This is a genomic window from Myroides sp. LJL119 (assembly GCF_054871605.1).
In genome coordinates, this window is record NZ_JBTXLO010000006.1 from 1 (window position 1) to 56891 (window position 56891).

Annotated in this window: 47 protein-coding genes; 34 read left to right on the plus strand and 13 right to left on the minus strand. The window is 32.5% G+C overall.

Translation table 11 applies throughout. The annotated features are described in order from the left end of the window. Positions 1-198 precede the first annotated feature (198 nt). On the minus strand, positions 199-447 hold the full coding sequence (locus ACYSNV_RS08235; protein ID WP_461762090.1) for a hypothetical protein: 249 nt from the start codon (positions 445-447) through the stop codon (positions 199-201). A gap of 32 nt (positions 448-479) precedes the next feature. Here ACYSNV_RS08235 and ACYSNV_RS08240 point away from each other — a divergent pair, with 32 nt between their 5' ends. From ACYSNV_RS08240 to ACYSNV_RS08255, 4 genes are all read left to right on the plus strand, one after another. Further along, a complete protein-coding gene (locus tag ACYSNV_RS08240; protein ID WP_461762091.1) occupies positions 480-623 on the plus strand; it encodes a hypothetical protein in 144 nt (47 codons plus the stop codon). Positions 624-734: 111 nt separating this feature from the next. Then, positions 735-3782 (plus strand): SIR2 family protein, encoded by a 3048-nt coding sequence (locus tag ACYSNV_RS08245; protein ID WP_461762092.1) that lies wholly within the window; start codon positions 735-737, stop codon positions 3780-3782. Positions 3783-3829: 47 nt separating this feature from the next. Next, a complete protein-coding gene (locus ACYSNV_RS08250) occupies positions 3830-4870 on the plus strand; it encodes a hypothetical protein (RefSeq protein WP_461762093.1) in 1041 nt (346 codons plus the stop codon). A gap of 83 nt (positions 4871-4953) precedes the next feature. Continuing rightward, a complete protein-coding gene (locus tag ACYSNV_RS08255) occupies positions 4954-5784 on the plus strand; it encodes a DUF4238 domain-containing protein (RefSeq protein ID WP_461762094.1) in 831 nt (276 codons plus the stop codon). Positions 5785-6170: 386 nt separating this feature from the next. Here the strand turns inward: ACYSNV_RS08255 and ACYSNV_RS08260 are convergent, their stop codons facing one another. Then, positions 6171-6944 (minus strand): lysophospholipid acyltransferase family protein, encoded by a 774-nt coding sequence (locus tag ACYSNV_RS08260; protein WP_461762095.1) that lies wholly within the window; start codon positions 6942-6944, stop codon positions 6171-6173. A gap of 574 nt (positions 6945-7518) precedes the next feature. On the opposite strand from ACYSNV_RS08260, the gene ACYSNV_RS08265 reads away from it, so the two are divergent. The 4 genes from ACYSNV_RS08265 to ACYSNV_RS08280 all read left to right on the plus strand — a co-directional run bounded on the left by ACYSNV_RS08265 (position 7519) and on the right by ACYSNV_RS08280 (position 12492). Beyond that, positions 7519-8361, plus strand: a complete 843-nt coding sequence (locus ACYSNV_RS08265) for a helix-turn-helix domain-containing protein (RefSeq protein WP_461762096.1) — start codon at positions 7519-7521, stop codon at positions 8359-8361. A gap of 96 nt (positions 8362-8457) precedes the next feature. Beyond that, on the plus strand, positions 8458-9780 hold the full coding sequence (locus ACYSNV_RS08270) for a TolC family protein (RefSeq protein ID WP_461762097.1): 1323 nt from the start codon (positions 8458-8460) through the stop codon (positions 9778-9780). 36 nt (positions 9781-9816) lie between these two features. After that, complete coding sequence (locus tag ACYSNV_RS08275) at positions 9817-10938, plus strand: HlyD family secretion protein (protein WP_461762098.1); 1122 nt, start codon at positions 9817-9819, stop codon at positions 10936-10938. Positions 10939-10944: 6 nt separating this feature from the next. Further along, a complete protein-coding gene (locus ACYSNV_RS08280) occupies positions 10945-12492 on the plus strand; it encodes a hypothetical protein (protein WP_461762099.1) in 1548 nt (515 codons plus the stop codon). Between the two features lie 234 nt (positions 12493-12726). Here ACYSNV_RS08280 and ACYSNV_RS08285 read toward each other — a convergent pair whose 3' ends face one another. After that, the gene (locus ACYSNV_RS08285; protein ID WP_461762100.1) at positions 12727-13365 is read right to left on the minus strand and encodes a VTT domain-containing protein; all 639 of its coding nucleotides are present in this window, start codon (positions 13363-13365) and stop codon (positions 12727-12729) included. 1062 nt (positions 13366-14427) lie between these two features. Here ACYSNV_RS08285 and ACYSNV_RS08290 point away from each other — a divergent pair. Both ACYSNV_RS08290 and ACYSNV_RS08295 read left to right on the plus strand, forming a co-directional pair. Next, a complete protein-coding gene (locus tag ACYSNV_RS08290; RefSeq protein ID WP_461762101.1) occupies positions 14428-14829 on the plus strand; it encodes a cold-shock protein in 402 nt (133 codons plus the stop codon). A gap of 24 nt (positions 14830-14853) precedes the next feature. Then, complete coding sequence (locus tag ACYSNV_RS08295; protein ID WP_461762102.1) at positions 14854-15042, plus strand: cold-shock protein; 189 nt, start codon at positions 14854-14856, stop codon at positions 15040-15042. 233 nt (positions 15043-15275) lie between these two features. Here the strand turns inward: ACYSNV_RS08295 and ACYSNV_RS08300 are convergent, their stop codons facing one another. Continuing rightward, complete coding sequence (locus ACYSNV_RS08300) at positions 15276-16892, minus strand: ABC-F family ATP-binding cassette domain-containing protein (protein WP_461762103.1); 1617 nt, start codon at positions 16890-16892, stop codon at positions 15276-15278. Between the two features lie 185 nt (positions 16893-17077). On the opposite strand from ACYSNV_RS08300, the gene ACYSNV_RS08305 reads away from it, so the two are divergent. After that, positions 17078-18487 (plus strand): TlpA family protein disulfide reductase, encoded by a 1410-nt coding sequence (locus tag ACYSNV_RS08305; RefSeq protein WP_461762104.1) that lies wholly within the window; start codon positions 17078-17080, stop codon positions 18485-18487. 195 nt (positions 18488-18682) lie between these two features. Here the strand turns inward: ACYSNV_RS08305 and ACYSNV_RS08310 are convergent, their stop codons facing one another. Further along, complete coding sequence (locus ACYSNV_RS08310) at positions 18683-19072, minus strand: group III truncated hemoglobin (protein WP_461762105.1); 390 nt, start codon at positions 19070-19072, stop codon at positions 18683-18685. Between the two features lie 58 nt (positions 19073-19130). Between ACYSNV_RS08310 and ACYSNV_RS08315 the strand changes: the two genes are divergently transcribed. From ACYSNV_RS08315 to ACYSNV_RS08330, 4 genes are read left to right on the plus strand one after another with little or no spacing between them, the layout of a single operon-like run. Continuing rightward, positions 19131-19886: a Rossmann-like and DUF2520 domain-containing protein gene (locus tag ACYSNV_RS08315; protein ID WP_461762106.1), complete on the plus strand. Its 756-nt coding sequence runs from the start codon at positions 19131-19133 to the stop codon at positions 19884-19886. Continuing rightward, the gene (locus tag ACYSNV_RS08320; protein ID WP_461762107.1) at positions 19879-20406 is read left to right on the plus strand and encodes a KdsC family phosphatase; all 528 of its coding nucleotides are present in this window, start codon (positions 19879-19881) and stop codon (positions 20404-20406) included. Before ACYSNV_RS08315 ends, ACYSNV_RS08320 begins: the two co-directional genes overlap by 8 nt. Before the next feature lie 5 nt (positions 20407-20411). After that, a complete protein-coding gene (locus tag ACYSNV_RS08325) occupies positions 20412-20996 on the plus strand; it encodes a Maf family nucleotide pyrophosphatase (RefSeq protein WP_461762108.1) in 585 nt (194 codons plus the stop codon). A gap of 6 nt (positions 20997-21002) precedes the next feature. Then, on the plus strand, positions 21003-21569 hold the full coding sequence (locus ACYSNV_RS08330; protein ID WP_461762109.1) for a mechanosensitive ion channel family protein: 567 nt from the start codon (positions 21003-21005) through the stop codon (positions 21567-21569). Between the two features lie 246 nt (positions 21570-21815). Here the strand turns inward: ACYSNV_RS08330 and ACYSNV_RS08335 are convergent, their stop codons facing one another. Genes ACYSNV_RS08335 through ACYSNV_RS08345 form a run of 3 tightly spaced genes read right to left on the minus strand, consistent with a single transcriptional unit; the run spans position 21816 to position 23768 of the window. Continuing rightward, entirely contained in the window at positions 21816-22346 is a 531-nt protein-coding gene (locus ACYSNV_RS08335; protein WP_461762110.1) for a GNAT family N-acetyltransferase, read from the minus strand. Between the two features lie 57 nt (positions 22347-22403). Next, positions 22404-23009: a trimeric intracellular cation channel family protein gene (locus ACYSNV_RS08340; protein ID WP_461762111.1), complete on the minus strand. Its 606-nt coding sequence runs from the start codon at positions 23007-23009 to the stop codon at positions 22404-22406. Between the two features lie 21 nt (positions 23010-23030). After that, positions 23031-23768: an RDD family protein gene (locus tag ACYSNV_RS08345; RefSeq protein WP_461762112.1), complete on the minus strand. Its 738-nt coding sequence runs from the start codon at positions 23766-23768 to the stop codon at positions 23031-23033. 23 nt (positions 23769-23791) lie between these two features. Here ACYSNV_RS08345 and ACYSNV_RS08350 point away from each other — a divergent pair, with 23 nt between their 5' ends. From ACYSNV_RS08350 to ACYSNV_RS08420, 15 genes are all read left to right on the plus strand, one after another. After that, a complete protein-coding gene (locus ACYSNV_RS08350; RefSeq protein ID WP_461762113.1) occupies positions 23792-24787 on the plus strand; it encodes a stage II sporulation protein M in 996 nt (331 codons plus the stop codon). A gap of 30 nt (positions 24788-24817) precedes the next feature. Next, complete coding sequence (locus ACYSNV_RS08355; protein WP_461762114.1) at positions 24818-25744, plus strand: hypothetical protein; 927 nt, start codon at positions 24818-24820, stop codon at positions 25742-25744. Further along, a complete protein-coding gene (locus tag ACYSNV_RS08360) occupies positions 25737-26627 on the plus strand; it encodes a hypothetical protein (RefSeq protein ID WP_461762115.1) in 891 nt (296 codons plus the stop codon). Before ACYSNV_RS08355 ends, ACYSNV_RS08360 begins: the two co-directional genes overlap by 8 nt. Further along, on the plus strand, positions 26624-27823 hold the full coding sequence (locus ACYSNV_RS08365) for a hypothetical protein (protein WP_461762116.1): 1200 nt from the start codon (positions 26624-26626) through the stop codon (positions 27821-27823). The genes ACYSNV_RS08360 and ACYSNV_RS08365 overlap by 4 nt, the downstream gene beginning before the upstream one ends. Positions 27824-27834: 11 nt before the next feature. Beyond that, the gene (locus tag ACYSNV_RS08370; protein ID WP_461762117.1) at positions 27835-28833 is read left to right on the plus strand and encodes an AAA family ATPase; all 999 of its coding nucleotides are present in this window, start codon (positions 27835-27837) and stop codon (positions 28831-28833) included. A 13-nt stretch (positions 28834-28846) separates the two neighbouring features. Beyond that, a complete protein-coding gene (locus ACYSNV_RS08375) occupies positions 28847-30181 on the plus strand; it encodes a DUF58 domain-containing protein (protein WP_461762118.1) in 1335 nt (444 codons plus the stop codon). Position 30182: 1 nt separating this feature from the next. After that, positions 30183-30983 carry a TrmH family RNA methyltransferase gene (locus ACYSNV_RS08380; protein WP_461762119.1) on the plus strand — a complete coding sequence of 267 codons (801 nt, stop codon included), beginning with the start codon at positions 30183-30185 and terminating at the stop codon, positions 30981-30983. Between the two features lie 335 nt (positions 30984-31318). Beyond that, on the plus strand, positions 31319-33523 hold the full coding sequence (locus ACYSNV_RS08385) for a RelA/SpoT family protein (protein WP_461762120.1): 2205 nt from the start codon (positions 31319-31321) through the stop codon (positions 33521-33523). Between the two features lie 169 nt (positions 33524-33692). Next, positions 33693-34139 (plus strand): Fur family transcriptional regulator, encoded by a 447-nt coding sequence (locus ACYSNV_RS08390; RefSeq protein WP_461762135.1) that lies wholly within the window; start codon positions 33693-33695, stop codon positions 34137-34139. A 58-nt stretch (positions 34140-34197) separates the two neighbouring features. Next, complete coding sequence (locus ACYSNV_RS08395; protein ID WP_461762121.1) at positions 34198-35469, plus strand: adenylosuccinate synthase; 1272 nt, start codon at positions 34198-34200, stop codon at positions 35467-35469. Positions 35470-35585: 116 nt separating this feature from the next. Continuing rightward, entirely contained in the window at positions 35586-37523 is a 1938-nt protein-coding gene (locus ACYSNV_RS08400) for an OstA-like protein (RefSeq protein ID WP_461762122.1), read from the plus strand. Between the two features lie 44 nt (positions 37524-37567). After that, positions 37568-38761 (plus strand): aspartate aminotransferase family protein, encoded by a 1194-nt coding sequence (locus ACYSNV_RS08405; protein ID WP_461762123.1) that lies wholly within the window; start codon positions 37568-37570, stop codon positions 38759-38761. A gap of 35 nt (positions 38762-38796) precedes the next feature. Next, entirely contained in the window at positions 38797-40194 is a 1398-nt protein-coding gene (locus tag ACYSNV_RS08410; protein ID WP_461762136.1) for a tetratricopeptide repeat protein, read from the plus strand. Between the two features lie 52 nt (positions 40195-40246). After that, positions 40247-40984, plus strand: a complete 738-nt coding sequence (locus ACYSNV_RS08415) for a shikimate dehydrogenase family protein (RefSeq protein WP_461762124.1) — start codon at positions 40247-40249, stop codon at positions 40982-40984. Positions 40985-41196: 212 nt separating this feature from the next. Then, on the plus strand, positions 41197-43077 hold the full coding sequence (locus ACYSNV_RS08420; RefSeq protein WP_461762125.1) for a DUF349 domain-containing protein: 1881 nt from the start codon (positions 41197-41199) through the stop codon (positions 43075-43077). A 140-nt stretch (positions 43078-43217) separates the two neighbouring features. Here ACYSNV_RS08420 and ACYSNV_RS08425 read toward each other — a convergent pair whose 3' ends face one another. Together ACYSNV_RS08425 and gyrA are read right to left on the minus strand one after the other, a co-directional pair. Further along, positions 43218-44486: a tetratricopeptide repeat protein gene (locus ACYSNV_RS08425; RefSeq protein ID WP_461762126.1), complete on the minus strand. Its 1269-nt coding sequence runs from the start codon at positions 44484-44486 to the stop codon at positions 43218-43220. A gap of 44 nt (positions 44487-44530) precedes the next feature. Further along, a complete protein-coding gene (gyrA, locus tag ACYSNV_RS08430; protein ID WP_461762127.1) occupies positions 44531-47110 on the minus strand; it encodes a DNA gyrase subunit A in 2580 nt (859 codons plus the stop codon). 248 nt (positions 47111-47358) lie between these two features. Here gyrA and ACYSNV_RS08435 point away from each other — a divergent pair, with 248 nt between their 5' ends. Beyond that, positions 47359-49911 (plus strand): ATP-dependent Clp protease ATP-binding subunit, encoded by a 2553-nt coding sequence (locus ACYSNV_RS08435; RefSeq protein ID WP_461762128.1) that lies wholly within the window; start codon positions 47359-47361, stop codon positions 49909-49911. 72 nt (positions 49912-49983) lie between these two features. Here the strand turns inward: ACYSNV_RS08435 and ACYSNV_RS08440 are convergent, their stop codons facing one another. Further along, positions 49984-50751, minus strand: a complete 768-nt coding sequence (locus ACYSNV_RS08440) for a glycosyltransferase family 2 protein (RefSeq protein ID WP_461762129.1) — start codon at positions 50749-50751, stop codon at positions 49984-49986. 317 nt (positions 50752-51068) lie between these two features. Here ACYSNV_RS08440 and rimK point away from each other — a divergent pair, with 317 nt between their 5' ends. Beyond that, positions 51069-52433, plus strand: a complete 1365-nt coding sequence (rimK, locus tag ACYSNV_RS08445; RefSeq protein WP_461762130.1) for a 30S ribosomal protein S6--L-glutamate ligase — start codon at positions 51069-51071, stop codon at positions 52431-52433. 52 nt (positions 52434-52485) lie between these two features. Continuing rightward, positions 52486-53649 carry an LETM1-related biofilm-associated protein gene (locus ACYSNV_RS08450; RefSeq protein ID WP_461762131.1) on the plus strand — a complete coding sequence of 388 codons (1164 nt, stop codon included), beginning with the start codon at positions 52486-52488 and terminating at the stop codon, positions 53647-53649. Here the strand turns inward: ACYSNV_RS08450 and can are convergent. Both can and ACYSNV_RS08460 read right to left on the minus strand, forming a co-directional pair. Beyond that, the gene (gene can / locus ACYSNV_RS08455; RefSeq protein WP_461762132.1) at positions 53646-54296 is read right to left on the minus strand and encodes a carbonate dehydratase; all 651 of its coding nucleotides are present in this window, start codon (positions 54294-54296) and stop codon (positions 53646-53648) included. The two genes, ACYSNV_RS08450 and can, sit on opposite strands and share 4 nt — an antisense overlap. An 8-nt stretch (positions 54297-54304) precedes the next feature. Beyond that, positions 54305-54949, minus strand: coding sequence for a carbonic anhydrase family protein (locus ACYSNV_RS08460; RefSeq protein WP_461762133.1), 645 nt, complete (start codon positions 54947-54949; stop codon positions 54305-54307). 388 nt (positions 54950-55337) lie between these two features. Here ACYSNV_RS08460 and metK point away from each other — a divergent pair, with 388 nt between their 5' ends. After that, positions 55338-56633: a methionine adenosyltransferase gene (metK, locus tag ACYSNV_RS08465; protein WP_461762134.1), complete on the plus strand. Its 1296-nt coding sequence runs from the start codon at positions 55338-55340 to the stop codon at positions 56631-56633. Positions 56634-56891: the final 258 nt, after the last annotated feature.

Genomic DNA, 56891 nt, shown 5'->3' on the forward strand with positions numbered 1-56891 from the left:
GGGGGGAGGAAAAGGGGGGGGGGGGGGGGGGGGGGTTTTTGTGTTTGGGGGGAAAAAAAAAAAAAAAAAAAAAAAACCCCTCCACTGCAAAAACAAACCAATCAACATGCTTATTTACAGTGTGTTACATTCTATTTACTAAGCAAAAAATCAATAGTCAAATCCTTCCGAAAAACAACAAAAGCATCAAACTTTTTCTTAGCTTTGCAAACCAATTCTTTTAGAAGTTTGGTTGCCTTGTTGTATTAGATCAGTGATATTATCAATGGATATTTTAATCCCACATTCCTCCCTAAACAACACCCAACTACAATCAGTATCCAAACATTTCACTACCTCTTCTCTTAATTGAAGTGCATGTTGTTTACACTTTGAACAAGATAGACGATCAAATCGTGTCATAATACGCTCCATCCATAAAAGAAATTCTATGCAGTTTATATTCATAATGTTAGAACTTAATAGGTTAATTAAATTTGTTGGCTAACTATATAAATGTTTCTTTAGATAGTAAAAACATTAATTTTAACAATGATTCCTTTATTGCTGAATTAGAACAAAATAGAGAGATTCGTGTAAAAGTAAAAAACGAAATTATTAATAATTTCTTAGCTTATTTTTAAGACTATAAAAATGTTATTTTTGATTGGTATAGCCTAAATAAGAAATAATTATAATCAAACAGCCTTACTTTTTAAAACTCAATACTAAATCATATATTTAAGTTATAAACTATGACTAGAGGCAAACAAAACAACAATATAGCCCTAATTAAAAAAGCAATTAACAATGATAAACTAGTTGTTTTTGCTGGAGCTGGAGTCTCTAAAGACTCAGGACTTCCTCTTTGGGGAGAATTAATTCAAGAAATAAAAGGGTTCTTAAATGAAGATATTGAAGAAGATGATCCTTTAAAAATAGCTCAATTCTTATATAATGAAAAAGGAGAAAAAGAATACAATGATATTATAAAGGATGCTTTGTATAGAAACATAGAGACGTACACACCATTACATGAGTTGATATTTGAGCTAAATCCTCAACACATTATCACTACAAACTATGATTACTTTTTTGAAGATGTTATTAACAATAAAGGACTTCCTTTTTCTGTTGTATCTAAGGATATTGACTTGCCATATGCTGGACATAAAAATCTCTTAATAAAATATCATGGTGACTTTCAAAATCAGAATATAGTTTTTAAAGAAACTGACTATTTAGAATTCTCTAAAAACCATACATTAAAAGAAATTTTTGTTAAGTCACTGTTTAGCAATAAGGTCATACTTTTTATTGGATACAGCGTTGGAGACATCAATCTTAAACTATTAATAAGAGATATACAGTTTATTCTAAACAAGCACCATCAGAGGGCATATTTTCTTTCTCACAAAGAAAGTTTATCTAGTTCTCAGATTAAATATTTTGAAAATCTAGGTATCAATATAATTAGTTATGATCACGAGCAACTAAAAGATTTAAATGATAATGCAGAACTATCTCCAACAGGTCAAATAGTTCATAAGCAATTAGAATTTATTAAGGATTTTGACTTGTATGAATATGAAAGAAGAAAAGACAATGTATCTACACAAGCTAAAATAATAGACGATATGTATACCTCTTTATATCGTTTTGAATACTTCAGAGTATTACCTAAGAAATTCTTAGCGTCTTTATATCCTTTTAATAAAAATTCTAAAGATGACACATACTATAACGTGGAATCAAATACTCTAGTTTGTCATGATAATGAACTACATAGTTTACTAAAAAAATATAAAGGAGAAAATGATGATGATTTCACAAATGAAGAAAAATGTAAACTTAATTCTGTTTTTGCTCGTTTGATGTACTCTAATATCTATTATATAGGAAAGAAAACTGGACGTAAAGATTCTTTTGATAATAAACCTACAGGAGAAATAATAGACTTATCTACTAAGTATTACTCTGAACATGATAACTGTGATTGTATAAACTGCTCTATAGAAAATTTAAAATATTCTGATGCTATACTAAAAATAGAAGAGTACAAGATTACAAATGACTCTAGATTATGGGATGACTTAGTATTTGCATATGCACTTTATCAATTAGCTGAATATTATAACTCTTTTAAAGCATATGAACTAATAGAGATAAAATCAAATAGGCAAAAACGAATGGACGTTAGTTTTATTTGCGCCTATAATATGAAAAGATTGGGGCTTAGAATAACCAATTTATCTTTACATGATCATAGATACTCCTTTGAAAATCTAACAAATATAAAGATTCAAGCTACAAAAATAGATCTAGATAAATCTTTAGACAGAGTCAAATACTTTGTAGATAAAGATGTATTTAATCTACTCAAAGAAATTCATAACGGCATATATATCCAAGAGTTGTGCAATAACATAGAGAAAAATTATATTAGAGTACTACACGAAATAAAAATAATTAAAAATGGAGGATCAGCAACTAGCTCTTCATATTTTAATTTACATAATACTACTCGAGAACTAACTAGATTTTTAGAACAAAATTTCATTATAGGAAATGGTTTTTCTACAACACAAAAATCTATTAATAAATCTATTAAAGCTTTTATTCTTGGTTTCTATGTAGGCACATTAAAAATACCTGCTCATCAGTCTGAAATTTTTGGAATTTCGAAACTAGACAGTTTCGATCATTTTTTATTTGAACAAATAATTAACTACAATGAACCTAAAGAATTGGTTAATTTTATTAGAGAACATAACCTCTCTGATATAAAATTTGATAAGGAGAGTCAGGAATCTGTATTTATTCTCATTTGTGACTTTTTCAAATCTTCATACAAAGTACACAACCTTTTCAATGATATAAGTGAGAATACAGTTTTTATAAATTATTTAAGTTACAATAATAATTTTAAATATAGGATAATTCACCAATTTAATAATTTATGTATTGTTCTAACATACTTTAAATTCTCAGAAGATCAAATAAAACAGGTCTATTCAGATATAAATAAGTTTATTAAATATACAAAATTCAATGAACGTGATGTTTTTGAATTATTTGAAAATCTAATAGACACAAAATATTCAATAATTGGATATGATCTATTAATAGATACTTTAGATATATTTAATTCAAAACAAAGTTACAATCATTGTTATGTAACGATTTTACTTAAGTTAAAAGAACTAAATAATAATTTCATAAACAATAACATTCGTGTAGATCTAATCAATTTAGAAAATATAAAATATGAAAGTGTATTCATATATCATACTTTAGATGCTAATAGTAAGAAACAATTCTTGAAAAGAATAGAGCAAAACCTAGAAGAAAAGTTTGATACATCTACAGTTTTTATGCTATTAATAGAAAAAATACCTGTAAAAAAAGACATTAAAATTAGATACATTGAAGCTATCCATAACAAACTAAAAGACCTTAGAGAAATAACTAAAGAAGATTACACAAACCATTACCGTCTTGATCCATTTGTTCAATACTTCGAATTAGTTTATCTAAACAAATTAGATAACTCTAAATTATCATCTTTAAATATTAAAAATGAGATTTTCAAATTTACAATCAATCCTGAAAATTATGATAAAAGTAAATTCGATGTAACATGGTTAAAGGTTTTTCATTATGATATTTTCTTACAAAGATTCGCTAAAATTGACTATATTATTAAAGAATTAGAGCTCTATTTAATTAACAACAGTGACAAAAAATTAAATACTATCTACTTCAAGCTAAAAAAATACACTATAAAAGAGAAGAAACAATAACTTTCTTTATCTACAAAACATATTACTATACGTAACATCTTTCTAAAATGAGTAAGCTTCAAACAAAATATGACTGTTTTGATCAAAAAGGAGAAACAAATCTACCAGATAATCAATTTATAGAATCGCTAATTAAGAATGATATAGAGCCTATTATTTATATAGATAGTTGCGTTTGTTTACATATTATCAAAGTAATAGACCATAAAAAAAAAGCTAAAAACATCAATTTTGAAAGAATTATTTCTTTAAAAGAATATCTTATAAAACATCCAAGTATTCAAATAAACCCATTTTTTGCGCTTTTAGAATTATGCTATCTCAAAACAGGATATGATTCTAAAAAAATGTTTGAGTTGAAATTAAGGATTGATTTTTTTATTCAATTACCTTTGAAATCATTAAAAAGTTTCCAATATGACTTTCACCGTGATATAGTCATTAAAAAAGACCTATCAAAAGAAAAATTTAATTCACTTGAAGCAGTAGATCAAATTATTAAAAATACTTACTGTACATTACTTAAAATAAGATCTATAGCTTTAAAAAAGCTAACTAAACAAAAAGCAGAGAATAATATCAATGAATTATCCGATTGGATGATTAATGAATTAAACATTTTTAGAGGTGCAGAATATAAACTAGCACTAAATATTTTTGGAGGAAATACAGAATATAGAAAAATGATAGGTCTAGATAGTAAGAATTCAGAAGACATTAAAAAGAAAATTTTAGGATCTTCTTGGGATATGTACCATTCTAAATTATGCGCAAATAACTTGAGAATCTCTCAAATACTGCAAAAAAATATTCATCCGTTCTTTTTGACAAGTGATGCCAATTTATTTAAACTTTTTCATAATGTATCTATTGAGATTATAAAAGACGGAGGGGATGAATCTATATCTTCATACATTATGATGTCAGACTTTACATATCCACATTTTGAAGAATCTTTTATTGAAAAAAATAATCAAAAATTGCTTAATTTATGGCTCCAAAGATCTAATTATGACTATTCATATAATGATAATATGGTAAATAAATTAATCTGGAATTTAGAAATAGAGAATGGAATTATTCTATAATTATAACTTTTTAGACTAAAAATGGTGTAGTATAAACATATACAAAATCATTATTAGGACACTTAATCAAACATATTATTAAAATGGCACATCCCAAGAATCAACATTATGTTCCAAAGGTTTTACTAAAAAGCTTTTCAAGCAAAGACTCATTTATTTGGACTTACGATAAAGTTGCTAAAAACAAAAATTGGAACGTTATTAAAAAAAGGTCTATCAACAGGGTTGCAAGTGAAAATTATTTTTATGATCAAGTGCAAAATAACAAAGACTTTAGTTTTGAATATGAACTTGGAAAAATAGAAAGAGAAATCTCACCTTTAATCGAGAAACTTATTTTAAATCAAAACATAAGTTCACTAACAGAAATAGAAAAAGAAAAGATCTCGTATTTTATTGCAATACAATCAATAAGAACTAAATATCAATTAAATAAAGTAAAAGATTATTTAATTAATTTTGAAGAAACAATAAACAATTTTATTGGTGTAAAACAAGAATCAATTGACCCTAAAGCTTTATGGTTCTCCTTATTTGAAACTGCAAAAGAATTTTCAATGGCAATTAAAAACAAAGTATGGTTTCTAGGTCAAAGCGACAAATTATTCTATACTTCAGACAATCCAGTAGTTTTACAAAATATTATAAATAAAAGTACTATTCGTGGTACTATCGGTTTAGATTCTTATGGAATTGAAATTTATATGCCACTATCAGATTCAGTAATACTTTGTATGTTTTGCGAAAAACTACTTCAGAATAAACATGGTATTCTAAACTTAGAGAAATTTAACTCTGAAAATATTTTAAATGTAAACGCTCTGCAGTTCTACCAATCAGAAAGGTTCTTATTTTCATCTTCAAACAATTTTGAAATGATAGAAGAAATAATAAATAAACAAAATGCTATATAATATCACATTACTGAAATTGAAATATAAAACAAGCAACTAAAAAATTCGAAAAATCATCCCTCTTTTTCATTACCAATTATTCAACCAAAACAACAATATTTTATCTTTAATCTGTTAAATTAAATGAGTTGATTTTAGTGCGAATTATTTTGAAAAAAAGTGTTGTACAAAAGCAAGCAAAATCGGCGTAAACCCTTATGATTGCAAGGATGTAAATTATTGTATCTCTATTTCATTTCGATTTTTATCGGTACTTCCAACTTATTACTATCGAAAAATAGATTCAACTATTTAATTACAAAGACTTTTAGCTATAGACCGTTTTCCGACAAATTGTTAGTTTGTAAATCCGCATTACAAGGTGTCAATCTATAAAGCTAGCCAGACTATCTCTTTTTCCATCTTTTATGAGTCCATAACCAAATATGAGGGATATTTTGTATACTCTGTTCTAACTTAGAAAAGAAAGAGCTTGAAATAAAACCTTCATCTGTTTGTTTAGCCGAAGGACAAATTGTTTCCAATCTTAATTCCCAACTACGGCTATCTCTTGGACAAAGTTCCGCATAGAAAACATAAGCATCTAAAAGTTTAGAAATATGCTCCGCCCCCATTAATACCCCAGTGGGTTGACTTAAAAAGTCAACAACCAGTCCCTTACTACCTCCAGGAAACTGATCGGCTATAAAAAAAGTGATAGCAGGATCATCCTTTTGCTTAATCAAAGTACGCAAGGCATTTTGCGAGGCGATTAGTTCCACACCATGTTGTTGTCTTATAGACCTCATCAATCCGTTCCAAAACTTACTCTTTATTGGTTTATAAAGAGCCTGCACTCTCATATCTACACTTAATGGCAATTGAGATAATATTTCCCAATTACCATAATGTCCCAAAATAAGGATAATATGTTTGTTCTGCTGTTTAATTGATTGTAATTGTTTCAAGGAGTCACTTTGTACATACAAAGTAGGTCTTACAATACGTAAACCCTCCAGGAGCATTCTACTTAAATACTTATAAAAATCTTTATGGTATTTTGCTATTTGTTCATAGGAAGCTAAAGGGAAAGATCTTGTGATATTTTGAAGTGATACACTATAACGGTAACGTAGTAAGTTGGCTAATATAAAACCGAAACCAGAATATAATAATTGCATTGTCTAAATGGTATTTAATTGTGTAAAGTCTTAGATTATCTAATCTCTTACAAGTAGTCTTCTTAACCAAGGACTACTCTTTAACTAATAAATGCTATACACTTTCAAATGTCAATTTTTACAGCTATATTTCATTTTTGCGTTTCTTAGCCAAAAGTATCATTAGATGGCTGATAACAAAAATATCAAAGACCTAATTCATTTTACTTTATGGCAAAGCTTTAATAAGCTATTAAAAAATCAAACTACTTTAGCTCTTTTGTACTCTTTGTTCAACCAACTAGTATTAAGAGATACAAAATTACCACTCTAGTTTTATCTATACTAACTAAACTGATAAGTTTGCAAATAATTTAACGTTTAAACTACACATTTATTACACCCTTGGGCCATAAAAACTAAATACCCTTGTTTAAAGTTCAGATTACATCCTGGAATATTTTTTTACTTCTTGGAAATTACTAGTTGAAAAATAAAATAAAGTTCCTATATTCTTATATAAAAAAATTAGATTCATGCCTAAAAATAAATGATACCTTTACCACAGGTTTAAATTTTTATTATTCATAATCTTATGCTTCGAATACTAGATGAAAATATATTTTTTGAAAATGCACATCCCGGATCTGTTATTCGTTCTTCTAACTTCGCTTTTATAGTTATTTATCAAGGCGAATTGATTCTTGAAATAAATGGAGCTGAGAATAAATACGAATTCGGCAATATTATTATTATTCCCTCTCACAGGTTATATAAAATAATTAACTATAGCTCTAACTTAAAAATTTATATCTTTTCTTGCGATAGGGATTTAATTAAGCGTCACACGAACTTTAATTTTAATAAATACGATATATATCGGTTAACAAACGCTGAGAAAAAGAAAAGTTATTTAAAATTTGATGCCGAGGAGTTTTCAAATATAAAAAATCAACTTGAGCAACTTTCTTTTTATTTAGATGAATCAAAACAAGTTACATTCAAAAAAGAAATTACTTGGCTAATTGTCAACACAATCATATATGGCATTTTTGGCAAATTATTAAGTAGCGTAGAAAAGCCATCTTTGAGTAATTCTCGTAAAGAAGAAATAGTTATGGAATTTATATTACTACTTTCTGAGAATTTCACAAGCGAAAAGGAACTTAAATTCTATGCTGATCGCTTAAATATTTCGGTGAAGTATTTATCGAATTGTGTACGCGATATAACGGATATACCGCCTAAATCTATTATAGCTCAACAGCTTGTTAATGAGGCTAAAAACGAATTATTAAATAAAAAAAACCCGGTTAATATTATAGCCAGCAATTTGGGTTTTTCAGACCAATACTCTTTTGGAAAGTTCTTTAAAAAGCATACTGGATTAAGTCCTAAAAATTATAGATTAAAAAATTCTTTAGTAAAATCTTTTTAATTACATACCATTTGAACCTCTTTTTGTACAGTAATGACCTTTTCTGAATTAATCAGTTGAGCGAAATTTGCACTATCAAAATTAAAGTACAAAAAAATGATACACCAATGGATAAAATCTTTCCTTGTTATTTTTTGTTCACTTATTGCCACACAAGTCATAACTGCTCAACAAAGTCAAGAGAAAATCCTATCAATAGAAGAACTTTTTAACCTAGTACAACAAAATCATCCCGCATTAAAAGTTTCAAGATCCGATATTGAAATCTCCAATGAAAACCTTGAAATATCTAAAAATCAATTACTTCCAGAAATATCCCTATCCATACAGGCCTATTACAATGGAGATACTAATATTATAGACAAAGATTTTTCTAACTCAACTAATGTGCACATGCCGGATTTCGGCAATAAATACGCCATTCAAGCAAAGCAAATGATTTGGAAAGGTGGAGCTATTCGAAATGGAATTCAAATACAAAACCTAAAAAAAGAACTATCCGAATTAAATTATCAAACTAATCAACAAAGTATCAAACTATTAACCCTTAGTTACTTTTTAGACCTTTATAAATTATATAATCAAGAACTAGTTTATAATAAAAACATTGAGTTGGCTCAACAGCGTTTAGATAACATCCATAGGTTTTTTGATCAAGGTTTAGTTACCTCAAATGATGTAATTCGAGCAAAGCTTCAATTATCTAATCTACAACTAGCCTTGCAGGTAATTCAAAACAATCAACATATATTAAACAGACAACTAACTATGGCTTTAGGCTTACAGGAGGAAACGGTAATTAAACCTGATCCGAATATTAAACAAAATTTAATACATATCTCTGATCTACAGACTTATCTAAATCAAGCTAAACAACATCCTGGTTTAAAATCAACACAAACAGCTGTAGAAATAACAAAAGTAGCACAGAAAACTTCCAAATCAGAAATGCTACCCTCCCTATCAGCCTTTGCAGGAAACTCCCTTCAAAGACCAATTACAACCACAAGCCCTGCCTTGGATATGTATGCACATGGATGGAGCGCGGGTTTGTCCCTTAATTTTAGTATTGATGCTTTGTTTAAAGCACCTAAAAAAATACGTTTAAACAAGGCAGAACAAGAAAAAGCGATTAATCAAGAATCACAAGCCATGCAAATGATAGACACCTCTATTTATGCAGCTTATATCATGTATCAACAGGCCATTAGCCAAAACAGTACGCTAAAAGTAAATAAAGATTTATCGCAAGAAAATTACCGTATAATGCTAAGTAAATATGATAATCAACTGGCTATCTTATTGGATTTAATTGATGCCAGTAATACACAACTAGATTCCGAATTACAATATGCAAACTCGGAAATTGATATCGTTTTTTCTTACTACAAACTATTAAAAGAGGCTGGAACACTATAATAAAAAAGCCAAAGATTCATTCAAACAAATACAATCATGTCAGAGCAATCAAATAATATACAAGATAACGCCATTCAAAAAACAAAAAACAAGAATCATAGAATGACCAAAACAATAAACATCGTTGTTTTGATAATGGTACTAGCAGGGCTTTTTTGGATGATAAAAGCTTTCTTTAATTTTGGGAACGATAAATACACAAATGCCTCCCAAGTGGAATCGTTTATTAACCCTATTAATACAAGGGTTTCTGCCTATATTAAAGATATCCGTTTTGTGGAACACCAACCGGTTAAAAAAGGAGATACGTTAGTGATCTTAGACGATAGAGAACTACAAACACAATTAGGACAAGCTCAGGCCGCGTATATGGCTGCTATAGCCTCTAAAAAAGCAACTTCACAAGCTATTTTAACAGCCATTAATAATATTCAAACCTATTCGGCAAACATAAATATGACAAAGGCCAGTATACAAGTTACCAAAGCAAAATTATGGAATGCCGAGCAAAATTATAATCGTTATGAAAATCTATTAAAAGATCAAGCCGTTACCAGACAGCAATTTGATCAAATAAAAACGGACTTCCAAGCACAACAAGCACAATTGGAAATGCAATTATCTCAATTACAATCTGCTGTTAATTCTAAAGTCACAAGTGAGTTGTCAGTTGAAGAGATTCGCGCTAAAATTGGTTTAAATGATGCGGAGATCAAAAGAGCGGAAAATGCATTAGAAATGGCAAAATTAAATTTATCATATACTGTAATTACCGCACCTCATGATGGTATAATGGCCAGAAGAACTATCAACTTAGGCCAATTATTATCCGTGGGCCAACAAGTAGCCTCCATTGTGGATATTGATAATATTTGGGTTACGGCTAATTACCGTGAGAACCAAATGAAAAATATAAAGATCGGTCAAATAACAACCATTACAGTTGATGCATTAAATGACAAGAGTTACCAAGGAGTTATCACAGCTATATCCGGGGCAACAGGAGCTAGGTATGCATCTATTCCAGTGGACAACTCAACGGGGAACTTTGTAAAAGTTCAACAAAGAATACCTGTTCGAATTGAGTTTTCCAAGAATAATAAACCAGAGGATTTGAAATTACTACGCACAGGAATGAATGTTGAAGTAAACTTTTAAATAATCATGTATAGTAAAAATCCCTTTTCATCTTGGCTACCCAAACCCATGGTCTTGGTACTAATATTACTTATCTTATTCCCTTTAATGACAATATCGGGTGTATACATAAGTACCGCTACCAATACCTCTGGGGCCTTGGCGGTTTACAATGAATTTGTAACTCTGGGCAATAACGCCTCAACAATTGGTATGGGATTAAGTCTTCTAATTGTCTTTCGAATTAAGATGCGATTTAAATCCAAACAGATCATCACCTTTTGTTGTATTGTACTGGCTTTATTATCATTAATGATAGCAAATACCGATAACCCCTATCTCATGGTTACCGGAAGCTTATTAATCGGCTTTATCAAAATGTTTCCCATGTTTGAGGTCATGATGCCGTTGATGCTAATTTTGACACCTACGGGAGATAGAGGCCGTTTTTACGCTATATTTTATCCAATAAGCATTATCACAAGTCAAATAACAGGCTATTGGTTTGCCCAAGTTGTTTCTAATTCAAACTACCAAGCCCCATACTATATAATGGCCATATGTATGTTGCTAATTGCAGTAATTTCACTGCTTTTTCAGCATAATAACCGTTTTTGTTTTAAACTTCCACTATATCAAATAGACTGGTTATCCATGTTATTTTTATGTGCTTATGCCATGTCACTAAATACGGGGTTAACATTTTTGAAACAACAAGCCTGGTTTGGTTCTATATATATTATTAGTTGGTTTATTTTAAGTTTCATTTTTTTTGTTTTATTAATCTACAGACAACATTTTTTAAAACGAAAACTAATTGACTTTTCCATTTTTACTAAAAGTATAAATGTAAAGCATGGATTTATTCTATTTTTATTTATGGGCTTAAACATGGGCTCAGCAAGTATATTATCGCAATACACCAGCCTTGTATTACAGTACAATAATTTAATAAACGCAAGTCTTAACCTATGGATGATACCCGGTTTAATTACAGCGGGTGTTTTGGCTTTTTTAGGATTTAAAAACAAATGGAATATTAAATATTTTATCATGGCTGGATTTACTAGTTTTTTCCTTCATAATCTGGCCCTATATTTTTGTATTCAACCTCAAATTAATATCCAATACCTACAATATATCATGATTTTAAAAGGGATAGCAATGGGGATTTTATTTATTGGAATTTGGTTCTATACCTATGTAGGGGTACCAATGCAAAAACTCTTTGGTATAATGAGTATTTTAATAATGATTCGTTCTTGTTTTGCAGCCGCATTAGGAAGTGGTGTGATTACTTGGGCTACTTATTTTGGACAATGGCAAAGTTTAAATGACATGGCCATGTATGTGGATGTAAATGCTTTAGCTCAAAATCCAAACCTGTATCAAACCATTAGTTTAAATGCCCTAATGGCATCTTGCAAAATAGCTTTGGGCGCGTTATGTTGGATGATTGTTCCGGTTTCAATTCTTGTTTCTACCCATCATTATGGTCATTTTAATCCCAGACGAATAATCCTATTTCGCAAAGTAGTAAAAGGTAATTCCTTAAAGGGATATAGGTTTTTTTAACATAAGAAAATCTCCCTTTACCGGGGCCTTAAAACTTAAATACAACTTAGTATACAAGACAAAGATGAGATCCTAAAAAAAGATCTCCTAAAGGTAAAAAATCTAATAAATTAGCGGTATCTTTTTTACAAACACCTAATTGAAGTAAAGGAAAAAAGATACCGTATTTTACATCAAATATCTTTTAAAAAGATAAACCACATATATTGGAACTACTTTACCTTTAGGGTTTAATTAAGCCTTTTTAAACTTTGCCTTGATAAACTCATAGATAATAGGCAGTATAGAAATAAAAATTATAAGCAATGCTATTTTTGAAAAATTATCCTTGACAAATTGCAAGTTACCTAAAAAATAACCAGCAAGACTTAAGCTTGTAATCCATATAACCCCACCAATTACATTATAGGTCATAAATACACTGTATCTCATCTTACCTACCCCAGCTACAAAAGGGGCCAAAGTTCTTACAATGGGAATAAATCGAGCTATTACGATAGTTCGAGAGCCGTATTTATCATAAAAATCCTGCGTCTTATCAATGGCCTGTTGCTTTACAATTTGCTTGTTAAAAAGCTTGAATCTAGTAAGGCGCATACCCACTTTAGATCCTATATAGTAATTTAAGGAGTCTCCGGTTATAGCTGCAATAATTAGTAAACCAATAGCTAAAGAAATACTTAATTCACTACTCTGAGCAATAAGCATCCCCATGGCAAACAACAGCGAGTCTCCTGGTAAAAAAGGCATTATCACAAAGCCTGTTTCCACGAAAATTATAGCAAATAAAATAGCGTAAATCCACGCCCCATAATCAGCAATAAACACATGTAAGTACTGATCAATATGAAAAATAAAATCAAATAGTTCCATGGCTCAAATATAATAACTACTTGGTTAAATCCATCAACTTTCACAAAAGTTAAAGATTATTTTACCTATAGGGAAACTACATCACAAAATTCAAAGTAAATACAACTAGAAATAAACAAAATTCTGAGTCTTTAAACAGATCTTATTATAAAAATTATATGTATCTATTAGAATCCATGTAACTGGGAATATCCAAAACTATAAAAGCTTTTTGTATAACTTACTATATTTACTTTTTTAAATTAATGGTTTATTAGTATTTCTGTGAAAAAATCATTATATTTGCACCCTTAATTAGAATATAAATTATATTTATCTTTTACCAGGCTATTTTCTTTAGCATTTTTTTCTCTCTTAAAAAAAGAGTCTAGTACTACATTAAATTTCCGTAGCGATAAAAAGTATTCTTGTATATGCAAGAGTACCTAATAAAACCAATTCGACTTAAGTACCAAAAGGGTATAGTTATTTTATTGCACTGCAGAGTTTATAAAATCATTGTAATTAATAAAGCTAATTTTTAAAACTAAAACACGCTGTATTTTATTAATTACCTCTTAGCAATATAATTCTTATCTACCATTAAAAAAGGTAACCTAATTGTTATAGCTAACTATCTCACTAAAAAGTAAGTAAATAAATTATTTTGTGGTAAGTTAATGGATTTAAGCTAGCTTGTTTTCAAAAAACAGTTTGTTTTTAGAAACATTTAAAAAAGTATTAGAAACAGAATTTAAATACTTTTAAATCAAATCATTAAAATTATTTTATGCTGTGTTTTTTTATAAAAATCAATAGCATAAAGCAATCACTAGCTTGTAGTACCAATTAGAAAACACCCTTAGTAACACAGGTATTACAAGACAATAGTTATCTATTAAAAATAATTTAACTAGGTCTTTTATGGTTTTTTAAATTAATTGAGCCAAATTAATCTTTAGCACAATTAGCCAAACAAGCAACTGATGAGGCTACATTCATTAGACAAAAAATAATTTACGAATGTCGATAAACTTCTTGAAATAAATCTCAAAAGCAAAATCGACCCTAAAACAATAAAAAATGGCTGAATCATCAACTAAAAAGGAACGGTATAAAAAAAAGGCATTAAAAAAGAAAATCAAACAGGAAAAACGAGATTTAAAGAAAACAGTTAATAACAAAGGTAAATCCTTAGAGGAAATGTTTGTTTATGTAGATATTAATGGCCGTTTAACCGATATACCACCTCATCTACAAGATAGAACAGAGAAAGTAAGTACAAAGACTTTTTACAATGGTGTGGTAACGCACTTAAATGAAAAAGGATTTGGTTTTATAAAAGAAGATCAAACAAACGACAGTATTTTCTTTCACAATAGCACCACAAATAACCCAGTTAAGATTAATGATAGGGTTTTATTTACAAAAACAAAAACAGAAAGAGGATTTAAAGCTCTGCAAGTAAAAAAAGAAGAAATTTAAGAATTCAAATAAATAGAATATATAATGGAAAAAGGTACAGTAAAATTTTTCAATGAAGCAAAAGGTTTCGGATTTATAACAAATGGTAATGAAGATATCTTTGTACATGTAAGTGGACTACAAGATCAAATTAGTCAAGATGACCAAGTTACTTACGATATTGAATCAGGTAAAAAAGGACTTAATGCAGTTAATGTAAGACGAGTATATTAATACTAGCTCTTAGCTGAGTTAAAAAATATTGGAGCGTAGTTTTTTACTAGGCTCCTTTTTTTTATTTAAAAAAACAAGCCAAAAAGTTTGTTTAGTAAAAAGCTAAATATCATTATCGAGCAAAATCGATTGTTTTTTGTTTTTTAAAAAAAGTACAGACACTACAGAAAAAAACCACTTGTAAACTAAAATAGCCTAGAAGTGGTTTTTTTAAAACTAGAATTTTATGTGTATTAGGAATACATCTTGTCTCTTAATTCTTTTATTTTTGGATCACTCAAATAATCATCAAAAGTCATATATCTATCAATTACACCATGAGGAGTAAGTTCTAAGATACGAGTTCCAACTGTTTGCGCAAACTCATGGTCATGGGTTGTGAAAAGAACAGTTCCTTTGAAGTTTTTAAGTGAGTTATTAAAGGCTGTAATAGACTCTAAGTCTAAGTGATTGGTTGGTTCATCTAACATTAATACGTTAGCTCTTAACATCATCATACGAGATAACATACAACGCACCTTCTCTCCTCCTGATAATACTCGGCCGGTCTTAAGGGCTTCTTCTCCCGAGAAAATCATCTTACCTAAGAACCCACGAACGTAAACCTCATCTCTTTCTTCTTCTGTTTTTGCCCATTGACGCAACCAATCCACTAGCGTTAAATCGTTTTCGAAAAACTCATGGTTATCAGCCGGTAAGTAAGATTGAATGGTAGTTATTCCCCAGTCAAACTTCCCTGCATCAGGGTTTTGATTTCCATTTAATATTTGGTAGAAAGCCGTAGTTGCACGTGAATCTTTCGAGATAACAACTATTTTGTCACCTTTGGCTACATTTAAATCTACATCTTTAAATAAAACTTCACCATCTATAGAGGCTGCTAATCCTTCGATATTTAAAATCTGGTCACCGGCTTCGCGTTCTTGATCAAAAATAATTGCTGGATATCTTCTTGAAGATGGCTTAATATCTCCTAAGTTTAGCTTGTCAATCATCTTTTTACGAGAAGTCGCCTGTTTACTTTTTGCAACGTTTGCACTAAAACGACGAATAAATTCCTCTAACTCGGCTTTTTTCTCCTCAGCTTTTTTGTTTTGTTGCGCTTTTTGCTTAGCTGCTAATTGACTTGACTCATACCAAAAAGTATAGTTCCCCGAATAATGGTTAATTTTCCCAAAGTCAATATCCGATACATGTGTACAAACTGCATCTAAAAAGTGACGGTCGTGAGACACAACTAAAACTGTATTTTCATAATTTGCAAGGAAATTCTCTAACCAACCAATTGTCTCAAAGTCCAAATCGTTGGTAGGCTCATCCATAATAAGCAAATCAGGGTTACCAAACAAGGCTTGAGCTAAAAGTACACGTACTTTTAATTTAGCATCCATCTCGGCCATTGGCGTGTAATGAAAATCAGCCTGGATACCTAGGTTAGACAATAAAGTAGCTGCATCAGATTCGGCATTCCATCCATTCATCTCATCAAAACGCATTTGAAGCTCCCCTATTCTATCGGCATTCTCATCCGTATAGTTTAAGTAAAGCTCATCCATCTCTGTTTTAACCGCATATAAATCTTTGTTTCCCATCATTACAGTTTCTAAAACTGTAAATTCGTCGAACATATTGTGATTTTGGTTTAGAACAGACATACGCTTTCCAGGTTCTAAAGATACATGGCCAGAAGTAGGATCAATATCTCCGGAAAGTATTTTTAAGAAGGTAGATTTACCAGCACCATTAGCTCCGATAATACCGTAGCAGTTCCCTTGCGTAAAGGTTACATTAACTTCATCAAATAAAATTCGTTTACCGAATTGAACTGACAGATTTGAAACTGTTAACATTTTTTATATATTGATTTATAATGACTGCAAAATTACTAAATTTTAATTTAAAAACGGATTAAACTACAGCCTTGATTGCTCTATTTGTTTTTTAACAGCTTGTTAACGACTTAAACAGCTACTAAACTTTACATTTGCTAGTGGTAGTACAAACCCAACTTGTACCATTCTTAGGCTTTTAAAAAATGAATATTAAATTTATAGGAAATAACTTCTTATTGGCTTTAATACCTGTTATTATGCTTGTTTGCTCATGTCAGAAGAAATTCTCTGTCGATGACTACAGTGCATATATACAAGGGGAAGTGATGAATCCTAATTCCAATTACATTCTTTTTTGTAAAGATAATCAGGTATTGGATACCTTATTTTTAGATAAAGACAATAAATTCTCTAAAAAATTTGACTCTCTAACCCCTGGTATGTATATTTATAGACATACCCCAGAGTACCAATATGTTTACTTTGATAAAAATGACAGTCTTACTTTACGCTTAAATACGAGAGATTTTGATCATTCGATAATTTTCACAGGCCGAGGTGCAGAGAAAAATAACTTTTTAATGAATCTAACAGTTAGAAATCTAGTGGATGAAACAACTAGATACGAAAACTTTGATCTACCTGTAGATGCCTTTATACGAAAAATAGATTCTACCCACGCTGCTAGAACCACATATTATCTAAAAAGCAAAGCTATTATTGGTTGGCAAGCTGGTTTTGATCTTTATGCAAAAACAAAATTAGATCTGCATTTCTTTTCTCAAAAAGAAATATACCCAGTTGCACATTATATAAGAACGGGGCAAAATATTAAACCTGATTTACCTGTAGATTACTACGCCTTTAGAAAGAAAGTAGATTACAATAATGAGGATTTAATTCAATACTCCTCTTATACACGTTACTTATCCATTATGTTAAACTCTATTATCAATGAAAGTGAGATAGATTTTAATCCCGAGACAAAATTGGATAACAATATTGAAAAATTAAATATTGTTGATACTTTAATTCAAAACAAAAAGGTTAAAAACACCATATTAGATAATATCACTTATATCTACCTTTTAGAAGACCAAAACCTAAATAATAATGATAAGTTTTTAGAAAGATACTTTGAATTATCCACCGATAGTAGTGAACACAAAGAAATTATTTCCATTCAAAAGGCGGTTCAAAATCTGAAATATGAAAATAAACTACCAGAGGTAGCCCTTACCAATACCCAAGGGGAAGACGTGAATATAAATAAAATAATCACCAAACCTACCTTGATGTTTGTTTGGAGTAAAAACGCTCTTGCCCACGCAGAGGGAGCCCACAGACGAGCTTTACATATTTTACACCACAACCCTAACCTACAAGTCATATCGGTTTGTATAGATGGAGAACAGCAAGACTGGAAAAATTTTATCCAAGCCTACTCGGATCCTAATCTAATTAAACTCAGAAGTACGGACTTTAAAGAAATGAAAGAAAAATGGATTATCACTAAAATCCAAAGAACCATGATTTTAAATCAAGACGGCACTATAAAAGATGCTTTTGTCAATATCTTTGACAAAAACATTGAGGCCAAAATTGTGCAATAACCCATGGTATATTAAACTATCGTACTGTTGTTTAAAACTTAAAAACAGTAACAGAAAAACGATAATTGCAACTGTTTTTGCATGAAAAAATTATTCTGTTTTATATAAAAAACAATCCCCAATCCAGATATATTTATGAATTGGGGATTATTTTTTATTCTCATACCAAGCCATTTCTTTAGTTTGAGCTTAAATTTAAGTAAGTGGTTTTGTCCCAGCATCTTTAAAATATTGAATTTTACTTAAGAACATTTTTGCCATTTGCCCACCTCTCCACTTAGCCTGATCGGCTAACTCTCCTTGGAATAAGCCATCAACTGTTTCATTGAAAATTGAAGTCCATCTAGTGAAATGCTCCTGAGCCACTGGTAAAGAAGCATGTGGGGGAAATGGTCTGCCTTTATAAGTATAGTCCTCTAGTAGAACCGTTTGCCAAAACTGATACATTTTTTGAAGATGCTCTGGCCATCTACCCTGTAACTTTTGATTAAATATAGGTCCTATTAGATCATCCTTTTGAACCCTTCCATAGAATGTATCTACTAATTTGGTGATATCCTGTAAGTTTTCTATATCCTTTTTCATGATTTATTTTTTAATTTTATACATCTATAAATCGCAGTCAAATTTGTATCTTAGCCTTATGATTACAGTCAGTATTTTAGGAGCCGGTAAAGTTGCTCATCACTTGATTTCAACCATCTTAGAAAAAGATCATATTTGCATTAAGCAAATATACGCAAGAAATCCCAACCAGGTATCGCAACTAATTAGTAGCGATAAAATTATTAGTGATATAACAAAACTTGAACCCTGTGATATTATTGTGATCGCTGTAAGTGATCATGCCATTGAAAAGCTTAGTGAACAGATCCAATTGGATAACCCCTTTGTGGTTCATACCAGTGGTACGGTAAGTATGCAGGCTATTAAAAATACTACTCGTAAAGGAGTATTTTATATGCTTCAGTCTTTTTCTTTAGAAAAAGAAGTAGATTTTAAAAATATCCCCTTTTGCCTGGAGGCCAGTAATTTAGATGATTTTGCACTTTTGGAAAAATTAGCTTTAGAATTTAGTCAAAGAGTTTATGATATTGACTCAGAACAAAGAAAGGTGATTCACCTAAGCGCAGTTTTTGCCAATAATTTTAGTAATCATATGTATACACTGGCAAAACAAATATGTGATCAAAACAAAGTACCTTTCGAAATTCTAAAGCCTTTGATTTTAGAAACAGCCATAAAGGCACAAACCTTAGATCCCATATCGGCACAAACCGGACCGGCAATGCGAAAAGATCAACAAACAATCGACAAACACTTAGAGTTAATCAAAGACCCTTTAAGTAAACAGATTTATGAATTAATAACAAAATCAATTACAAAAAATAATGTCTAAACACTTTAAAGAACTAATGAACGACATTACTACATTTATCTTCGATGTAGATGGAGTTTTAACCGATAGCCGAGTACATGTAACACAAGATGGAGAGCTATTAAGAGATATGAATATTCGTGATGGGTATGCCATTAAAGCTGCAATAGAAAGTGGTTATACGGTTTGTATTATCTCCGGAGGTAGCAACCAAGGAGTAAAAATTAGACTACGTAATTTAGGTGTTACCGATATTTACATGGGAGTGGCAAATAAGGTAGATACCTTCAAAGAATTTATCGATATTTATAATATCAAACCTGAAAATATACTTTATATGGGAGATGATATCCCGGATTACCATGTTATGCAAGAGGTAGCACTTCCGGTTTGTCCGGTGGATGCAGTTCCAGAGGTTAAATCCGTTGCCAAATATGTCTCACATGTACAAGGTGGCCGTGGAGCAGCTAGAGATGTAATCGAACAGGTTATGAAAACTCAAAAAAAATGGTTTTCTCATTTTAATGCACAAGTAGATTAATTTTTATGTTACAAGAACTCTTTAAAGATTATCAAATCATACTAGGGTCTAATTCTCCTAGAAGACAAGGCTATTTAAAAGAACTAGGACTTGATTTTATTGTTGAATCAGCCGATATTGACGAATCTTTTCCAAGTGAATTAAAAGGTTTTCAGATAACAGATCATATTGCTTTAAATAAAAGCAAAGCCATTACCATTACGAAAGAAAATCAGATTTTAATTACCAGTGATACTACCGTATGGCACAAGGATCAGAGTCTAGGTAAACCCCAAAACAAACAACAAGCCTTTGAGATGTTAAAGAGTTTAAGTGATAATGAACACCAAGTATTTACCTCGGTGGTTCTTCGCAGCTTGAAAAAGACCAAAACATTTCACTGTGTTACCACGGTGCAATTTGCTGAGTTAACAGATCAACAAATCAACTTTTATATCGATAATTATAAACCATATGATAAAGCAGGCTCCTATGGGATTCAAGAGTGGATAGGTCTTGTGGGGATTAGTGAAATAAAAGGTTCGTATACCAATATAGTAGGTCTACCAACCTATGAACTAATAAAGGAATTGACAGATTTTATAAAATAATAAGCTATGGAATCCATTTTCACTTTTAAAGTAATAGTAACTATTATCACCTTACTGATTTATTATCCTTGTAAGCGATTAATTTCTATTTTAATCATGAAATTTTCCACGCAAGAGCAAAGAAAAGCAAGGAGGGTAAAAACGGTAATACGATTATTTAATTTACTACTGGCCGTTGTACTTATTATCATACTTCTTACCATATGGGGGGTTAATCCTGAATCAGTAATGATTGCATTAACTTCGGTTTTCACAGTCATAGGAGTTGCTATGTTTGCCCAGTGGTCTTTACTTAGTAACATAACAGCTGGAATTCTGCTGTTTTTCTCGTTTCCATTTCGAATCGGAGACGATATAAAAATACAAGACAAAGATTTTCCTGTAGAAGGTAAAATTATTGATATTAAAGCATTTTGTACCATTTTATTATCTACAGATAAAGAGCGTATCTCTTATCCAAATAGCTTATTGTTGCAAAAAGGTATTGTTATTGTCGATAAAAAAGCCAATCGATTAAAAAATCAAGAAAGCCAAGATAAGGGTCAACTTGCAGCAAAAGACAATAAAGCCTAGTATGTAAACTTGTTCAAAGTATAGAACAAAATCAAAAAAGGTATTGCCTTTTTTTAGTAATACCTTTTTTGATTCTTATTGCACATTTTACTAATAGCCTAGCAAATAAATAAACTACTTGTAGTTATACAAATAAATACCAGGTGTTCGGCTTCTATTTTTACTAGGTCTTAAAGTATATGGTTCTTTAATGTAAACACATCAAGCAATAAAAGTAGTTAAGCACTTTGGTTTTAAAGTATCTTTTTACTCGAAAAATTCCTTTGGATAACTTACCTCTCCACTTACATTGGTTAGTCCACCAGGAGTTAATTCTATTATCATACAATTTTCAGCAGGAACATCAAAAGGCATGGTAATCCCAAAATCACTAGTTTTTTTATAACCAAACCTTGGATAATATTGCCAATGTCCTAAAACAACAACAGAATTAAAACCCATTTTCTTTGCCCTTAAATGACCTTGTTTTATAAGCAATGAACCTATGGATTTGTTTTGATACTCTGGTAAGACACAAACCGGGGCTAAGGCTAAAGAATCATAACTGTTTTTTTGATTAACAATCTTTATTTTTGTAAATAATATATAACCAACTATTTGTGAATCGATCTCACATACCATAGACAAACAATCCAGAAAATCAGGAGAATTTCGTAAAGCATTAACTAACATATGCTCTTTATGATCACTAAACTCCTGATCTTTAAAACTTTGAATAATCAATTGCTCTACTTGTTTATAATCTTTTGGACGCTCGGTTCGTATGTTTATATTCATTTCCTATATCTATTTAAGTATCACTTGTTTATCATGTAAAGATATTGCTTTTGAAAATTAATCATGAGCAAATGGTAAACTCCACTTATATCTTACCGATAAGATACGCACAATGATAATAAACCCAGCGGTACTAATGTACAGTAAATCCTGATTGACTTGGAAATGAGATAATAAAAAGTAAACTCCTCCTCCCAATATACAAGCCGTAGCGTAAATCTCCTTTTTAAAAACAATCGGAATTTGATTGGCTAGTATATCGCGTATTACCCCACCAAAACAAGCCGTTATAGTACCCAAAGAAACACATATCACCGGGTGCAATCCTACACTTAATCCCCTTTCTATTCCAATTAAAGTAAAGACAGCTATTCCTACGGTGTCAAATAAAAATAAAGAGTATCGAAGTATATTAAAACGTTGATAAAACAAAATTGCCATTCCTACACCTAATAATACAACGCTAAAATACCCCATATCGCGTAACCACATAACAGGGGTTATTCCAATCATCATATCGCGTATTGTCCCTCCCCCAATTGCAGTGGCAAAAGCCAAAATGGTCATGCCAAATAAATCCAGTTGACGCTCGCGTCCGGCTAGGGCTCCTGAGATGGCAAATGCCAAGGTTCCCAATAAATCTAATGCGTAAAAAAATGTCATTAAAAATTAATTCGAAAAAAATTAAACTCTTGCTGTTAAATAATTATAGTCCTTTAATACTACTTCAACAAACTCCTTGTCTGTATAGCGTTGCTTGTCAATTTTAATTGTAGATTGTATTTTATCAACCAACTGTAGTAGTAAATTTTCATTATTGGTCTGTAAATACGCTGTATAAGCTTGCTTTATAATCCTTATATCATTGTCGTTTAAGTTTAAAACTTGTAAGTACACCACATCGTAACTATTCTCTACCTCTTGATAAATAGTGCTATTTAAGCCGTTTTTAATTGGAAGCTGACTAATTACTGCGGTCCCAGCTAACATATCTCCTAATCGTTGGTTCTTGTCAGAGGCTATAATACTACCTAAGCCCAAAATGCCAGTTAATGACCATATATCTACTATGCGCATAATCCATCGAATAAAATAATCTACCACACTTGGCTGATAACCATCAATTTTTATAACCCTTATATGCAATATCCGTTTTCCAGGAGTATATCCTTGAAGTAGTACTTCAAATGCAAAGCTATAGATAATAACTGGAAGCACAAATAAAATAGCTACTGCTGCATTAGAAAAATCATCATCGAATTTTATGGGTTTAATAAAAGTAGTAAACACAATACCAATTAGAATTAAATAAAGTATTTTAAAAACCATATCTAATAAAAACGCAAATATCCGCTTACCTAAAGATGCTCCTTGAAATGATATTGGGATGTTTTGTGTCGTATTTATTATTAAATTAGCCATAAATTTTGTGTTAAATTACTTAAATGCGAGAAGTTTCTTTTATAAAGACCAACAAAGAACAATGGGCTGCCTACGAAAAAGTTATTTACAATAACATCCCAGAGTCTGCAGATTACCTAGCCTTGATGTACATTCAAATTATGAATGACCTTAGCTATGCACAAACCTTTTATCCCAATAGTAAAGTTACGCAATACTTAAACAATTTAGCAGGGCAAACTTATCAAAAAATTTACAAAACTAGACGAATTGAAGAAAATAGAATTTTGTACTTTTTTAAAACCGAAGTTCCCCTACTTATATATAAATATAAATCGTACTTATTTTTCACGGTTATTTTGTTTTTATCCATCGTAGCTATAGGTGTTTTATCAGCCTATCACGATCCTGAATTTGTTCGCCTTGTACTAGGAAACTCCTATGTTAACACCACTTTAGACAATATTGAAAAAGGAGATCCAATGGCAATATATCAATCCGGGAGTAATTGGGGAAGCTTTATTTTAATTACCTTTAATAATCTGTATGTAGGACTTCGATTTTTCCTTTTTGGAATATTCGCAGGCCTGGGAACTTTAATTTTTCTACTCTACAACGGAATTATGCTGGGCTCATTTCAGTATTTTTTTATAGCACATAATTCATTTTGGGAGAGTTTCAAAGGCATATGGCTACACGGAGCTATGGAAATAACAGCTATGGTTATTGAAGCCTTTACAGGTTTTGTATTAGGAGCTAGTATTTTGTTTCCAAAAACCTATTCACGAATCAACTCCTTTAAAATAAGTTTTAAAGATTCTTTTAAGATTTTTATAGCAACTACTCCCTTTACCATCTTTGCCGGATTAATCGAGGGATATTTAACCAGATATGCCAAGATAATGCCCAATATGGTTAATTATCTTATTATCTTTATTACCCTAGGAGTAGTTATTTACTACTTTTTTATATATCCCTTTAAGGTCAACAAAAAAGCACAACAAGCCCTATATAATCAAACCTTAGAAAAAAACATATAATAACCATAACATTCTATAATCAAACAGATAATGATTCCAATTTTTAAAGTCAGAACCTTTAGCGATTACCTACAAGACACCATTGATTTTTTTAAAACATCAGGTAAAACGTTTCTTACCAACTATCTAAAACTAGTAGGTGTGTTATTGGTTATCACCATCGGATTAAATCAGGTTGTAACTAATTCAAGCTTGAATTTTTTAAATCAAATCTCCCAGGTATCTAACGAATCATCCCAGGTATTTTCCCCCATTAATATTCTCTCGATAATTGTTTTGATAATCATTGGATTTATTCTAACTATTGTTACCTGGTTATATCCTGTTTTTGTGCTAAAAGCACAAACTACCCCTTTAATTAAACAACCAGGCGCACCAGAGTTAAAGGTTTTGATTAAACAAAACGCCTTACGAACAATTGGATTTTTTATTTTAAGTTCCTTATTTGGAACTCCCCTTATTTTCTTAAGCTTTATTTTAGCTGGCCTTTTGGTTTTCTTAATTGTTGGGATTCCATTATTATTAATTATTTTTCCGTTAGCCATTTCGTTTTTCTCTCTCGCTTTTTATGACTATACGTTAAATAAAAGCTCGTTTTTTGAATCCTACAGAGTTGCCTACGCCATGATTCGAAAAAATTTCGTATCCATTGTAGCCAACAACTGTATTATTCTAATTTTAATGACCATAGCCATGGGGATTCCAGCCTTATCCCTACAAGGTTTACAAATGGGAGCCATCTTAGAGGGCGTAGATTCTACCAGTTTTCAAACACCGGGGATTCTTATGCAATTAGCCCTTATTATAGTCACGACCATAGCCACCTTTGCCAATTATATTATCTATACCATTTTTATGGTCAATCAAGGAATGGTCTATTTTAGTGAACTAGAAAGAAGGGATAGCCTACAGGTGGTAGATTTAATTGAATCAATCGGAAATTCAAAAAATGAATAAAAACCTATTTGCACTTATTTTCTGTGTTTTATTTTACGGTGAACTATTGTCAAATAGCTTACCGTTTAACTTATTGGCACAAAACCTAGTATCTGGGCAACACTCCGATAGTATACCAAGCAAGCAAAAACAGATACCCACACAAGACCAAGAACTCTTTACACATAAAGACACCCTTGTTTATCTACAAGAAGCTACATCACCTTCCATAAAACACACCTATGATCTAGAACTTAAAACAGACAAGAACACTGCGATACAACAAAGAAAATTCACTCCCTATTTTAAAGATAAATACAAAACAGATCCTGATTTTTCATACACCGAGCAGCAATTATCTACTTGGGCAAAAATCAAAAAAAGTATAGAACGCTTTTTAATGGAGTTATTTGATTTTAATATAGATGCACAAAGCAAGTCTAACTTAAATATCTTTTTGCGAGTATTGTCTTTTGTAGGTTTATTTTTAATAATATACTATTTAATTAAAGCCTATTTATCCAAAGATATATATTGGTTATTTAAAAAAACAGCGAAAAACTTTCAAATTGATTTCCAACAAGTTGAATCAAATTTACAGCAAACCGATTTACAAACTCTAATAAATCAGAGCGTTGACTCTGGCAATTACAGAACCGCTATACGACTTTATTATCTATGGGTGGTAAAGCACTTAGACCAACAAGGTGTACTGAGTTTTAATACTCAAAAAACAAACTCTGCTTACTTAACCCAGATTAAAGATCCGCTATTAAAAGAAGATTTTAATAAGATTTGTTATTTATATAACCACATTTGGTATGGCCAAAGAACAATTAGCTTACAGGAATTTACCCTAGCCAAACAAAGTTTTATTAAAATTCTAAATCACGATAAGTCATGAAAAACATCATCCAGAAATTACTGCTTATTTTGGTGATCACCTCATGTATTGTCTTGGCAGTTAATTTAAATCAAACCCCACCTATTAATTGGTCTGAAACCTACCATCGTGAAGATAAAATCCCATACGGTAGTTTTATTTTAGATCAAGAATTACAAGGTATAATGCAAAATGATTCGATAATTCGAACCAGCGATAATCTCTACAGTTTTCTAACCAGTGGTATAATAGATACCCTAAATCCAAGTAACCTAGTGATGATAGGCCCTTTGGACTATATTGACAAGCCCACTACTAAGAGACTTTTTCAATATATTGAAAAGGGAAACACCGTAATGTTATTAATGCCGTATATAGATCATGCACTAACAGATACTTTAATGATTCAAATAAAGTATAATTACTCAACTACAGATCAAAACTCCTATCAACTAACCAATAAAAATCTTTCTAACCAAGTTTTTTCCTATGACTACTTTGATGCATATCATTTTGATATTCCCGATACAGCACGAAGTAAAATAACTGTTTTAGGCAACAAGATTTCCCAAGGTAAATCGCAACCAAACTTAATTCTGGTTCCTTTAAAACAAGGACAACTTATTTTAGGATTAAATCCCATTGCATTTACCAACTATTTCCTTTTACAAAGCAATAATCACCTATATGCGCAAAGTGTACTGTCCTATTTACCCAATCAAACAACCTATTTTTTTATTAAACCCGATAAGCTAAGTTCGCAAAATCAACACAATTCAGATTCTATTATGCGCTTTGTTTTTGCAAATCCAGCTTTAAAATGGGCATGGCGATTATTCTTACTAACTTTCTTTTTATTTGCTTTATTTACCGCCAAGCGAAAACAGAAAATTATTCCAATTATTAGTCCCTTGAGAAACAATAGTGTTGATTTTGTTAAAACAATATCTAACCTATATATTCAAAACAAGGACTACACGGATATTATGCAAAAAAGCATTTTTTATACCTTAGAAAAAATACGAACTAAGTACTATATTCAAACCCAGGAATTAAATCAAGACTTTGTGGAACAATTAGCCAAAAAGTCTCTTAAAAATATTCAGGATATACAAAACTTCACAAATTTTGTAAATCAATTCTACCAAAACAAACAAACTGGTAACAAGGAATTATTACTTGAATTAAATAAATTAACCCAACAAATCATTGATTAAAAAATAGAGCCATGCAAGACCAAATCTCAAATCAAGAAAACTTACAGTTCACCTCTAGGGTAGATTTGAAAAATCTACAACAAAGTGTACAAAAAATACGCGATGAAATTCAAAAAGTAATAGTTGGTCAAGAATTAATAACCGATCAAATCATCGTAGCCCTACTAACCGGAGGACATATTCTTTTAGAAGGAGTTCCAGGGGTGGCAAAAACTTTAATAGCTAAGTTACTAGCTAAGTGTATCACTATTGACTTTAGCCGTATTCAGTTCACGCCGGATTTAATGCCTTCCGACATTCTAGGAACTTCAATATTCAATCAAAAAAATAATGAGTTTGAGTTTAAAAAGGGCCCAATATTTTCCAATATGGTTCTAATTGACGAAATTAACCGAGCTCCAGCCAAAACACAATCTGCTCTTTTTGAGGTCATGGAAGAAAGGCAAATCACCATTGATTCGAAGAATTATACCTTAGAAAAACCCTTTATTGTAATAGCTACCCAAAATCCAATTGAACAAGAGGGAACCTATTCCCTTCCTGAGGCTCAATTAGATCGTTTTTTATTTAAAATTCAAGTTGGATATCCAACCTTGAGCCAAGAAATTGAACTATTAAACAAAGAACATTCCCTAGAGAATCAAAATAAATTAGATTTAGTAAACGGTGTTTTAACTCAACAAGAATTAATTGAATACCAAAGAATTATAAAACAGATAATAATTGAGCCACATTTAATACAATATATAGCTCAAATTGTAGGAGCCACAAGAGATAATTCCCTTTTATACTTAGGGGCATCTCCCAGAGCTTCTATTGCCATATTAAATGCAAGTAAGGGCTTTGCAGCTATTGATAATCGTGATTTTGTTACCCCTGAGGATATAAAACAAGCCGCTATTCCCGTACTTTCTCACCGCGTTTCTCTTGCCCCCGAGCGTGAGATGGAGGGTATTAAACAAAACCAAGTAATCACTCAGATTATTGATTCAATTGAAATTCCAAGATAACCTCAAATAAACAATGGGTAATTTTTTCGCTTCTGTTTTCTTGCCGCCAAAGCTCTACAAAGCCCTTGGGATTTGTATTGGTCTTTTTATCGTATCGTTTTTCATTCCAATTGTGTATGTTATCGCCTGGACACTTTTATGTATTACTTGTGTTTTAATTGCTGTAGATTGCTTTTTTGTTTATAAAAAAAACAATCCTATTAAAGCCCATCGAACCCTGCCTGAAAAATTATCTAACTCAGATAATAATCCAGTCTTAATACAGATTACCAGCTTTTATACTTTTAAAGTACATTTAAGGATAATAGATGAGATACCAGATCCGTTTCAAATTCGAGATTTTCATATCGATTTAAAACTAGCCCCCTTACAAACCACCACCACCAGTTATGAACTTCGCCCAACTAAAAGAGGAGTTCTGCAATTTGGAAACCTCAACGTATTTATAAAAGGACCTTTAGGGCTTATTGTTCGCCGAATTGTTTTTAATCAAAACACATCCATTGACTCCTATCCTTCGTTTATCCAAATGAAAAAGTACCAGTTAATGGCCTTTTCTAAAAAAAATTACGCCCCTGGACAAACCAAAATTAGAAAGTTAGGTACTAGTTTAGAATTTGAACAAATACGAGATTATCAAGACAAAGATGATATGCGGTATGTTAACTGGAGAGCAACGGCTAAAGCAAACAAACTAATGGTGAATCAATATCAAGATACAACCTCTCAAAGTGTTTACTGTATTTTAGATAAAAGCAGAGCCATGCAAATGCCATTTAACAACTTGCAACTACTTGATTATGCTATCAATGCTACATTGGCAATTAGCAATATTATATTAAAGAAAAACGATCGAGTTGGGCTTTTAAGTTTAGCTGAAAATGTACAAGATAAGTTACAAGCCTCCAATAAACCTGGACAACTAGAACGTATTAACCAGTGTTTATATAACCTAGATACAAACTTTAAAGAAAGTAATTATGGTGAACTTTACAATTATGTAAAAACAAAAATACCCCAAAGATCTTTACTTTTATTATTTACCAATTTTGAATCTATATCAAACCTAAACAGACAACTACCCTACCTAAGAGCTATAGCAAAAAAACATCTTTTAGTAGTTGTATTTTTTGAAAATACCTTATTGGAGGATATTGCACAAAGTAAGCCTAAAAATATTGATCAAATATTTGACAAAGTAATAGCAGAAAAATTTACCTTTGAAAAACGTTTAATCGTACAGCAATTAACCAAATACGGCATAGCAAGTATTTTAACTAAGCCAGAGAGTTTAACCATACAAACCATCAATAAGTACTTACAAATCAAAGCAAAAGGAAATTTATAAAATGATTCACAAAAACATAGAAAGCATCCATAATCCAATTATTAAATCCATTGTACAGCTTCAAGACAAGGCCAAAAATAGAAAAAAGGAACAAAGTTTTGTTATCGAAGGAATTCGCGAGATCCAATTGGCTTTAAAAGGAGGTTATCAAATAACCACGCTTTTGTTTCAAAGCGAATTAATTTCATTACATACCCTTGGTGATCTTATCCTTGAAGATACCCAGGTTATACAAATTAGCAAGGAGGTTTATCAAAAACTGGCCTATCGCGATACCACCGAGGGGGTAATTGCCATTGCTAGGAGTAAATCATTACTTTTACAGGATTTAAAGCTGAAAGAAAACGCACTAATTCTCGTTGCTGAGGCTACAGAAAAACCTGGAAATATAGGCGCTATTTTACGCTCAGCCGATGCTGCCAATATAGATGCGGTGATTATTGCCAATCCAAAGACCGATTTATACAATCCAAATGTGATTAGATCCTCGGTGGGTTGCGTTTTTACCAATCAAATTGCAGTTGGTTCCACACTAGATACCATTGCTTTTTTAAAGCAAAACCAGATTTCCATTTACTGCGCTACCCTACAGGACTCAACCCCTTACCATACATTAGATTATAAAACCTCTACAGCCTTTGTTGTGGGTACCGAGGCCACTGGCTTAAGCCAAGAGTTTAGACAAAACAGTACTAAGAATATAATTATCCCTATGAGTGGTCAAATCGACTCGATGAATGTTTCTGTTGCTGCATCAATTTTACTTTTTGAGGCCAAAAGACAACGTGATTTTAACTACTAATTGTTTTTGACTAATGCTGTATTATACGATTTAAAAAACAAAATATCTTCACAAAACACATCCGATCGCATAAAGCATGCTTTTGTATTTTTCTAGCTAGATTATGCCATTTTGTGAATTTTCCATAATCAAAAAAAAGTATTCACCGTGATTTAGAATGATTCTTTACTAGCTCAAAGCCTTTGATTTAGTGTTTAATATACCTGCCTTTTTTAAGAGCTATCTGTTTTGTCAATAGTGCTATAATAATTTAACATAGAGTGTTAAATTCATTATTGGTTTATTTCGTATCTTTCAGTTGTAAATAGACCCTAGATTAAGCTAAGAAAGTATATATGACAGAGGCAGAAATTGAATTAGAAAACAAAGCAATTGCACAGCAATACAAAGAACTATTAAAGATAAGTTACCAAACTCTTTCAGATCAGGATAAAAAACTAATCCGAAAGGCCTTTGATGTAGCGGTTGAGGCACATAAAGATCAAAGAAGAAAATCCGGAGAAGCCTATATTTTCCATCCGATTGCTGTGGCTAAAATTGTAGCCTCTGAGATTGGTTTGGGTGCTACCTCTATTGCCTCTGCTTTACTTCATGATGTGGTGGAGGATACCGATATTACTGTAAAACAAATTGAAGAGTGGTTTAACCCTAAGGTAGCTCAAATTGTAGAGGGACTTACAAAGATGGCTCTTTTAGAGCCTGATCCACATATCTCCATGCAGGCCGAGAATTATCGCAAAATGCTTCTAACTTTAAACGACGATGTTAGAGTTATTTTAATCAAGATTGCCGATAGGTTGCACAATATGCAAACCATGGAAAGTATGGTGGATTACAAACAGGCAAAAATTGCTTCGGAGACACTTTATATCTATGCGCCCCTAGCCCACCGACTTGGACTATTTAACATCAAAACTAAGTTAGAAGATTTAGGTCTTAAATACACTGAGCCTTTAGTGTATAATGAGATTTCCAATCGCATGATGGAAAGCACAGAGGAGCAACAAGCTTATATAAAAAGTGTTTCGGATATCTTAAAAGAGTCCCTTGATGAAGAAGGCATTGAATACTCGATGAAAGGCAGACCAAAATCGATTTATTCGATACGCAGAAAAATGAAAGCACAAAATGTAACCTTTGACGAGGTGTACGATAAATTTGCCCTGCGTATTATATACAACTCTACTCCCCATGATGAAAAATTTATTGCTTGGAAAATTTACTCCATTGTAACGGACCATTTCAGACCCTCTCCCAATCGATTAAGAGACTGGATTTCTGCGCCAAAATCCACGGGATATGAAGCACTACATATAACAGTTATGGGACCTAAAGGACGATGGGTAGAGATTCAAATTCGAAGCCAGCGAATGGATGAGATAGCAGAAAAAGGTTATGCGGCACATTATAAATATAAACAAGGAGTGACCGAGGAAAACACCCTAGATATTTGGTTGAATCAATTAAAAGAAGCCTTAGAAAATGCAGAGACCGATGCGGTGGATTTTGTAGAAGACTTTAAATTGAGTTTATATTCGAAAGAAATCTATGTTTTCACCCCTAAAGGACAAATAAAATCCCTCCCAAAGGGTGCAACAGCTTTAGATTTTGCCTTTGCCATTCACTCCGAGGTAGGTTTACACACCAGAGGAACCAGGGTAAATGGAAGGTTGGTACCATTAAATTACATACTCAATAGTGGAGACCAAGTCGAGGTTATTACCTCAGAGAGTAAAAAACCTTCTCCTAGTTGGCTTGAATATGCTACCACATCAAGGGCTAGAAATAAAATTAAAAGTGCCTTAAATGAAAATATTAAAAAAATAGCCGATGAGGGTAAAGAACAGTTAAAACGAAAATTAAAACACCTAAAGGTGAACATGGACGAGAAGGTAGTCAATGAAATGGTGGTTCATTTCAAATTAAAGACCTCTCAGGACTTATTTTACCGTGTAGGTGCAGGTGTGATTGATAACTCTCAACTAAAAGAATACGCATCGAATCGCAACAATACTCTTTTTAATTTCTTTAAAAAGACCATCAAAAGAGCACCTTCTATCCCCGCAATGATAGAACCCGATCAAAAAGCTCCTGATTTACTAGTCTTTGGAAAAGATAAAGAGAAATTAGATTATAAATTAGCAACTTGTTGTAATCCTATAGCCGGGGAAAGCGTGTTTGGATTTGTAACAATAAATGAAGGTATAAAAGTACACCGAACCGATTGTCCCAACGCCATTAGTTTACGCTCGAATTACGCCTATAGAATATTACCTGCGCAATGGGTTGATTCTTCTTCGGCAATGAACTTTGAGGCTACCATTAATATCCTTGGTTTGGATTCCACAGGTCTAACCAGTGAGATTACAAAAATTATCATGGAGAGTAATGTGGTAAATATTCGAAGTATCTCCCTTACCGAAGACGCAGGAATTTTCAAAGGAAGTATAACGGTTATTGTGCAAAATAATGATATATTGAAACGCATGATAAACAATATCAAAAAGATAGAAGGAATCGAAAAAGTTACAAGAGGTTAATTACCTAAACAATACCTATTAAACACTCTTTTATTCACACCTAAGTTGAGCGAAATTGTGTTAAACCAAACCACTATAAACAAAAATTATAGTTAATAATAATTCAATGTGCAGTTTTATGCCCTTGAAAACAAAAATAGCTATATATTTGCAATTAAGATATTTTGACATGGGAAGTGAAAAAAATCAAGAAATAGTTAAAAACGTATTTACTAAATTTTTAGAAGAAAGGGGGCATAGAAAAACTCCTGAGAGATACGCTATTTTACAAGAAATTTACGAAAGTGAGGAACATTTTGATATAGAGTCATTATATATCAAGATGAAGAATAAAAATTATCGAGTAAGTAGAGCAACGCTATACAATACAATTGAAATTTTATTGGAATGTGGTCTTGTTAGACGTCATCAATTTGGTCAAAACCAAGCGCATTACGAAAAGTCGTATTTTGACAAACAACATGATCATCTTATTTTAACAGACACAGGAGAGGTTATTGAATTTTGCGATCCTAGAATTCAAACAATCAAAAAAACCATAGAAGAGATTTTTGAAGTAGAAATTTCTAATCATTCCCTATACTTTTATGGAGTAAAGAAAAATCCTGAAAAATAAGCTTTAAAAATTACAAATAAAACCACATCTAAATACAAAACATTTAACAACACAAATAATGACAGTAGATTTACTACTTGGCCTACAATGGGGCGATGAAGGAAAAGGTAAAATTGTTGACGTATTAACTTCTAAATACGACATTATTGCACGTTTTCAAGGTGGCCCTAATGCTGGACATACCTTAGAGTTTGATGGTATCAAGCACGTTTTAAGAACAATTCCGTCTGGAATTTTTCACAAAAACGCCATTAACATCATCGGAAACGGAGTTGTAATTGACCCAGTAGTCTTCATCAAAGAAATTGAAGGCTTAGAGAAATTCAACATCGATATTTACAACCGTTTGTTGATTTCTAGAAAAGCGCATTTAATTCTGCCAACGCACCGCCTTTTAGATGCTGCATCTGAAACAGCAAAAGGAAAGGCTAAAATTGGTTCTACATTAAAGGGAATTGGTCCAACTTACATGGATAAAACCGGTAGAAACGGTCTACGAGTTGGTGATATTGAATTAGCAGATTTTAAGCAACGCTACCGTGCATTAGCCGATAAACACCAGGCTATGATTAAATTCCACGATGTAGACCTACAATATAATTTAGCAGAAATGGAAGAAGAGTTTTTCCAAGCTGTGGAACAGCTAAAAAAACTAACTTTCATTGATAGTGAGCATTATCTTCACTCGGCTATTAAACAAGGTAAATCTATTTTGGCTGAAGGAGCTCAGGGATCTTTGCTAGATATTGATTTTGGTACTTATCCATTTGTTACCTCTTCCAATACAACGGCAGCTGGAGCTTGTACAGGTCTTGGAATATCTCCAAATAAAGTAAAAAATGTATTTGGAATCTTCAAAGCCTACACAACACGTGTTGGTAGCGGTCCTTTCCCTACAGAATTATTCGATAAAACTGGAGAAACAATGGCACAAGTTGGTCGTGAATTCGGTTCAGTAACAGGAAGAGCTAGACGTTGTGGCTGGTTAGATTTAGTTGCTTTAAAATACGCAGTAGAGGTAAATGGAGTAACTGAATTATACATGATGAAAGCAGATGTATTATCAGGATTTGATACCTTGGAGGTTTGTACTAAGTATTTATACAATGGCCAAGAAATCGATCACCTTCCTTATAATATTGAGCCGGAAAACATCACTCCTATCTACCAACAGAAAAAAGGTTGGAAACAAGACTTAACTGGTATGACAAGCTATGAGCAACTTCCTGTTGAGTTAAAAGAATACATTTCTTTTATCGAGCAAGAAGTTGGGGTTCCTGTGAAAATTGTTTCTGTAGGACCAGATAGAACACAAACCATTATTAAATAATAAGTTACATATATTAAAAGCACTTGAAAATTCAAGTGCTTTTTTTTTGCAAACCTTCCTTAGGAAGTGATAATTTATTCTTAACTGAAATTTTTGTTCACATATTTTACTTAAATTTGAAAAAAATTACAGAATTGAGAGCTTTACATTATACCATACTTTTTTCACTCTTATCCCTTATTAGTTTTAGTCAAATAAAAGATTCTAAAAAAATCATTATCCACCACGCAGATTTCTCGGATATAAACCAAAATATTTTACCCGATGCCGTTATTCTAACGGGAAATGTATCTGCCGAACACGATGGGATGACTATGACTTGTGATAAGGCCTATTATTTTGAGAATGAAAACTATTTAAAACTCTTTGGAAACGTTCATGTTGTCCAACAAGACACCTTGAGTATGGATAGCAAATATGCCGAATATAATGCTGCCAATGGCTTTGCCTATGCCCAAGGAGAAGTTGTTTTAAGCTCACCGGATTCAACCCTTGAAACAGATACATTAAAATTTGATAGAAATCGAAATCTTCTATTCTACGATTCATATGGTAAAATCACCAATAAAAACAATGTACTAACAAGTAACAATGGTAGGTATTATACCGATCAAAAAAAATTTCAATTCTTAAACGGGGTGGTAATCACCACAGAAAATGGAACCAAAGTAGAGTCTAATCATTTAGATTACTACGAACAACCCGAACATGCCTATTTAATAGGTCCCTCTACCGTAACTAACCAAGAAAATGTTATTTATACCGAAAATGGTTTTTATGATATTCAAAACGATATCGCCAAGCTTTTAAAAAACTCTCATATCTGGCATGAAAAAAGAAAAATTGAAGCGGACTCTATTTACTACGATCGAAATAAAGAGTTTGCCTCAGCCTCTTACTTTGTGAAAATTACAGATACTATAAACAAGGCGATTATCAATAGTCATTATGCCGAGGTATATCAAGCCATAGACTCGGTGTATGTTACAAACAAACCCCTTGTTAGCAAGCAAGATCAACAGGGCAATACCATGTATTTATATGCCCCTGTTATTACTTTATCAGGGCCGGAGAAAAACCGCTTAATCCGAGCTTATCATGGAGCACGTATTCTGCGAGATAGTATGAGTGGCAAGGCCGATTCAATTACCTCAAATGAATCAAATGGAATAACACAATTATTAGGCAAACCAGTTGTGTGGAGTGGTGAGAATCAACTAAGTGGTAATCTTATCGAACTCCTTACCAATACTGAAACTCAAAAATTAGATTCCTTAAAAGTTCTACAAGATGCATTTGTTATAGAAAAAGATACCATCGGGCAGGGCTACAACCAATTAAAAGGAGTAAATTTATATGGAAGTTTTTTAGATGGTAAATTAAAAGAGATTGATTTGATTAAAAATACAGAAATGATTTATTATCTGTATAACGATAATCAAGAGCTTGTTGGAATTGACAAAGGAATCTGCTCGCATATAAATATTAGCTTTGAAGATGGACAAATTGCTAGTGCGACAAAATTTGTAGACCCCGATAGTGAATTATATCCAGATAAAGATCTACCGGTTAATGCTAGAAATCTAAGAGGGTTTAATTGGAGAGGTGATGAGAAAATAAACTCATTACAAGAGATATTCCCACAACAGGAGTTAGACAATGAAAAACTACTTTTACAAGAAATTAAACAAAAAAGGCTACTCTATGGTCTACCAATGCCACTAGAACAATCTACATTGGATACCAATGCAGAATTACAAAATTTAAAAGATGCCCAAGAATCGCAGCAAGAATCGCAATGGGAAAAACCTTCTTTAGATCCTGTAAATGACCCATTACAAGACCAAAGCCATCCATTTGAACTAGATCCTATGGAAAAAAACTCCATAGAAATACTAGAGATACAAGAACAAGAAAAAATGCAAAATCCGGATTCTTTTGATTTGGAGACTAGCAATTTAAAAAATCCTATTCAACCTGATTCCCAGGGTAAAGAGGTGAAAACAAAAAGAAAAAACAAAGCAAAATCTAAGTCTAAAAAAAAGAACCAATAGAGTCGTTTTAGATAAATGTAATTAAAAGAAAAATAAGAGTTAAGATGGAGAAAGATTTTTTTAAATACCAAGCCCAGACTTCCCCACATCCTTTAGCCATGAATGTATCTCATGCAAAGGGATCCTATATATACGATACGGACAATAAAGCTCATTTGGATTTTGTAGCAGGTGTATCAGCCTGTACCCTAGGTCATCAGCACCCTAGAGTTAACAAAGCCATTAAAGACCAATTAGATAAATATAGCCACGTGATGGTGTATGGAGAATATATCCAAGATCCAGCAGTGGAGTTTTGTAAACTTTTAGCCCAACATTTACCTCAGCCGTTAAACAAAACCTATTTGGTTAACTCTGGAACCGAAGCCACGGAAGGGGCTTTAAAATTAGCTAAAAGAGTAACCGGTAGAAGCCAATTGATTTCCTGTTTTAACGCCTACCATGGAAATACCCAAGGATCAATGAGTGTTATGGGATTTGAGGATAGAAAAAGAGCTTATAGACCTCTTTTACCGGATGTGGATTTTATTACTTTTAACAACGAAGAAGACTTACTAAAAATTACCGAAAAAACAGCTGGTATTATTTTAGAAACAATTCAAGGAGGAGCTGGCTTTATTCAACCCTTTGATGGGTTTTTAACCAAAGTTAAAAAACGATGCGAGCAAGTTGGAGCCTTAATGATTCTAGATGAAATTCAACCAGGATTTGGAAGAACTGGCAAGCTTTTTGGTTTTCAGAACTACGATGTAGTACCCGATATTGTAGTTATGGGAAAAGGTATGGGAGGCGGAATGCCAGTTGGAGCCTTTAGTGCAAGTGACAAACACATGGACACTTTGTATGATAACCCACGCTTTGGACACATTACCACCTTTGGTGGACACCCAGTTATAGCAGCGGCTAGCCTTGCGGTGTTACAAGAATTGGTACAAACCGATATTATGGAACAAGCCCTTGAGAAAGAAAAACTTTTTAGAGAGTTACTAGTCCATCCATTAATTGAAGATATCAGAGGTATTGGACTAATGCTTGCCCCGATGACTCTTTCACCGGAGATTACAAACCGAGTGATTTTAAAATGTAAAGAACAAGGTTTAATTTTGTTCTGGTTATTATTTGAGGGTAAAGCAATTAGAATTACACCTCCACTGACAATTAGTGAGCAAGAAATCAGAGAAGGTTGCGCCTTAATTATTAAGGCTTTAAATGAAGTACAGCAAGAATTAGGACTGTAAGGGTTCTTTTGTTGTACTAAAACAAAAAACACATGATGCATTTTGATAACGAAGATGAAGAATATAGATTAGCGCTATCGCGTTTTGAATCTATGCTTAAATCAAATAGAGTACTTTTCTTTGATTCTGAAGAATTTGAGGCTATTGTTCTTCACTATTTAGATTCAGGAAAAATTAATCTAGCTAAAAAGGCTTTAAAGCTAGGTGAGGATCAACATCCTAATTCTGTTGGTTTAAAATTAGTCAAGGTAGAGATTTTAATCTTCGAACATAAGTATGAAATAGCCGATCGACTTTTGAATACGATTCAAGAAATGGATCCTACCAATGAAGAGGTTTTTATACAAAGAGCCACTATTTTATCGAAATTAGGTGATCACAATAAGGCCATAGAATTTTTAAAGATTGCCCTTACTTTAACCCAAGATTTAGCAGATGTCTATTCCTTGATGGCAATGGAGTACCTTTTATTGGATGAAATAGAACAAGCCAAGAAGTATTTCATGTTATGTTTAGATCAAGACCTAGATGATCAGACCTCTTTATACAATATTGTATATTGCTTTGACTTTTTGGGCCAAACCCAACAAGCCATTGATTACCTTAGTGAATATATTGAGAAAAAACCATATAGCGAGATTGCATGGCATCAATTAGGCCGTGAATACATGAGTTTAAAGGATTTTGAGAAAGCTGTCTGGGCCTTTGATTATGCTACTTTAATAGATGAGCACTTTGTTGGAGCTTATCTAGAGAAAGGTAAATCTTTAGAGAACCTCGAGCAATACGACCAAGCATTGCAGAACTATATGATAACTTTAGATTTAGACGACGCTACCTCTTATGTGTTATTGCGAATTGGTAAATGTCATCAGAATTTGAACAATATTCCCAAGGCTAATGAATACTTTAAAAGAGCCGTTCACGAAGACCCTTTATTGGATAAAGCCTGGATAGCCCTATGCGATATAGCTTTAAATGAACTAGACTATGAAAAAGCTTTGTTTTATTTACAAAAAGCAATAGACATTGATGAACAGCGTGATTCCTACTGGGGCAGATATGCAGTTATAAACAAATGTCTTTTGAATTTTGAACAAGCACAAATAGGTTATCAAAAAGCTGCGGAATTAGGCAATAATCTTATTGAACTATGGGTTTCTTGGGCAGATTCGTTATATATCCTAGGTGACTACACCACTGCTATTGCTAGATTATTACAAATCTCAGAACTTCACAATAGTACTGCGGGAATAAATGCACGTTTAGCTGTGCTTTATTACACCATTGGAGATAACCATTTAGCAGAGAATTACCTAAACCAGGCACTGAGTCAAGATATAAATAGTAAAGATGTCTTGAAAAAATATTTTCACCATGCCTGGGAGTCTACTTTTTTTCAAAACATTATACGTAAATTTGAAAACCGATAACTAGCAAAGCTATCCTTAAAATAAGGATAGCTTTTTTTTAAAAACATAAATTATGACAAAGCGTTTTGGTCTGATAGGAAAAGATATCTCCTACTCGTTCTCTAAGGATTACTTTGCAAAAAAGTTTGAAAAAGAAAACCTGAAAAATCACCTATATGTAAATTTTGATATACCAGTAATTCAGGATTTTAAACAATTAACTAAACAACACACTGACCTAAAAGGGTTTAATGTGACTATCCCGTATAAACAACAAATTATTCCTTATGTAGATAGTTTATCAAAAACAGCAAAAAAAATAGGAGCAATTAATACGATTCGTATTAAAAAAAATGGTAAACTAAAAGGTTATAATACCGATTGGTATGGTTTTTATCATTCCATTAAACCCCTGTTAAAACTTCGTCATAAAAAGGCACTTATTCTAGGTAATGGTGGGGCGAGTAAAGCCATTGAATATGGCTTAAAAAAATTAAATATCCCCTACAAAATTGTCAGTAGAACTCCCCAAAAAGGAATGCTTAGCTACCAAGATATAACACCGGAGTTAATGCAAAATTATAAGATCATTATAAATACCACTCCTTTGGGAACTTTTCCAAATCTTAGTGATAAGCCACCTATTCCCTACCAGGGTTTCACCCCAGAACATATTGCTTATGATTTAATCTATAACCCAGAGCAAACCGAATTCTTGCGCCTTGCTAGTCAACAAGGAGCCCAAAGTATAAACGGATATCCAATGTTAGTTTTACAGGCCGAAAAAGCTTGGAAAATCTGGAATAAATAAGCCAAGACCTATGAGAAGTTTCTCATAGGTCTTGGTATTTAATAGCCATGCAAAGTGGTATTTGTAATAAAACTAGATTTTTGCTATTTTAAGTCCCTTAAACAGATATCTTCTTACAAATAAGAAGCTATTTTTTAATTTATTTTATTATATTTGAGTAATTTGTAATTTATTACAACCAAAAAATTGTTCAATGTAAGAATTTTTAAATTATGCAAAACCAATCGCACGATAACCTGCAAGATAAAGCAGATGGACAAAATAAGGACGCAAATTTGGACCAAAACCAAAACTCCTCCCAAACCATAGAGCAAACAACCCAATGCTCAAACCAACCAGATAACGATAATGATAACGATAACGAGCTTCCTATTGTAGACTATGATACAATGGACTTACAGGAGTTAACCGAGTCCTTAAAGAAATTAATTAACAATTATTCTACAAACCAAATCAAAGAAGAGGTTGAGCTAATTAAAAAGACTTTTCAACATAAATATGAAGATATTTTTGAGCAAAAGAAAGATATCTTTTTACAAAACAATGCCGATGCATCGGAATCTGATTTTGATTTTAAACTACCTATAAAAGAAGTTTTTGATTCTGCTTTCAATCAATACAAATCAAAAAGAGCAGACCAAATCAAAGATTTAGATGCCAAATTCAAAGCTAATCTACAAACCAGACTTGCTTTGATTGAACAACTAAAAGAATTAGCTGATAATAAATCTGGTAATAGCGTTACGGTAAAACAACTTGATCAAATCCGTCAACAATGGAAAAATGCAGGGAGTGTTGCCAAAGAAAAATACGAAGAGTTATGGAACAATTACCAATTCCATATCGAGAGGTTCTATGATTTATTAACCCTGGATAGAGAAACACGTGATTTGGATTTTAAATATAATTTAGAGCAAAAACAGCGAATCATAGCAAGAGCCAAAGAACTTTTAAATAACCCAGATGTAATTATGGCCTTTAATGAACTACAGGCTTTACACCGCTCTTGGAAAGAAGATACCGGTCCGGTAGATAGAGAACTAAGAAATGAAATCTGGCAAGAATTCACTGATATATCCAAGGAGTTATACAACAAAAAAGAAGCTTTCTTTGACCAGTTAAGAATCTCTGAGAAACAAAACCTAAATGCCAAAGTAGCTATAATTAGTCAAATCGACGAGTCCTCTAAAAAAGATATTCGTACACATGGGCAATGGCAAAAAGAAATCAGAAAAGTAGAACAACTACGCAATGAGTTTTTTGCCATTGGAAAAGTACCACGTCAAAGCACAGGACAACTTTGGGATTTGTTTAAAATAGCCATTAAGCGTTTCAATGCTAGTAAAAACAACTTCTACAAAGAGCTTAAAAAAGAGCAGCAAGAGAATTACCTGAAAAAGGTAGCTTTAATTAAACTGGCACAAGAACATCAACACAGTACCGATTTTAAAGCCTCTACTCCTATTATGAAAAACATTCAAGATCAGTGGAAGCATATCGGTCATGTACCCAAGAAACATTCCGCTAGTCTTTGGGAGGAATTTAAAGTCGCTTGTAATACCTATTTTGAGCGCTTACATGATCTAGTTGATCAAGAGCACCAACAAGAATTACAGGCCTTCCTTCGTAAAAAAGAATACCTAAATCTTTTAAAAGGTTTTGAATTATCGGGAGATCATAAAATGGATCTAGCCGAAATTAAAAACCATATGAATAATTGGAAAATTATTGGTAAAGTACCCTCTAGTAAGAGATTTGTTGAAGCGAAGTTCAATAAATTATTAGACACACTTTTTGAGAAACTAGATTTAAGTAAACGTGAAGCCGAATCAGTAAAATTCAGTAATCGTTTAGATAACCTGATTCAAAACAACGATACCGATAAATTATATAACGAAGCAGTATTTTTACACCGTAAAATAGAAGAGGTTTCAAATGATATCCAACAATTAGAGACCAATCTAGCCTATATTCACAACCCTAGTGATAGTAATCCATTTGTAATAGAGGTAAAAAGAAATATAGCCAAGGCCAAAGAAGAACAAAGAATTTTACGTGATAAATTAGCACAATTGCGAAATTTAAATAATTAACAAAGTAAATTTCAACACAAAAACAAGGGGGATGGTATAACTACCATCCCCCTTGTTTTTGTCCAAAATTAAAGCAGCTTCAAATTATAAAACTTGAAGCTGCTTTTTTGATATAAAGAATTACAAAAATTTGTAACTATCTATTGCTTTGCGTTTAATGCATTTAACTTATCTGTCATCTCTAAAGCATTGTAAATTCCTTTAAGAGTTGCGATAGCATCGTTATTCTCTGGATTAATTGAAATTACTTTTTCAAGATCATTCATTGCATCTCTATACATTGCTTTTTTCTGCTCTAAAAGTACTTCGTATCTTTTATTATCCGCAGCACTCATTCCAAGACTATTTATCTCGTTTGTGATTTCCTCGTCTTTTTGCAATTTTAAGAAAGCTAAGTTTAAATAAGCATTCTCACTCTTTGGATTAATGCGAATAGCCTCTAAGTAATACTTTCTAGCCTCATCTAATTTACCTGCTTGAAAACTAGTAACACCTAGGTTATATAACAATACATCATCGTTAGGGTTTTTAGCTAAAGCCTCACGTGCAAGCTCTGTATATTTACCCATATTGTTAGACTTCAAATATAAATCCATATGAGTTAATAACAAGTTCATATCATCTGGATTACTTTGTCTAGCCTCAGAAATTGCTTGTTCAGCTAAATCAAACTTTCCTTCTTGATAATAAATAAGAGCTAAGTTTTTGATGATTTCTGGACGTTTTGATTCTTCTTTTACAAGTTCAGGATTACTATGAGTACCTTGTTTTACCATTAGGTCACGCATTTTTGAATCCTTACCAAAATTTTGAACCTCTCCACTTGAAGTTTCTACTGCTGTATAGTAAGAAGAACTTCCATCATATCCCATATCAATTAACTGCTTGTAGTAATCCACAGCCGTACTGTAATCTTGTGCATTAATTGCCGTTGAAGCTGCATAATACAAGTAAATAGTATCTTTTGGATTTAACTGGTAGGCTTGATTAAAACGACGAGATGCCCCTTTAAAATTAGAAGAACTATTATCCTCAATTGCTATATTAACTATTTTACCAGCTGTTGCTAATAATTCTTGATCAGCGATTTGAACAAGTTTGCTGCTTTTGCTTGGCTCTACTTCAATTAATTTTTTGTAAGAAGCTAAAACCTTCTCTACGTTATTGTCCACATCAATGTCTTTCTCCACTTGTTGGTAAGCTAAATTACCTTGAAGTGCGTAATACATTGCTTTTTGCTCGTTAGTGGCAGATCCTAGAAGTGCTTCAACTGATTTTAATGCAGTTTCCGCCTGTACAACATCTCCCTTTTTAACCGCTTTTTCAGCCTCTTTTAACTCTTTCTTTTGAGCAAAAGATAATCCTGAAATCATTAAAGCTGTAAATAAATAAGCATACTTTTTGTTCATGATTCTCTAAGTATTTAATGTGTTATATTTTTCTTTAATCGGTGTTATTCTTGCGTAGAATCTCCCTGGTTATCTTGTTCTAAATTATCGTCCTTCTGATCGGTTAGTAAGTTTTGATGCTTAAACAAATCTCCCGTCTCACCTTCCTCTAAAGGTAATTGATGGAGATTAGATGGATCTTCATCCTCGTCTTTCATCACCTTACATACCGCTGCAATAGAATCGGTATCTTTGATATTAATTAAACGAACTCCTTGCGTTGCACGTCCCATTACACGAAGATCGGAAACACGCATACGAATTGTCAAACCTGATTTATTGATAATCATTAAATCATCTTGGTCTGTTACCGAACTAATAGAGACTAATTGCCCTGTTTTCTCGGTAATATTCATAGTCTTAACTCCCTTACCTCCACGGTTGGTTTCGCGATATTCATCTAAAGCAGAACGTTTTCCATATCCATTTTCAGAAACTACTAAGATTTCACTCTCCATATCACTAACAGAAAGCATGCCAATTACTTCATCTTTTTGATCAGCAAGTGTAATTCCACGTACTCCAGAGGCTGTTCTACCCATAGGACGTGTTTTTTCCTCATCAAAACGAACTAATTTACCAGATCGAACCGCAAGTAGTACCTTACTCTTACCATCGGTTAATTTTGCCTCTAGTAATTCATCATCATCTTTAATGGTAATGGCCATAATTCCATTTTGACGAGGACGAGAATATTGCTCCAATGGCGTTTTCTTAACCTGTCCTTGTTTTGTGGCCATAATCACGTAATGCTCGTTGATGTACTCCTCGTCTTTTAAATCTTGTGTACAAATAAAAGCTTTCACTTTATCATCGTTCTCAATATTTATAAGATTCTGAATTGCACGACCTTTACTAGTTTTTGTTCCCTCTGGAATTTCATAAACACGCATCCAGAAACATTTTCCTTTTTGAGTAAAGAACAACATATACTGGTGGTTTGTAGCCACATACATATGTTCTAAGAAATCCTGATCACGTGTACCGGCGGATTTCTGACCTACTCCACCTCTGTTTTGTGTTTTATATTCTGATAAAGGAGTTCTTTTAATATAACCTGCATGTGAAATGGTAATTACTACTTGCTCATCGGCAATTAAATCCGTAATACTTACATCCCCACCTGCATACTCTATTACAGAACGTCTTTTATCTCCGTATTTATTTTTAATCTCCGTTAACTCCTCTTTAATTAAGTTCATTAAAAGCTCTTTACTTGCTAATAATTCTCTTAAATGATTAATTAACTTCATTATTTCTTCGTATTCAGCACGTAACTTATCTTGCTCAAGTCCTGTTAATTGACGTAAACGCATCTCAACAATAGCACGAGCTTGCAGCTCAGAAAGACTAAAACGCTCGATTAATTTATTACGAGCCTCATCGGTATTAGAAGAAGCACGAATCATAGCAATCACCTCGTCAATATTATCCGAGGCTATAATAAGCCCTTCTAATATATGAGCACGCTCTTCGGCCTTTCTTAATTCAAATTGAGTACGACGAGTCACCACATCTAAACGGTGCTCAACAAAATAATGAATTAACTCTTTAACATTTAAAGTATGAGGTCTACCATCTACCAGTGCAATATTATTTACACTAAAAGATGATTGTAATTGTGTGTATTTAAATAAGGTATTTAATACGATATTTGGTACTGCATCGCGTTTTAAAACGTACACAATACGCATTCCCTTACGGTCGGATTCATCTCTGATTGTAGCAACACCTTCAATTTTCTTATCATTCACGGCTTCAGCAGTCTTTTTAATCATCTCTGCCTTATTTACCTGATAAGGAATCTCTGTTACAATAATACAATCCCTTCCGTCAATTTCCTCAAAACTTGTTTTAGCACGCATTACAATACGTCCACGACCTGTTTTAAAAGCCTCTCTAACTCCTTCATACCCATAGATAATTCCCCCGGTTGGGAAATCAGGAGCTTTAATATGCTCCATAATCTGATCGATTTCAATCTCTGGATTGTCAATAAAGGCTAATGTACCATCAATTACCTCTGCTAAATTATGAGGCGCCATGTTAGTGGCCATTCCCACAGCAATACCTGAGGCTCCGTTAACCAATAAATTGGGAACCTTAGTAGGCATAACAGTTGGCTCTTCTAAAGTATCATCGAAATTCAACTGAAAATCAACAGTTTCCTTATCGATATCTGCTAAAATTTCCTCTGAGTATTTTCTCATTCTAGCCTCCGTATAACGCATAGCCGCAGGACTATCTCCGTCAACAGATCCAAAGTTACCTTGTCCATCTACAAGCATGTATCGCATGCTCCAATCCTGGGCCATACGTACCATCGCGTCATAAACGGAACTATCTCCATGTGGGTGATACTTACCTAAAACTTCCCCTACAATTCTGGCAGACTTTTTATGTGCTCTATTAGATAAAACACCTAATTCATACATCCCAAACAATACTCTTCGATGAACAGGTTTTAAGCCATCTCTAACATCCGGAAGAGCCCTAGAAACAATTACAGACATTGAGTAATCAATGTAGGCCGACTTCATTTGCTCTTCTATGTTAATAGGAATCAACTTTTCTCCTTCAGACATAAGTATATAAAATTAAATTTCTCAAAATATTAAACGTGCTAATATAGGTATTTTGCAGGTTTATACCATATTTTTTAACAAGTATTTCCCCTAGTAAATCGCGGTTTTATTTTTTTTGTAAAAAACATCTAGCATTATTTTTTTAATAGCTGTTTTTTTGTCATATTAGCCTATGACAGTCACCTTAAGAGGTATGCTTTTTGCTTTAATGTGATTGTATAAATATTCACCTAAATATAAAATAGATAATGGAGGACAATTTTTCGCAAGAAGTTAAAGATGTTATTTCCTTTAGTAAAGAGGAAGCACTACGCTTAGGGCATGACTCTATTGGTACGGAACATCTTTTATTAGGGCTATTACGAGTTGAACAAGGTGAAGCATCCACTATTTTAAGAAACTTAGATATAGATGTAGATTTCCTACGACACAAAATAGAGACCTTAAACCCATCGACAGTAAACACTGCGGTTTTAAATGATAAAACAGCTCTTAACCTAACAAAACAGGCTGAAAGAGCGTTACGCTTAACTTATTTAGAGGTTAAACTCTTTAAAAATACGGAAATAAATACTGCCCATTTATTGTTGTGTATCTTAAAGAACAGCGATGACCCAACGGCGCAGATCTTAACTAAATTAAAGGTAGATTACGACAGTGTTAAACAAGAATACTTAGGTCAAACAGCCTTTGGTGAAAATACCAAAGACGATATTATGGATAAACCTAAAGCATCCACATATGATGATTTAGGACAAAATGACAGAACATCTAATGACAAACCTGACAATTCTGCTAACAAAAATGCAAAAAGATCAAAAACACCTGTATTAGATAATTTTGGTAGAGATTTAACAGATATGGCCGAAAACGGTAAGTTAGATCCTGTAATTGGTCGTGAGAAAGAAATTGAACGAGTAAGTCAAATCCTTAGTCGTCGCAAGAAAAACAACCCTTTGTTAATCGGTGAACCAGGAGTTGGTAAATCCGCTATTGCAGAAGGTCTTGCTCTTCGTATTGTTCAAAAGAAAGTATCTCGTGTTTTATTTGGAAAACGAGTAGTTACTTTAGATTTAGCAAGCCTTGTGGCGGGGACAAAATACAGAGGTCAATTTGAAGAGAGAATGAAAGCCGTTATGAACGAGCTTGAAAAAAATGACGATATCATTTTATTTATTGATGAGATTCACACTATTGTAGGAGCAGGTGGAGCAACCGGTTCTTTAGATGCATCAAATATGTTTAAACCAGCCTTGGCAAGAGGCGAACTACAATGTATTGGTGCAACAACCTTAGATGAGTTTAGACAACATATCGAGAAAGACGGCGCTTTAGAACGCAGATTTCAAAAAGTAATTGTAGAGCCAACCTCTGTGGAGGAAACAATTGTTATTTTAAATAATATTAAAGAAAAATACGAAGCCCACCATAATGTTACCTATACACCAGAGGCATTAGAGGCTTGTGTGAAATTAACCAATCGATATATGAGTGATCGATTCCTTCCAGACAAGGCAATCGATGCCTTAGACGAGGTCGGTTCAAGAGTTCATATCACCAACATTGTGGTTCCACAAAACATTGTTGATTTAGAACATAAACTCGAAGAAGTGCGTCAAAGTAAGTCCGAGATGGTTAAAAAACAAAAGTACGAGGAGGCTGCACAATTCAGAGATGATGAAAAAGTTATTGAAAAAGAACTTTTAGATGCTCAAACTCAGTGGGAACAAGATGTCAAAGAAAATCGCATTGTGGTTAACGAACAAGATGTTGCGGATGTAGTTTCTATGATGACTGGTATCCCTGTGAATAGAATTGCAGAAAAAGAAATTACCAAATTAGCTAACCTTCCACAGGTTATTAAAGGTAAAGTAATCGGACAAGACCAAGCTGTTGCTAAAATAGCCAAAGCTATTCAGCGAAATAGAGCTGGTTTAAAAGATCCTAACCGACCAATTGGTTCTTTTATTTTCTTGGGACAAACCGGAGTAGGTAAAACACAGCTTGCAAAGGTGATAGCCAAAGAAATGTTTGACTCAGAAGATGCCCTTCTTCGTATAGACATGAGTGAATTTATGGAAAAATTTGCCGTTTCTAGATTAGTAGGAGCGCCTCCAGGGTATGTTGGATATGAGGAAGGTGGACAACTCACAGAAAAAGTAAGACGCAAACCCTATAGTGTAATACTTTTCGATGAGATTGAAAAAGCACATCCTGACGTATTTAATATGCTCTTACAGGTTCTAGATGATGGTCATTTAACCGATAGTCTTGGTAGAAAAGTGGACTTTAGAAACACCATCATTATCATGACCTCTAACATAGGAGCCAGACAATTAAAAGATTTTGGTCAAGGAGTTGGATTTGGAACAATGGCCAAGAAAGAACAAGCCGAAGAACACTCTAAATCAGTAATTGAAAATGCCCTTAAAAAAGCATTTGCCCCTGAGTTTTTAAATCGTATTGATGATATTGTTGTCTTTAACGCCTTAGAAAAAGAACACATTGATTTAATTATCGACATTGAACTCGCTAAACTCTATAATCGCATTGAAGAATTAGGCTATCAAATTACTCTTGATTCTTTGGCAAAAGATTTTATATCAGAAAAAGGGTTTGATAAACAATATGGAGCTAGACCTTTAAAAAGAGCAATTCAAAAGTACATCGAGGATCCTTTGGCCGAAGAGATTGTAAATTCGAAAATAGTACCTGGAGATAAAATAAAATTAAAGGTTTCTAAAGATAAACAAGAATTAGAAATTTGTGTAGAACACAATGCAAATAAGCCTACTAATTAGTAGGCTTATTTGCTTTTTGTAATAAACAAAACAAGGTTTAATTTTTATAAAAATTAAACCTTGTTTTGTTTATTATTTATCCTGAAGTAGCTTTTCACCTTGTTTGGTTAATTTAATTAACTTAACATATTTCATATAAGAGAAAAATCCCTGAATCATTGCTATGGTAAGTCCATCTATACCGTTGAATACACCTTTTTTAAAAAAATAACATCTTAAAAAGGCAACCGTTCCGTTTAACACAGGTTTAAAAGAATTAATCCGTGTACCTTGATCATAGAGCTGTTCAGCACCCCAGGTTGAATATTGATTTTTCTTGGCAATAATCTGTTCGTAGGAACTCCAGCCATAATGCAAAATATGTACCTTAACCTTAGTTTGATTTGTTGCTATTATCTTTTGATGAACCATATCCTTAGAAGGAGTTGCTGTTTTTTTATTAAAAAAGCGCACTTTTGAATCGGGGTACCATCCAGAGAAATCAATTAATTTATCTGCTAAGAAATTTTTTATTCTAAAACTATAAGCATCATAATCCTTGTGATAGAACTCTTGCTTTTTCACAAATGCAATAGCATCTGAATCCAAGTATTCATCGGCATCTAGATTCATTATCCAATCATTTTTGCAGAATTGTAATCCATATATACGTTGTGGGCCGTCTCCCAGGTAGCTTTGTAGGTAGACCTTGGCTCCATTTTGTTTTGCTAATTCAACGGTATTATCTGTACTATTGGAATCCACTACAATGACTTCATCACACACCTGAAATAACTCTTGCACACAGCGAGAGATATTTTTCTGTTCATTATAAGTTATTACTAGTCCACTTATAGCCATATCTAATTTTTATGTAACTTTCTAAGTCAAAAGTACAATAAATTTTCATACGATTTTATTATTTTCCCCCTTAAGTCTATATTAAATCCTACTGGTTTTTACTTACCCAAATAAAAGTATTTCTTTAGCAAAAATGCTACTTTATACCTACATGAAATACAATTATCCTTAGGGGGGGGCAAACAAGTTATTCTGTGACTTTTAATATCCATCTTTTTTTATATGCCAGCTAGAATTCACTTATTTTTTACTTTTTTTTTATTTCCCTATAAAAGCATTATATTTAATACACTACATTCGCAAAACAATTTAAGTATATGTTAAACAAAGTTATTGTTGGTAGTGAAGAATGGTGTTCTTTTTCTACTTTAAAAATTCCAGCTATTAAAGCTCGTGTAGACTCAGGTGCAAAAACCTCGGCTTTACATGCTATTAATATTACACCTTTTGAAAAAGATGGACAACCATGGGTTAAGTTCAACGTAAATCCTATCCAAGGAAATGGAAAGGCTATTATACATTGTGAGGCTAGAGTAATTGACAAAAGAATTGTCAAAAGTTCAAGTGGAACCAAAGAACTACGATATGTGATTGTTACCAATATTGAATTGGCCGACACATCTTGGGAAATAGAGTTAACCCTTACCAATAGAGATTCAATGGGTTACCGTATGTTATTGGGTCGAGAGGCAATGAGTGGACGTATATTGGTGGATCCAGAACAACATTTTTTACTTGGTCAACCCACCACGGAAAAATTATTAGAATATTACAACACCACTAAATCTGAAAGAAAAGGTCTTCGTATTGGAGTACTGGCTAGTAACCCCGAATTATATAGTAACAAGAGAATCATAGAAGCTGGTGAATTAAGAGGGCATGAAATGCACTTTTTAAATTTAAAGTACTGCTATATAAAACTCGACGCCAATCAACCCGAGATACACTATCGTGGTGGTAGAGTTTTAAATGATTTTGATGCAGTTATTCCGCGTATTCGCCCAAGTATGACTTATTATGGTTGTGCTTTAACAAGACATTTTGAATCCTTAAAAGTCTATAGTTTAAATAGTGCAGCGGCTATTACACAAAGTAGAGATAAGCTTTTTTCTTTGCAACTACTTTTAAATAACGGAATAGATATTCCTACCACTGGATTTGCAAACTCCCCACTGGATACAAATGATCTAATAAAAATGGTTGGAGGTAGTCCTTTGATTATAAAACTTCTTGAAGGAACCCAAGGAAAAGGAGTTGTTTTAGCAGAAACAAAAAAGGCAGCTGAAAGTGTTATTAATGCTTTTAAGAGTTTAAATGCAAATATACTTGTACAAGAATTTATCAAAGAAGCCAATGGTAAAGATATCCGTTGCTTTGTGGTAGATGGTAAAGTAGTGGCTGCTATCCAAAGAGAAGCCTTACCTGGTGAATTTAGAGCCAATATTCATCTAGGGGGAACTGCTTCGGTAATTAAAGTAACCCCAGAGGAGAAAAAAATTGCCATAAAAGCAGCCAAAGCAATGAATCTTAAAGTTGCCGGAGTGGATATTATCCGATCAGACAAAGGTCCCTTATTATTAGAGGTTAACTCCTCACCTGGTTTGGAAGGAATTGAGTCGGCTACTAATAAAGATATCGCCTCGGAGATGATCAAAGCAATCGAGAAACAAGTTAAATGGTAACAAGGTAGTAAATACTACCTTGTTCTTATCACCTATCTTTTACTTTTATAGCATGAACCCATCAGCAAGTGGTTGGATAAAGAAATACTATAACCAACACCAAAAATTTCAACTCTTTGAAAACGACTCTAAAGCAGAAATAGTTCAAAGGGTTAGGGAAATAGGTTTTTCTTATGGTTTTTTAGAGCTAAAGAATTTCCCCCAAGCTTTTCAAGATTTTAAATACACACCAGTTGAATTATCTAAGATTTGTTATTTACAACTCTTAGAGAAGGTATACTTGTTTTCACAACAACCCGATGATAAGTTCTTGCAAACACTCATTGAGTTCTATCAAGTATTAATTCCCCATAAAAACAACATATTTACTTCTTTATTTAGTCCTAAAGATCCTTACTCGAAACTTGAGGAAATTTTTTCCATGCGCTGGAAAGAGCACTTCTTTTCACAAAGTAAAGACAACGATTTGGTTTTAAATATTATTTTATTATCCATAGATATACTGGCATTTGAAAAATACTTATCTCAAAAGACCGATCCCAATGCTTATAGTCAAACTCTGGGGCAAGTTTTAGAACAAATCATTTTGTCTTTTAAGCGCAAGATTAACCCCAAAGAAGATAACGATAATAAGCTTATCGGTTTTTTACATACCTCGATTACCTCTAACAGTACCGAGCTACCCGAATTATATAAAAGTGATTTTGAAAAAGCTTTTATAACTGACTTAATTATATGTAATGCTTGGGATAATGAATCTAAAACTGTTATTTTTCCAGACTTAACCACGGGAGTATTTAGCGTGTTGGATCTGAAAATTGAGCAAGTTGACCAAAGTAAACGTTTATTTACTAATCTTATTTCTAAAAGTAATAAAGATTATCATTTTTATAAAACAACTAATTTATTTGGAAATATCTTACATAATTCTACCAGTTATGTAGAACTACTTTTAACTAGAAACAAGACAAGACTTGTTAAAGAGATACAAAACAATAGCCAATTAATGAAGTTACTTTTAGACTCCACCCATAGACCATTAAATGCACAAGAGAAGAAAATAGTTAAAAATCAGACTTTAGAAATCTTTAAAACTATTCCTTCTCTTGCAATTTTTTTATTACCTGGAGGTACTTTATTACTACCAATTATTTTAAGATTTATACCTTCATTACTACCTAGTGCTTTTAATGAAAATATGCAGCAGGACGACTAAATCTTTTTAAATCGTAGTTGATATACCTCGTCTAAATCATTATTACTTGTAACGTTAACTTCTAAATCCGTTACATAACCCGAATTAAGCCCATATACCCAGCCGTGTATACTTAACTCTTGGTTTCTAGCCCAGGCTTCTTGAACTATAGAAGTCTTGGCTAAATCATAGACTTGTTCATGAACATTTAATTCTACAAATCGATTAAAGCGCTGTGTCTCGTCTTCTATTTGATCCAACTCATTATGATGAAGACGATATACCGTTTTTATATGTCTTATCCAGTTATCAAGCAAACCATAAGATTCGTTTTTCATAGCCGCTAAAACACCACCACAACCATAGTGTCCACATACAATAATATTGGTCACCTTTAAAATATTCACCGCATAGTCCAAAACACTTAACATATTCATATCCGAATGAACCACCATATTGGCAATATTTCTGTGTACAAATACATCTCCAGATTCAGCTCCAATAATTTCATTGGCAGGCACCCTACTATCGGAACATCCTATCCATAAAACAGGAGGGGTTTGCTTTTCACTTAACCGCTTAAAGTAATCTGGATTTTTCGCAATCTTAGTCTCTACCCAAATCTTATTGTTGGCAAGAATCTTCTTGTAAAATTCGTTGTGTTTCAACTTATTTTTTATTTTTTATCTATAAACATTTCTTGGATAAAATCCACAGCTCCTGTTTCCACTTTATAAAAAGCACCTACCGCTCCTATCTCACCCTGTTCATACATTTGCTTTAAAACTGGACTTTTGTCAAAAATCTGAGCTATTGTTTGTTCCACATTGTGGTATGCAACTAAATCAACAGCTTGTTTTGATGTAATTTCCATTTCTGGATTATTTTGCTTTACGTAATCCACTGATGGCTGAACCTTGTCTAATAAATTAGTTAAGTGACCTAATTTTGTACCATTACAAGCACCTGTTATGGCACCACAATGGCTATGTCCTAAGACTACAATTAATTTAGATCCAGCTAATTTACAAGCAAACTCCATAGAACCAATGATATCCTCATTTAAAACGTTCCCGGCTATACGAGCTGAAAAAATGTCTCCTAATCCTTGGTCGAAGATTAATTCTGCCGAAGTACGACTATCTATGCAACTCAGTATAATAGCAAAAGGAAATTGATTAGCCTTTGTATCGTTTACTTGCTCTAAAAGGTTACTATGTGCTTTTAGATTTGCAACAAATCGCTTATTACCTTGTTTTAAAAATTCTAAGGCAACCTTTGGCGATAATGATTTTTGGTCATCTACGTTATGTAATCTCATGTCTATGTGTTTTATTAAACATATTGTGTGGACAAATGTATTGAAAAATAGATTTTAAAATAAGATTTACATGATTTTTATTCTAATTTTTACAAATAAGCAGTTAAAAAAGTAATATCTTTGACAATAATTTATTTCATTACAAGACAAAGCCTAAAAAATAGTATATATTTATAAAGCATTACAAGAAACTTGTAATCGTTAAGCTTAATATAAAATAGTCAAAAAATTACCTATAATATAAAATAGTTAATACATTTGCAGTGAAATAATCGTGAGGAAAAATTTGAACTGATTGCAACCTCGGTAAAAAATGCTAAAGCAGAAATAGTTTATACTTTCCTTTAGCCATTTCCTCTTTTTTTTAATATCTAAAAAATAACATATTATGGCTTACTACTTCACATCGGAATCTGTAAGTGAAGGACATCCGGATAAAATCGCAGATCAAATATCTGACGCGTTAATTGATAACTTTTTAGCTTTTGACAAAAACTCTAAAGTAGCGTGTGAAACATTAGTTACTACAGGACAAGTTATTTTAGCTGGGGAGGTTAAATCAGAAACTTACCTAGATGTACAACAAATCGCACGTGAAGTAATCAAGAAAATTGGTTACACGAAAAGCGAATACATGTTTGATGCAAACTCATGTGGTATTTTATCGGCAATACATGAACAATCAGCCGATATTAATCAAGGTGTAGATCGTGGTAATCCAGAGGATCAAGGTGCAGGAGACCAAGGAATGATGTTTGGGTATGCATCTAAAGAAACAGAGGATTATATGCCGTTGGCTTTAGATCTTTCTCACAAACTGTTACAAGAACTTGCAGCCCTTAGAAGAGAAAACACCCAGATAACTTACCTAAGACCTGATGCAAAGAGTCAAATTACTTTAGAATATGACGATAATAATGTTCCAGTTCGAATTGTAACCATTGTATTATCTACTCAACATGATGATTTTATCAAGCCAGTAGATGATTCCAATCAAGCAAAGGTGGAGGCAGAAAAACAAATGCAACTGCAAATTGAAAAAGATATAAAAACAATTCTTATACCAAGATTGCTAGAAAAATATCCACAATATCAATACTTATTTGAAAATCCTGAACAAATTGAACACTTAATCAACCCAACAGGAGTATTTGTAATTGGTGGTCCCCACGGTGATACAGGTTTAACTGGACGTAAAATTATTGTAGATACTTATGGTGGAAAAGGAGCCCATGGTGGTGGTGCTTTTTCAGGTAAAGATCCAAGTAAAGTAGATAGAAGTGCAGCATATGCTACACGTCATATCGCTAAAAACTTAGTTGCTGCAGGAGTTGCAAATGAAGTTCTTGTACAAGTTTCCTATGCCATTGGAGTTGCAAAACCAACAGGTCTTTATATCAACACTTATGGTACAAGCAATGTAGATTTAACCGATGGAGAGATTGCTAAAAAAGTATCTGAACTTTTTGACTTGCGTCCTTATTTTATCGAAAAGTCACTTAAACTAAGAAATCCAATATACAGCGAGACAGCAGCTTATGGACACATGGGTAGAAAACCACAAATCGTAACTAAAACCTTTACCAAACCTACTGGTGAAACCAAAACTCTTGAGGTAGAACTATTCACTTGGGAAAAATTAGATCGCGTAGAGGATATTAAAAATAAATTTGGTTTAAAATAGTAATTTCAACTATTTATAACCAGCAGAAGATCAATCCAATGATTATTAAAGGGAGTGCTAGTTAGCACTCCCTTTTTTATTTTTAAAAAACAATAAAGATTCTTGAGACTTTTACCAGTAAAAAATTAAACTGTCTAGTCCTGAAATAACGATACAGGATTAATATTATAAAATTACATAAAAAATAGTAGTAGACTTTAGTTTGCTACTATTTTTTTATACCCTTTAAATACCCGATTTTTCGTAACAAACATTTGA

Bases quoted from the DNA above. Each gene is read 5' to 3' on its own strand.
- ACYSNV_RS08235 (WP_461762090.1), bottom strand. From the start codon at position 447: ATGAATATAAACTGCATAGAATTTCTTTTATGGATGGAGCGTATTATG.
- ACYSNV_RS08245 (WP_461762092.1), top strand. From the start codon at position 735: ATGACTAGAGGCAAACAAAACAACAATATAGCCCTAATTAAAAAAGCA.
- ACYSNV_RS08250 (WP_461762093.1), top strand. From the start codon at position 3,830: ATGAGTAAGCTTCAAACAAAATATGACTGTTTTGATCAAAAAGGAGAA.
- ACYSNV_RS08255 (WP_461762094.1), top strand. From the start codon at position 4,954: ATGGCACATCCCAAGAATCAACATTATGTTCCAAAGGTTTTACTAAAA.
- ACYSNV_RS08260 (WP_461762095.1), bottom strand. From the start codon at position 6,944: ATGCAATTATTATATTCTGGTTTCGGTTTTATATTAGCCAACTTACTA.
- ACYSNV_RS08265 (WP_461762096.1), top strand. From the start codon at position 7,519: ATGCTTCGAATACTAGATGAAAATATATTTTTTGAAAATGCACATCCC.
- ACYSNV_RS08270 (WP_461762097.1), top strand. From the start codon at position 8,458: ATGATACACCAATGGATAAAATCTTTCCTTGTTATTTTTTGTTCACTT.
- ACYSNV_RS08275 (WP_461762098.1), top strand. From the start codon at position 9,817: ATGTCAGAGCAATCAAATAATATACAAGATAACGCCATTCAAAAAACA.
- ACYSNV_RS08280 (WP_461762099.1), top strand. From the start codon at position 10,945: ATGTATAGTAAAAATCCCTTTTCATCTTGGCTACCCAAACCCATGGTC.
- ACYSNV_RS08285 (WP_461762100.1), bottom strand. From the start codon at position 13,365: ATGGAACTATTTGATTTTATTTTTCATATTGATCAGTACTTACATGTG.
- ACYSNV_RS08290 (WP_461762101.1), top strand. From the start codon at position 14,428: ATGGCTGAATCATCAACTAAAAAGGAACGGTATAAAAAAAAGGCATTA.
- ACYSNV_RS08295 (WP_461762102.1), top strand. From the start codon at position 14,854: ATGGAAAAAGGTACAGTAAAATTTTTCAATGAAGCAAAAGGTTTCGGA.
- ACYSNV_RS08300 (WP_461762103.1), bottom strand. From the start codon at position 16,892: ATGTTAACAGTTTCAAATCTGTCAGTTCAATTCGGTAAACGAATTTTA.
- ACYSNV_RS08305 (WP_461762104.1), top strand. From the start codon at position 17,078: ATGAATATTAAATTTATAGGAAATAACTTCTTATTGGCTTTAATACCT.
- ACYSNV_RS08310 (WP_461762105.1), bottom strand. From the start codon at position 19,072: ATGAAAAAGGATATAGAAAACTTACAGGATATCACCAAATTAGTAGAT.
- ACYSNV_RS08315 (WP_461762106.1), top strand. From the start codon at position 19,131: ATGATTACAGTCAGTATTTTAGGAGCCGGTAAAGTTGCTCATCACTTG.
- ACYSNV_RS08320 (WP_461762107.1), top strand. From the start codon at position 19,879: ATGTCTAAACACTTTAAAGAACTAATGAACGACATTACTACATTTATC.
- ACYSNV_RS08325 (WP_461762108.1), top strand. From the start codon at position 20,412: ATGTTACAAGAACTCTTTAAAGATTATCAAATCATACTAGGGTCTAAT.
- ACYSNV_RS08330 (WP_461762109.1), top strand. From the start codon at position 21,003: ATGGAATCCATTTTCACTTTTAAAGTAATAGTAACTATTATCACCTTA.
- ACYSNV_RS08335 (WP_461762110.1), bottom strand. From the start codon at position 22,346: ATGAATATAAACATACGAACCGAGCGTCCAAAAGATTATAAACAAGTA.
- ACYSNV_RS08340 (WP_461762111.1), bottom strand. From the start codon at position 23,009: ATGACATTTTTTTACGCATTAGATTTATTGGGAACCTTGGCATTTGCC.
- ACYSNV_RS08345 (WP_461762112.1), bottom strand. From the start codon at position 23,768: ATGGCTAATTTAATAATAAATACGACACAAAACATCCCAATATCATTT.
- ACYSNV_RS08350 (WP_461762113.1), top strand. From the start codon at position 23,792: ATGCGAGAAGTTTCTTTTATAAAGACCAACAAAGAACAATGGGCTGCC.
- ACYSNV_RS08355 (WP_461762114.1), top strand. From the start codon at position 24,818: ATGATTCCAATTTTTAAAGTCAGAACCTTTAGCGATTACCTACAAGAC.
- ACYSNV_RS08360 (WP_461762115.1), top strand. From the start codon at position 25,737: ATGAATAAAAACCTATTTGCACTTATTTTCTGTGTTTTATTTTACGGT.
- ACYSNV_RS08365 (WP_461762116.1), top strand. From the start codon at position 26,624: ATGAAAAACATCATCCAGAAATTACTGCTTATTTTGGTGATCACCTCA.
- ACYSNV_RS08370 (WP_461762117.1), top strand. From the start codon at position 27,835: ATGCAAGACCAAATCTCAAATCAAGAAAACTTACAGTTCACCTCTAGG.
- ACYSNV_RS08375 (WP_461762118.1), top strand. From the start codon at position 28,847: ATGGGTAATTTTTTCGCTTCTGTTTTCTTGCCGCCAAAGCTCTACAAA.
- ACYSNV_RS08380 (WP_461762119.1), top strand. From the start codon at position 30,183: ATGATTCACAAAAACATAGAAAGCATCCATAATCCAATTATTAAATCC.
- ACYSNV_RS08385 (WP_461762120.1), top strand. From the start codon at position 31,319: ATGACAGAGGCAGAAATTGAATTAGAAAACAAAGCAATTGCACAGCAA.
- ACYSNV_RS08390 (WP_461762135.1), top strand. From the start codon at position 33,693: ATGGGAAGTGAAAAAAATCAAGAAATAGTTAAAAACGTATTTACTAAA.
- ACYSNV_RS08395 (WP_461762121.1), top strand. From the start codon at position 34,198: ATGACAGTAGATTTACTACTTGGCCTACAATGGGGCGATGAAGGAAAA.
- ACYSNV_RS08405 (WP_461762123.1), top strand. From the start codon at position 37,568: ATGGAGAAAGATTTTTTTAAATACCAAGCCCAGACTTCCCCACATCCT.
- ACYSNV_RS08410 (WP_461762136.1), top strand. From the start codon at position 38,797: ATGCATTTTGATAACGAAGATGAAGAATATAGATTAGCGCTATCGCGT.
- ACYSNV_RS08415 (WP_461762124.1), top strand. From the start codon at position 40,247: ATGACAAAGCGTTTTGGTCTGATAGGAAAAGATATCTCCTACTCGTTC.
- ACYSNV_RS08420 (WP_461762125.1), top strand. From the start codon at position 41,197: ATGCAAAACCAATCGCACGATAACCTGCAAGATAAAGCAGATGGACAA.
- ACYSNV_RS08425 (WP_461762126.1), bottom strand. From the start codon at position 44,486: ATGAACAAAAAGTATGCTTATTTATTTACAGCTTTAATGATTTCAGGA.
- gyrA (WP_461762127.1), bottom strand. From the start codon at position 47,110: ATGTCTGAAGGAGAAAAGTTGATTCCTATTAACATAGAAGAGCAAATG.
- ACYSNV_RS08435 (WP_461762128.1), top strand. From the start codon at position 47,359: ATGGAGGACAATTTTTCGCAAGAAGTTAAAGATGTTATTTCCTTTAGT.
- ACYSNV_RS08440 (WP_461762129.1), bottom strand. From the start codon at position 50,751: ATGGCTATAAGTGGACTAGTAATAACTTATAATGAACAGAAAAATATC.
- rimK (WP_461762130.1), top strand. From the start codon at position 51,069: ATGTTAAACAAAGTTATTGTTGGTAGTGAAGAATGGTGTTCTTTTTCT.
- ACYSNV_RS08450 (WP_461762131.1), top strand. From the start codon at position 52,486: ATGAACCCATCAGCAAGTGGTTGGATAAAGAAATACTATAACCAACAC.
- ACYSNV_RS08460 (WP_461762133.1), bottom strand. From the start codon at position 54,949: ATGAGATTACATAACGTAGATGACCAAAAATCATTATCGCCAAAGGTT.
- metK (WP_461762134.1), top strand. From the start codon at position 55,338: ATGGCTTACTACTTCACATCGGAATCTGTAAGTGAAGGACATCCGGAT.